At 62.4% G+C, this 56723-nt stretch carries 54 protein-coding genes and 1 pseudogene; 26 read left to right on the forward strand and 29 right to left on the reverse strand.

Annotation, left to right across the window (positions count from 1 at the left end):
• On the forward strand, positions 1-189 hold a 189-nt coding region (locus tag JQ609_RS26605), incomplete at its 5' end, for a hypothetical protein (RefSeq protein ID WP_212275840.1).
• An 806-nt stretch (positions 190-995) separates the two neighbouring features.
• Here JQ609_RS26605 and JQ609_RS26610 read toward each other — a convergent pair.
• Positions 996-1622, reverse strand: a complete 627-nt coding sequence (locus JQ609_RS26610; RefSeq protein WP_212275842.1) for a glutathione S-transferase family protein — start codon at positions 1620-1622, stop codon at positions 996-998.
• Positions 1623-1728: 106 nt separating this feature from the next.
• Between JQ609_RS26610 and JQ609_RS26615 the strand changes: the two genes are divergently transcribed.
• Entirely contained in the window at positions 1729-2193 is a 465-nt protein-coding gene (locus JQ609_RS26615) for a DUF6636 domain-containing protein (protein ID WP_249128460.1), read from the forward strand.
• 9 nt (positions 2194-2202) lie between these two features.
• A complete protein-coding gene (locus JQ609_RS26620) occupies positions 2203-2835 on the forward strand; it encodes a hypothetical protein (RefSeq protein ID WP_212275844.1) in 633 nt (210 codons plus the stop codon).
• Between the two features lie 168 nt (positions 2836-3003).
• Here JQ609_RS26620 and JQ609_RS26625 read toward each other — a convergent pair whose 3' ends face one another.
• Complete coding sequence (locus JQ609_RS26625; RefSeq protein ID WP_212275846.1) at positions 3004-3597, reverse strand: GNAT family N-acetyltransferase; 594 nt, start codon at positions 3595-3597, stop codon at positions 3004-3006.
• Positions 3598-3780: 183 nt separating this feature from the next.
• Here JQ609_RS26625 and JQ609_RS26630 point away from each other — a divergent pair, with 183 nt between their 5' ends.
• Positions 3781-5313, forward strand: a complete 1533-nt coding sequence (locus tag JQ609_RS26630) for a hypothetical protein (RefSeq protein ID WP_212275848.1) — start codon at positions 3781-3783, stop codon at positions 5311-5313.
• 29 nt (positions 5314-5342) lie between these two features.
• Here JQ609_RS26630 and glpK read toward each other — a convergent pair whose 3' ends face one another.
• From glpK to JQ609_RS26660, 6 genes are all read right to left on the reverse strand, one after another.
• Entirely contained in the window at positions 5343-6842 is a 1500-nt protein-coding gene (glpK, locus tag JQ609_RS26635) for a glycerol kinase GlpK (RefSeq protein WP_212275850.1), read from the reverse strand.
• A 246-nt stretch (positions 6843-7088) separates the two neighbouring features.
• On the reverse strand, positions 7089-7862 hold the full coding sequence (locus JQ609_RS26640) for an SDR family NAD(P)-dependent oxidoreductase (RefSeq protein ID WP_212275852.1): 774 nt from the start codon (positions 7860-7862) through the stop codon (positions 7089-7091).
• A gap of 140 nt (positions 7863-8002) precedes the next feature.
• On the reverse strand, positions 8003-9145 hold the full coding sequence (gene pimD, locus JQ609_RS26645; protein WP_212275854.1) for a pimeloyl-CoA dehydrogenase small subunit: 1143 nt from the start codon (positions 9143-9145) through the stop codon (positions 8003-8005).
• Between the two features lie 177 nt (positions 9146-9322).
• Positions 9323-10513: a pimeloyl-CoA dehydrogenase large subunit gene (pimC, locus tag JQ609_RS26650; RefSeq protein WP_212206193.1), complete on the reverse strand. Its 1191-nt coding sequence runs from the start codon at positions 10511-10513 to the stop codon at positions 9323-9325.
• A 10-nt stretch (positions 10514-10523) separates the two neighbouring features.
• The gene (gene pimA / locus JQ609_RS26655; protein ID WP_212275856.1) at positions 10524-12206 is read right to left on the reverse strand and encodes a dicarboxylate--CoA ligase PimA; all 1683 of its coding nucleotides are present in this window, start codon (positions 12204-12206) and stop codon (positions 10524-10526) included.
• 121 nt (positions 12207-12327) lie between these two features.
• Positions 12328-14421 carry a 3-hydroxyacyl-CoA dehydrogenase NAD-binding domain-containing protein gene (locus tag JQ609_RS26660; protein WP_212275858.1) on the reverse strand — a complete coding sequence of 698 codons (2094 nt, stop codon included), beginning with the start codon at positions 14419-14421 and terminating at the stop codon, positions 12328-12330.
• A gap of 161 nt (positions 14422-14582) precedes the next feature.
• Here JQ609_RS26660 and JQ609_RS26665 point away from each other — a divergent pair, with 161 nt between their 5' ends.
• The 10 genes from JQ609_RS26665 to JQ609_RS26710 all read left to right on the forward strand — a co-directional run bounded on the left by JQ609_RS26665 (position 14583) and on the right by JQ609_RS26710 (position 26761).
• A complete protein-coding gene (locus JQ609_RS26665; RefSeq protein ID WP_192737210.1) occupies positions 14583-15446 on the forward strand; it encodes an IclR family transcriptional regulator in 864 nt (287 codons plus the stop codon).
• A 69-nt stretch (positions 15447-15515) separates the two neighbouring features.
• Positions 15516-16316: an ABC transporter ATP-binding protein gene (locus JQ609_RS26670; RefSeq protein ID WP_212206186.1), complete on the forward strand. Its 801-nt coding sequence runs from the start codon at positions 15516-15518 to the stop codon at positions 16314-16316.
• The gene (locus tag JQ609_RS26675) at positions 16313-17026 is read left to right on the forward strand and encodes an ABC transporter ATP-binding protein (protein ID WP_212038501.1); all 714 of its coding nucleotides are present in this window, start codon (positions 16313-16315) and stop codon (positions 17024-17026) included. Before JQ609_RS26670 ends, JQ609_RS26675 begins: the two co-directional genes overlap by 4 nt.
• A gap of 11 nt (positions 17027-17037) precedes the next feature.
• Entirely contained in the window at positions 17038-17916 is an 879-nt protein-coding gene (locus JQ609_RS26680) for a branched-chain amino acid ABC transporter permease (RefSeq protein WP_212206184.1), read from the forward strand.
• 2 nt (positions 17917-17918) lie between these two features.
• The gene (locus JQ609_RS26685; protein ID WP_212038499.1) at positions 17919-18941 is read left to right on the forward strand and encodes a branched-chain amino acid ABC transporter permease; all 1023 of its coding nucleotides are present in this window, start codon (positions 17919-17921) and stop codon (positions 18939-18941) included.
• Between the two features lie 33 nt (positions 18942-18974).
• Complete coding sequence (locus JQ609_RS26690) at positions 18975-20195, forward strand: ABC transporter substrate-binding protein (RefSeq protein ID WP_409410581.1); 1221 nt, start codon at positions 18975-18977, stop codon at positions 20193-20195.
• 184 nt (positions 20196-20379) lie between these two features.
• A complete protein-coding gene (locus JQ609_RS26695) occupies positions 20380-21609 on the forward strand; it encodes an ABC transporter substrate-binding protein (protein ID WP_212206174.1) in 1230 nt (409 codons plus the stop codon).
• 172 nt (positions 21610-21781) lie between these two features.
• Positions 21782-23011 (forward strand): ABC transporter substrate-binding protein, encoded by a 1230-nt coding sequence (locus JQ609_RS26700; RefSeq protein ID WP_212275862.1) that lies wholly within the window; start codon positions 21782-21784, stop codon positions 23009-23011.
• A 127-nt stretch (positions 23012-23138) separates the two neighbouring features.
• A complete protein-coding gene (locus tag JQ609_RS26705) occupies positions 23139-24422 on the forward strand; it encodes a glycerate kinase (protein WP_212275863.1) in 1284 nt (427 codons plus the stop codon).
• A gap of 197 nt (positions 24423-24619) precedes the next feature.
• Positions 24620-26761 carry a bifunctional diguanylate cyclase/phosphodiesterase gene (locus JQ609_RS26710; protein ID WP_212275865.1) on the forward strand — a complete coding sequence of 714 codons (2142 nt, stop codon included), beginning with the start codon at positions 24620-24622 and terminating at the stop codon, positions 26759-26761.
• Positions 26762-26905: 144 nt separating this feature from the next.
• Here the strand turns inward: JQ609_RS26710 and JQ609_RS26715 are convergent, their stop codons facing one another.
• Entirely contained in the window at positions 26906-27424 is a 519-nt protein-coding gene (locus JQ609_RS26715) for a MarR family winged helix-turn-helix transcriptional regulator (RefSeq protein ID WP_212275867.1), read from the reverse strand.
• 175 nt (positions 27425-27599) lie between these two features.
• Here JQ609_RS26715 and JQ609_RS26720 point away from each other — a divergent pair, with 175 nt between their 5' ends.
• The 3 genes from JQ609_RS26720 to JQ609_RS26730 are packed head-to-tail and all read left to right on the forward strand — an operon-like array spanning position 27600 to position 31143.
• Positions 27600-28640 (forward strand): branched-chain amino acid ABC transporter permease, encoded by a 1041-nt coding sequence (locus JQ609_RS26720; protein ID WP_212275869.1) that lies wholly within the window; start codon positions 27600-27602, stop codon positions 28638-28640.
• Between the two features lie 5 nt (positions 28641-28645).
• Positions 28646-30415: an ABC transporter permease subunit gene (locus JQ609_RS26725; protein ID WP_212275870.1), complete on the forward strand. Its 1770-nt coding sequence runs from the start codon at positions 28646-28648 to the stop codon at positions 30413-30415.
• Entirely contained in the window at positions 30412-31143 is a 732-nt protein-coding gene (locus JQ609_RS26730) for an ABC transporter ATP-binding protein (RefSeq protein ID WP_212275872.1), read from the forward strand. Before JQ609_RS26725 ends, JQ609_RS26730 begins: the two co-directional genes overlap by 4 nt.
• A gap of 95 nt (positions 31144-31238) precedes the next feature.
• On the opposite strand, the gene JQ609_RS26735 is transcribed toward JQ609_RS26730, so the two are convergent.
• The 10 genes from JQ609_RS26735 to JQ609_RS26780 form a co-directional block, all read right to left on the reverse strand.
• A complete protein-coding gene (locus JQ609_RS26735) occupies positions 31239-32390 on the reverse strand; it encodes an ABC transporter substrate-binding protein (protein WP_192737102.1) in 1152 nt (383 codons plus the stop codon).
• Positions 32391-32504: 114 nt separating this feature from the next.
• Positions 32505-32924, reverse strand: a complete 420-nt coding sequence (locus tag JQ609_RS26740) for a thioesterase family protein (protein WP_212275874.1) — start codon at positions 32922-32924, stop codon at positions 32505-32507.
• A 34-nt stretch (positions 32925-32958) separates the two neighbouring features.
• Complete coding sequence (locus JQ609_RS26745; protein WP_212275876.1) at positions 32959-33720, reverse strand: SDR family NAD(P)-dependent oxidoreductase; 762 nt, start codon at positions 33718-33720, stop codon at positions 32959-32961.
• 46 nt (positions 33721-33766) lie between these two features.
• Positions 33767-35662, reverse strand: coding sequence for a feruloyl-CoA synthase (locus JQ609_RS26750; protein ID WP_212275878.1), 1896 nt, complete (start codon positions 35660-35662; stop codon positions 33767-33769).
• 1 nt (position 35663) lies between these two features.
• Positions 35664-36464: a crotonase/enoyl-CoA hydratase family protein gene (locus tag JQ609_RS26755; protein WP_192737098.1), complete on the reverse strand. Its 801-nt coding sequence runs from the start codon at positions 36462-36464 to the stop codon at positions 35664-35666.
• A 637-nt stretch (positions 36465-37101) separates the two neighbouring features.
• The gene (locus JQ609_RS26760) at positions 37102-37638 is read right to left on the reverse strand and encodes an REP-associated tyrosine transposase (protein WP_212275879.1); all 537 of its coding nucleotides are present in this window, start codon (positions 37636-37638) and stop codon (positions 37102-37104) included.
• Positions 37639-37712: 74 nt separating this feature from the next.
• Entirely contained in the window at positions 37713-38174 is a 462-nt protein-coding gene (locus JQ609_RS26765) for a DUF3237 domain-containing protein (RefSeq protein ID WP_212275881.1), read from the reverse strand.
• 4 nt (positions 38175-38178) lie between these two features.
• Complete coding sequence (locus JQ609_RS26770) at positions 38179-39495, reverse strand: TRAP transporter large permease (RefSeq protein WP_212275882.1); 1317 nt, start codon at positions 39493-39495, stop codon at positions 38179-38181.
• A 6-nt stretch (positions 39496-39501) separates the two neighbouring features.
• Positions 39502-40011: a TRAP transporter small permease gene (locus JQ609_RS26775; RefSeq protein WP_212206144.1), complete on the reverse strand. Its 510-nt coding sequence runs from the start codon at positions 40009-40011 to the stop codon at positions 39502-39504.
• Positions 40012-40203: 192 nt separating this feature from the next.
• Positions 40204-41220: a TRAP transporter substrate-binding protein gene (locus JQ609_RS26780; RefSeq protein ID WP_212275884.1), complete on the reverse strand. Its 1017-nt coding sequence runs from the start codon at positions 41218-41220 to the stop codon at positions 40204-40206.
• Positions 41221-41490: 270 nt separating this feature from the next.
• Here JQ609_RS26780 and pobA point away from each other — a divergent pair, with 270 nt between their 5' ends.
• Together pobA and JQ609_RS26790 are read left to right on the forward strand one after the other, a co-directional pair.
• Positions 41491-42660 (forward strand): 4-hydroxybenzoate 3-monooxygenase, encoded by a 1170-nt coding sequence (gene pobA / locus JQ609_RS26785; RefSeq protein ID WP_212275887.1) that lies wholly within the window; start codon positions 41491-41493, stop codon positions 42658-42660.
• 239 nt (positions 42661-42899) lie between these two features.
• Positions 42900-43328, forward strand: a complete 429-nt coding sequence (locus JQ609_RS26790) for a PaaI family thioesterase (protein ID WP_212275889.1) — start codon at positions 42900-42902, stop codon at positions 43326-43328.
• Positions 43329-43461: 133 nt separating this feature from the next.
• On the opposite strand, the gene JQ609_RS26795 is transcribed toward JQ609_RS26790, so the two are convergent.
• On the reverse strand, positions 43462-44355 hold the full coding sequence (locus JQ609_RS26795) for a LysR family transcriptional regulator (protein ID WP_212275891.1): 894 nt from the start codon (positions 44353-44355) through the stop codon (positions 43462-43464).
• Between the two features lie 125 nt (positions 44356-44480).
• Here JQ609_RS26795 and JQ609_RS26800 point away from each other — a divergent pair, with 125 nt between their 5' ends.
• Positions 44481-45110 (forward strand): pyridoxamine 5'-phosphate oxidase family protein, encoded by a 630-nt coding sequence (locus tag JQ609_RS26800; protein WP_212275893.1) that lies wholly within the window; start codon positions 44481-44483, stop codon positions 45108-45110.
• A gap of 60 nt (positions 45111-45170) precedes the next feature.
• Here JQ609_RS26800 and JQ609_RS26805 read toward each other — a convergent pair whose 3' ends face one another.
• From JQ609_RS26805 to JQ609_RS26815, 3 genes are all read right to left on the reverse strand, one after another.
• Complete coding sequence (locus JQ609_RS26805) at positions 45171-45452, reverse strand: hypothetical protein (protein WP_212275895.1); 282 nt, start codon at positions 45450-45452, stop codon at positions 45171-45173.
• Between the two features lie 151 nt (positions 45453-45603).
• Positions 45604-46335, reverse strand: a complete 732-nt coding sequence (locus JQ609_RS26810) for a glutathione S-transferase family protein (protein ID WP_212275897.1) — start codon at positions 46333-46335, stop codon at positions 45604-45606.
• Positions 46336-46402: 67 nt separating this feature from the next.
• The gene (locus JQ609_RS26815; protein ID WP_212206122.1) at positions 46403-46654 is read right to left on the reverse strand and encodes a hypothetical protein; all 252 of its coding nucleotides are present in this window, start codon (positions 46652-46654) and stop codon (positions 46403-46405) included.
• A gap of 129 nt (positions 46655-46783) precedes the next feature.
• Between JQ609_RS26815 and JQ609_RS26820 the strand changes: the two genes are divergently transcribed.
• The gene (locus tag JQ609_RS26820; RefSeq protein ID WP_211999372.1) at positions 46784-47482 is read left to right on the forward strand and encodes a YafY family protein; all 699 of its coding nucleotides are present in this window, start codon (positions 46784-46786) and stop codon (positions 47480-47482) included.
• 148 nt (positions 47483-47630) lie between these two features.
• Positions 47631-47951 carry a YkgJ family cysteine cluster protein gene (locus JQ609_RS26825; protein ID WP_212275947.1) on the forward strand — a complete coding sequence of 107 codons (321 nt, stop codon included), beginning with the start codon at positions 47631-47633 and terminating at the stop codon, positions 47949-47951.
• A 137-nt stretch (positions 47952-48088) separates the two neighbouring features.
• Here the strand turns inward: JQ609_RS26825 and JQ609_RS26830 are convergent, their stop codons facing one another.
• Together JQ609_RS26830 and JQ609_RS26835 are read right to left on the reverse strand one after the other, a co-directional pair.
• The gene (locus JQ609_RS26830; protein ID WP_212206114.1) at positions 48089-48490 is read right to left on the reverse strand and encodes a hypothetical protein; all 402 of its coding nucleotides are present in this window, start codon (positions 48488-48490) and stop codon (positions 48089-48091) included.
• A gap of 306 nt (positions 48491-48796) precedes the next feature.
• Positions 48797-49150, reverse strand: coding sequence for a DUF3307 domain-containing protein (locus JQ609_RS26835; protein ID WP_212206112.1), 354 nt, complete (start codon positions 49148-49150; stop codon positions 48797-48799).
• A gap of 412 nt (positions 49151-49562) precedes the next feature.
• Between JQ609_RS26835 and JQ609_RS26840 the strand changes: the two genes are divergently transcribed.
• The gene (locus JQ609_RS26840; protein WP_212206110.1) at positions 49563-50966 is read left to right on the forward strand and encodes a TAXI family TRAP transporter solute-binding subunit; all 1404 of its coding nucleotides are present in this window, start codon (positions 49563-49565) and stop codon (positions 50964-50966) included.
• Positions 50967-51243: 277 nt separating this feature from the next.
• Here the strand turns inward: JQ609_RS26840 and JQ609_RS26845 are convergent, their stop codons facing one another.
• The gene (locus JQ609_RS26845; RefSeq protein WP_212206108.1) at positions 51244-52128 is read right to left on the reverse strand and encodes a DUF6537 domain-containing protein; all 885 of its coding nucleotides are present in this window, start codon (positions 52126-52128) and stop codon (positions 51244-51246) included.
• Positions 52129-52145: 17 nt separating this feature from the next.
• Positions 52146-52814, reverse strand: coding sequence for a Crp/Fnr family transcriptional regulator (locus tag JQ609_RS26850; RefSeq protein ID WP_212275898.1), 669 nt, complete (start codon positions 52812-52814; stop codon positions 52146-52148).
• 237 nt (positions 52815-53051) lie between these two features.
• Here JQ609_RS26850 and JQ609_RS35295 point away from each other — a divergent pair.
• From JQ609_RS35295 to JQ609_RS26865, 3 genes and pseudogenes are all read left to right on the forward strand, one after another.
• Positions 53052-53171 (forward strand): annotated as a pseudogene (locus JQ609_RS35295) (cyclic nucleotide-binding protein); the annotation flags it as partial.
• Positions 53172-53211: 40 nt separating this feature from the next.
• Positions 53212-53997 (forward strand): enoyl-CoA hydratase/isomerase family protein, encoded by a 786-nt coding sequence (locus JQ609_RS26860; RefSeq protein ID WP_212275902.1) that lies wholly within the window; start codon positions 53212-53214, stop codon positions 53995-53997.
• Positions 53998-54369: 372 nt separating this feature from the next.
• A complete protein-coding gene (locus tag JQ609_RS26865; RefSeq protein WP_192737077.1) occupies positions 54370-54615 on the forward strand; it encodes a hypothetical protein in 246 nt (81 codons plus the stop codon).
• 110 nt (positions 54616-54725) lie between these two features.
• Here the strand turns inward: JQ609_RS26865 and JQ609_RS26870 are convergent, their stop codons facing one another.
• Both JQ609_RS26870 and JQ609_RS26875 read right to left on the reverse strand, forming a co-directional pair.
• Positions 54726-55439: a nitroreductase gene (locus tag JQ609_RS26870; RefSeq protein WP_212275903.1), complete on the reverse strand. Its 714-nt coding sequence runs from the start codon at positions 55437-55439 to the stop codon at positions 54726-54728.
• 2 nt (positions 55440-55441) lie between these two features.
• Entirely contained in the window at positions 55442-56686 is a 1245-nt protein-coding gene (locus tag JQ609_RS26875; protein ID WP_212206100.1) for an acyl-CoA dehydrogenase, read from the reverse strand.
• Positions 56687-56723: the final 37 nt, after the last annotated feature.

Raw genomic sequence — 56723 nt, forward strand, 5'->3', positions numbered from 1 at the left:
CGGGACGCGACGATTCAAACCGCTGATTTGCCCGACGAGGGAAGCGGAATTTTGCCCGTCGGGTTAATTTGTCGCAGTGCGATCACTTACCCTTCAGGGGAGGGTAAGAAAGAAGCTCATCCCTTCTGCAAGATCTCCGGGAACGGTGGTAAGACCTCGCAGTACAGATCGAACTTCCGACAACTTTGACCGCCATGACAGGATCGGTAGTTTACACGAAGCGTGCCCTCGCAGGGCCGCAATCACTGATTTCAGACCGAGCGGTTTTCCGGATGCGAATGAAAAACGCTGCGCTGTTTGCCATCGGATTCTTGTCCATCAATCTTGGGCTGCCTGACAGCGCGAGATGCCAAACTTCGCTTGCTCCTCCGCTTTCGCTGGCCCGGCCGGCACCATCGCCGGACGAGGCTGTGCCGCCGCCTCCAGCTGTCATCCTGGCTTCGCCGCCAACAGCTACTGAGGAAGCGCCTCCACCAAGGGCAACCGCCAAGCGTGCGGCGCCGCCGGTCGCCAAGGACGCGTCACAGCCTGCGGCTGCCGACGACACGCCTCCACCGAGGGCAACCGCCAAGCGCGCGGCGTCGCCGGTCGCCAGGGACGCGTCACCGCCAGCAGCAAGCGATGACGCTCCTCCACCGAGGGCGACCGCCAAGCGCGCGGCGCCGCCGGTCGCCAGGGACGCGTCACCGCCAGCGGCAACCGAGGACGCTCCTCCACCGAGGGCAACCGCCAAGCGCGCGGCGCCGCCGGTCGCCAGGGAGACAGCGCCGCCGAAGCCGGCTGCTGACTACGACGGCTTCACCACCGATGCCCAGAACGAGCCCGTTGCAAAATTACCGGACCTGCCACGCACAGCCAAACGGTCGAAACCCATCAAAGAGCCCGATAGCACAGCCCGGGGACCGTGGGCGGATTCCCCGGAAGATGAGCCGCTCAGGCGCAAGCTGACGATCTGCCGCGACTGCAAGTAATAGCGCCCGGAATGATGGGGAGATTCACCCCTTCGGCGGATCGAGCCGCTGAAAAATTTCCTGGAACGGCGGCAGCGCCTCGCAGCGCGCGGCGTGGGCCTGCAGCGCCGGATAGCGCGCGTCGAACAGATGAGGATGCGCCTCACTGATGAAACGCAGTGCACAGGCGATCATGATATCAGCGTGGCCGATGCGATCGCCGAACCAGTATGGCGTAGGGATCGTCTCGCGCTCCTTTTCCAGCATCTCGAGCACGCCGCCGATTTGCGTCTGGCAGCGCTCGACCCAGAGCTGCAGCTGCTCCTTGCGCAGCACCCGCTCATAGATCAGGCTGACCGCCTTGTCGGCGAGACCACTGCCCAGCGCGCAGATCCGCAATTGCCGCCGGCGCAAATCGCCGCGCTCGGCCATCATCGCCGCTTCCGGGCCGACCAGTTCGTCCAGCGCATCCAGGATGGCGGTGCTCTCGATCAGCGCCTCGCCGCTGTCAAGCACCAAAGTTGGCACCCGGCGCAGCGGATTATACGGCGCGATCTTGTCCGCATCGCCGAAGGTCGACCACGGCCGGTGCTCGAACGGCAAGTCATACAGCCGCAGGGCAATCGCGACGCGGCGGACGAAGGGGGAGTCGTATTGGCCGATCAGGAACATGGGTGACTGTGTCCTACTTGTCATGGCCGGGGCGTCAGCGCGAAGCGCGTCTTTGTGCTAGCTACCCGGCCATCCATCTGCTTTGAAGGTGTCATCATGAAGGGTGATGGATGCCCGGATCAAGTCCGGGCATGACATTCGAGACCGAAGGAACGACATGCGCCTATCCCTCGCCGTCCTCACACTGTCAGTATTATTCACAGGCGCAGCCAATGCCCAGAGCGGCCCCATCGGCTTCCAGTCGCCTTCGAAAAACATCGCATGCGCGTATTTCGACTACGACAAGCAGAACACGCTCCGATGCGACATCATGGAAGCCACCGTGACCGCGCGCCGGCCGGCCGACTGTGATCTTGAATGGGGCAAGGCGTTCGAGATGCGATCCAGGGGCAGCGCCGTGCGCCTGTGCTACGGCGACACGGTGATGGATCCCAAAATGCCGATGCTGGCCTATGGCGAAGTCTGGCAGCGCGGCGGATTTACCTGCACGTCGGAGCAGGCGGGCGTGACGTGTTTCAACGCGGACAGGCGCGGGTTTTCGCTGTCGCGGGCGAAGCAGGACTTGTTTTGAGGGAAGACGATGAGCGTCCGGCGCCTACTCACACTTTTGATGCTGTTCTTTCTGACGTTCAGCCTTGCACAAGCGCAAACCGCGATGAACGAACTCATATCCCCCTCCATCAAGGTTCTTGGCTTTTACTCGCCGAGCGCCGCATCCGATCGGTACTCGCGATTCATCCAGCAAGAGATCGCCTCCCACGACCCGGCAAATTTCCCAGAAGATCAGAAGATCTTGCTTCGCAAGCTAGGGCGAGGAGATGCGTTGCAGCCATTCACCGAAGATGATCGAAGAGAGTGGGAAAAGCACCTGCGCCGGCACATGGATGATGCGACAGTAATCGAGGTGCTGGTCAGCAACCCCAGTGCGACATCCGATATCGGCGGTTTCGTCCAACCCGATCCCTCTCAACCCGAAAGCACCTGGCAAGTCGCGTGGAATGAGAAATTCCTCACTGCCGATGGAGAACATTTGCTTGAGGTCAGGCGTGGCAAGAAGTTGCCCGACGTGCCGCAGTTCCGCGTCGTTTTCGTCATCCATTCTTGGAAGCAAAATCTTCCGTTGCGGTCCAGCGATGGGGAACTTTCGCTGCCCCCAATCCAACCCCTGCCCGAGCGCCTTTGGCGGCTGGCGCCGTATCAGATGCCAGGCTGAGACGTTTTAGGATAGTGAGGTCACCTCGGTGATCGGAACGTTCTCTAGCGCCACCCGTCATGGCCGGGCTTGACCGGGCCATCCACGTCTTTGATTCCCTAGCAAGAAAGCAAGACGTGGATCACCGGGACAAGCCCGGTGATGACGGTTGCGAGAGCGTTCGTCCCATCACTCAATCACCGGCACGTGACTCGCCGCGTCACGCGGCGCCGTTCCATCAATCCGCGGATCGTCCTCGATCTCGATTTGCCGCCGGAACGCGCGAAAACCCGAGCGCAGATAGAACGCCACCGCGCCGGGATGATCGTGGGTGCAGGTGTGCAGCCAGAGCCGCGCAATCGGACGCGACCATGAAAGCTCCAGCGCGCGATTCATGAGCCAGCGGCCGGCGCCGCTGCCGAACAGTTTTGTGGTGACGCCGAAGAAAGTGATTTCGCATTGGCCGGCCTCGCGAAAGTCCAGCTCCAGCAAACCCTCGTCGCGCCCCTCGTGCTCCAGCGCATAGACTTCCACCAGCGGCGAATGAATGATCGCCGCGAGTTTGGCGTCCCCCATCCGCGCCCGCGAAATCCATAGCCATTCCTCGCCAACGCGGCGGAACAACTCGCGGTACCAGTCGAGCGCGGGCGTCTCCACCCGGCGCAGCGTCCATGCGCCCTCAGGGTCGGACGGAATCGCCGGAAGTTCAGTCATCTCCAGATGCGTGACGACGGTGGCGATCTTGCCGGCGGGGACGTCGAAGTCGCCGTCGGGTAGGATCATTCCGATCTTCCTCCCTCGTGTTACCCCTTCCCAACGGAAGCAATGAACTATATCCCCATAATGGAGCGATTGAACCTTGTCGAGAGTGCAACGCCAGATCAACAAAGAAGAATACAGCGAGTATCGATTCGTTTAGTTTCCCTTCCTTAATTGGTTATTTCCGCATCAACATAAGCCGACAAAATGTCCCCCTTAGAGATCTTAAAGAAGGTTCTTGAGCAATCAGCTCAGATCGGCGCGCTTCTGTCGATCCTGCTTGCCATTTTCTTATTCTTGGATTGGAGACTGAAGGATCAACTAAAATCTAAATTCTTGAAATCGATGTACGGCAATGCATCGAAACGTCGATCATGGACAGGTGAACTTCCGACCTATTATTCCACGATACATGCATTGTTCGGATTAGGAAGTTTCGGTTCATTTCTCTTCCGAAGCGCACTTGCAACAGCAATCATGCTTGTCTCCCTAACTCTCTTACAGGCAGTCACAAACGAAGATGGCTTCACAAACTCCACCCTCCCATTTTTTGAAAGCGTCGTAAGATTTGAAGGTAGAGCACTTACCCTTTTGGCAGGGGTTCTGTTCGTAGATTTACTTTCAATCTACCAAACAGCCACGTTTCTCCGCATCTCAAGGGGCTGTCAAAATGTATTGGAAGTCCTGTTTTTGAGTTTGGCCGACGTCCTTGTTTCGGTACTCTTGTTCATCGTCATCTTCCCCTTCTTTATAACCGCCTCGTTTTTTATCAACGCCCCGAAAACTGGGTCGTTCTCAATTTTGATTTCGTCTACACTCACAAAGCAAAACACGGGCCTGAGCGCTATCCGAGCATTTCTACTTTTTGATCCAAGATCGAAGGGAGAGGTTACGGAAGAAAGTCTCGCAAACTTGCGTGATCGAAAATGGCACTTTCGCAACTACGATATTTCGAGTTATTCAAACGATAACAAACTGACACTGCAAGATGCTGTAAAATCTGCGAATGGTGCTGGGAGCATTGTTGTGCAGACGCGCGGTAATTTGTCCGACGAAAAAGTAATGCAAATTCTTACAGAGATGCTGAGAGAGCGACCCTATGTTAAATCAATTGCGATTTCCGAGAGCAGCCAAGGCTTCTACAGCGCGCATTCATTGGTAAAGCTCGCGGTGCTTAACAAGGTAACTTTCGATTTCTTTTGGAAGACTTACGGTACGTTGGTAGGTCAGATTAATTTTCTCGACTCGGATTTACTCCGGGTCTTAACCCTAAATTTCCCTGGCTTGACCGCAAACGATGTTGCGTTTCAGTACAATCGCTTATCTCTGTTGCCAAGGGTGATAAGAGGCGACCTTGAGCAATATGTCTATTGTGATGGGAAATATAACACGGTCTTACGGTCCACGCCCTATGATCCAAAAAAGGATTACGACAATTGCGCTGAAGCCGTCGCCGTGGACTCAGTGGCATTTGGGAATATACGGAGTATCAGCCTCTATGAAGACTCCTCCGACTCTATTCCAATATCGCCCCTTGCATTATCCTCGCTAACCGCCACTGCGATGATATATTACCTCCTGATCGCGCGAATTGTGTTTCGTTTCGTGAGACCTCTGTCCATTGCAACTATGAAAGATGGCGATGTCTTCCTAAGACGTCACTTGTTCACCACCACATTTCTCGTCCTGCTGCTAGTTGGGTCACCTTTAGTAACGATTCTTTGGCTGGTCCTCCGATGAGAACACCCGTAACCGCAATTTATCACTAATTATTCCCCCTCATCGCTTGCCAGCAACCCCTTCACCGCTCTGCCCCAGCCCGCGAGCTTCCGCTCCCGTGTCGCCGCACTCATCGCGGGCTTGAACCGGTGCTCCAGCCGCCAGTTGTCTGCAAACTTCGCGGGCTCCGGATAGACGCCCGCCTGCAGCCCGGCGAGGTAGGCGGCGCCGAGCGCGGTGGTTTCCTGGATCATCGGGCGATCGACCGGCGCGTCTAGGAGATCTGCGAGGCGCTGCATGGTCCAGTCGGAGGCGGTCATGCCGCCGTCGACGCGGAGCACGTTGGCGGCCTTTTCGCCCGGCCAGTCGGCGCGCATCGCCTCGCGCAGATCGTAGGTCTGGTAGCAGACGCTTTCCAGCGCAGCGTGCGCGAGTTCGGCGGGGCCGGTGTTGCGGGTGAGGCCGAATAGCGCGCCGCGCACGCGCGGATTCCAGTACGGCGCGCCCAAGCCGACGAAGGCCGGCACCAGGTAGACGCTCTGCATGGAGTCGGATTTGTCGGCGAGCGGGCCGGTTTCCGATGCCTGCTTGATGATGCCGAGGCCGTCGCGCAGCCATTGCACGGCGCTTCCGGCGACGAAGATCGAGCCTTCCAGCGCGTAGGTGCGCTTGCCGTTCAGTTGATAGGCGATGGTGGTGAGCAGCTTGTTCTTCGACGCCACCGGCGTGGTGCCGGTGTTGAGCAAGGCAAAACAGCCGGTGCCGTAGGTCGATTTGATCATGCCGGGCGTGAAGCAGGCCTGGCCGATGGTGGCAGCCTGCTGGTCGCCGGCGATGCCTGATATTACGATCGCACCGCCGAACAGGCCTGGTTCGCTCTCGCCGAACTTGGCGGAGGAATCCTTCACCTCTGGAAGCATCGAGCGCGGCACGCGCAGCAGTTTTAGCAGGTCGTCGTCCCATTCGCCGGTGTGGATGTTGAACAGCAGCGTGCGCGAGGCGTTGGTGGCGTCTGACGCGTGCACCTTGCCGCCTGACAGACGCCACAGCAAATAGCAATCGACGGTGCCGAACATCAGTTCGCCGCGCGCCGCGCGCTCGCGCGCGCCGGGCACGTGGTCGAGGATCCAGGCGACTTTGGTGCCCGAGAAATAGGGATCGATGATCAGGCCTGTTTTGGCCGAGATCGCCGGCTCATGGCCTTCGGCCTTCAGCTTGGCACAGATGTCGGCGGTGCGGCGGTCCTGCCAGACGATAGCGCGGTGCACGGCCTGGCCGGTGGCGCGGTCCCACACCACAGTGGTCTCGCGCTGGTTGGTGATCCCGATCGCGGCGATGTCTTTGGCCTTCAGCCCGGCTTTTTCCAGCGCTTCGCGGCAGACCATCACCGTCGAGGTCCAGATATCCTCCGGCTCGTGCTCGACCCAGCCCGAGGCCGGGAAATGCTGCGGGAATTCCTGCTGCGCCGTGGCGGCGATCGAGATGTCCGATCGAAACACGATGGCGCGCGAGGACGTGGTGCCCTGATCGATGGCCAGCACAAAGGACATGATGGTGCTTCCCGGAAAGGTTGGTGGTGGCCGAGAGGCAATCCGATTGAGAGGCGAAGGTCAATATCTCACCGTCGTCCCGGCGAACGCCGCTCTTCCTTCTCCCCTTGTGGGAGAAGGTGGCGCGAAGCGCCGGATGAGGGGTCTGTATCCTCAAACTCGAATCTTGCGTGAGGAGAGAACCCCTCACCCGTCGCCTCACTTCGTGAGGCGCCACCCTCTCCCACAAGGGGAGAGGGAAGAGCGCTACGTCGCCGCCGTCGTCACGCCGCCATCCACCACAATCGTCTGCCCGGTCATGAACGTCGAGGCATCCGACGCCAGATACGCCACGGCACCTGCGATTTCGTCGGGTTCGCCGATGCGGCGCAGCGGCGTCGAGGCGGTGCGACGCTTCAGATTGTCCGGGTCTTCCCACAACGCCCTGGCGAAATCGGTTTTCACGAGGCCCGGCGCCACGCAATTGACGCGGACGCCCTTCGGGCCCCATTCGCCGGCGAGGCTGCGGCACAGCGAGAAATCCGCGGCCTTCGAGATACCGTAGGCGCCGATCACGGTCGAGCCGCGAAACCCGCCGATCGAAGAGATGATGACGACCGAGCCGTTGCCGCGTTCGGCCATCTGCGGGATTGCCTGCGCGCACAGCCAGATGTTGCTCTTGACGTTGGAGCCCATGATCTTGTCGAAGGCCTCGTCCTTGATGTCGAGCAGCGGGCCGTAATACGGATTGACCGCGGCGTTGCAGACCAGGATGTCGACCTTGCCGTAATGCTTTGTGGTGCCCGAGATCAGCGCGTCGACTTCCTCGCGGCGCGAGATGTTGCAGGGAATGACATGGGCATCGCCGCCTGATTTCTTGATGCCTTCGGCGACCTCCGCGCAGGCATCCGCCTTGCGGCTGGAAATCACGACCTTGGCGCCGAGCTTTGCCAGCAATTCCGCCGAGGAGCGACCGATGCCGCGGCTCGAGCCGGTGATGACGGCTACCTTGCCGGTGAGATCGAACGGGGTGTTTTTCATTGTTGTTTTCTCCCTGCTTCCATTTTTTCAGTCGTCATCGCCCGGCTTGACCGGGCGATCCAGTATTCCAGAGACGGCGATGGAAGAACCGAGAAGCCGCGGCGTACTGGGTCCCCCGCCTTCGCGGGGGACGACCATCATCAGATCAACCCACCCGCATCCGTCACACGGCGCAAATGATAATCCGTGTCGCCAAAAGTGTTCTCGATCATGGTCAGGCGCTTGAAGTAGTGGCCGATCTTGGCTTCCTGGGTCATGCCGATGCCGCCATGGAGCTGAATCGACTGCTGGCCGACGAATTTCAGCGACTTGCCGATCTGCACTTTCGCGGCAGCCACAGCTGTCGCGCGCTCCTTGGCGTTGTCGAAATCGGCCGCCATGGTCGCGAACATCGACATGCTGCGGGCCTGTTCGACGGCGACGAACATGTCGGCGGCGCGGTGCTGCAGGGTCTGGAAGGTGCCGATCGCGACGCCGAACTGTTTGCGGGTTTTCAGGTACTCGACCGTGGATTTCAGCGATTCATCCATCGCGCCCACGGCCTCCGCACACATCGCGGTACGGGCGTCGTCGACCACGCGCTCGATCAGATCAAGCGCGTTCTCGGGATCGCCGATCGCAGCCTCGGCGCCAACCTCGACGCCGGTCAGCGTGATGTCGGCGGCGTGCAGGCCGTCCTGGGTCGGATAGCCCTTGCGGCCGATGCCCTTGGCGTTGGCGGGCACCAGGAACACGCCGATGCCGTTCCTGTCGCGCCGCTCGCCCTTGGTGCGCGCGGTCACGATCAGGGTGTCGGCGTTCTCGCCGTTGATCACGACGAATTTTTCGCCGTCGATCACCCAGCCCGCGCCCTTTTTATTGGCGGTCGTGGCGACGTCGGACAGATCGTAGCGCGAATTCTTCTCGAGCTGCGCAAACGCAAAGGTCTTGCTGCCGTCGATGATCCCGGGAATATGCGCGGCCTTCTGCTCGGCCGAGCCGCCATGGCGCAGGAAGCCGCCGGCGATGACGACGGTGGCGAGATATGGCTCCAGCACCAGCGCCTTGCCCATCGCCTCCATCACGATCGCGGTCTCGACCGCGCCGGCGCCGAAGCCGCCGTCTTCTTCCGAGAACGGCAGACCGAGCAGCCCCTGTTCGGCAAGCTTGCCCCACACGGTCTTGCTCCAGCCGCCCTTCTCGGTGCGATATTTCTTGCGCGCCTCGAAGTCGTAGGAATCGTTGAGGAGACCGTCGACGCTTTCCTTGAGAAGCCGCTGCTCCTCGGACAAATCAAAATCCATGTTCGTTACTCTCTCCGGCTATCGATGCGGGGCGACGCTCTCGCCCCATTTTCCCCTCGTCATCCCCGCGAAAGCGGGGATCCAGTCGGCGTCCCGTTACAAAACACGACCGCCGCGGCGTACTGGGTCCCCCACATTCGCGGGGGACGACAGCTGTTGCGTGTTGCGCAGCGCGGCTTACAACCCCAACACCGCCTTGGTGATGATGTTGCGCTGGATCTCGTTGGAGCCGCCGTAGATCGAGACCTTGCGGTTGTTGAAGTAGCTCGGCGCGATCTGCGCGGTCCAGTCCATCGCCTCGTTGGAGCCGTCGTCGCCATGCTCGTCATAGGGCGCGGCGAACGGTCCGATCACTTCCATCAACAGCTCGGTGGTGGTCTGCTGGATTTCCGAGCCCTTGATCTTCAAGACCGAGGACGCCGGATTGGGCTTGCCCTTGCCGTGCTTGCCTTCGTCGGCGACGACGCGCAGCTGGGTGAGCTCGAGCGCCTTCAACTCGATCTCGCAGGCCGCGAGCTTCTCGCGGAACCCCTGGTCTTCGAGCACGGGCTTGCCGTTGGATTCGACCTTGGCGGCGAGATCCTTGATGCGGCGCAGCCGCTCCTTGGAAACGCCGACCCGGGCGATGCCGGTGCGCTCATTGCCGAGCAGGAATTTTGCGTAATCCCAGCCCTTGTTCTCCTCGCCGATCAGATTCTCGACCGGCACCTCGACGTCGTCGAAGAACACTTCGTTGACCTCGTGGCCGCCGTCGATGGTTTCGATCGGGCGCACCGTGATGCCCTTCGACTTCATGCTGAACACGATGAACGAGATGCCCATCTGCTTCTTGGCGTTGTTGTCAGTGCGACAGAGGCAGAAGATCATGTCGGCGTGCTGCGCCAGCGTGGTCCAGGTCTTCTGGCCGTTGATGATGTATTTGTCGCCACGGCGCTCGGCTTTGGTCTTCAGCGAGGCGAGGTCCGATCCGGAGCCCGGCTCGGAGAAGCCCTGGCACCACCAGTCGTCGACATTGGCGATGCGCGGCAGATACTGCTTCTTCTGCGCCTCGTTGCCGAAGGTGTAGATCACAGGGCCGACCATGCTGACGCCGAAGGCGAGCGGCGCCGGCGCCGGGTGCATCTGCAGTTCTTCGTTGAAGATGTAGTGCTGCACGGAGGTCCAGCCGGTGCCGCCATATTCCTTCGGCCAGTGCGAGACGCCCCAGCCCTTCTTGTTCAGGATGCGCCACCAGGTCACCATCTCGTCCTTGGACAGGTGGCGGCCTTCCTGCAGCTTGCGCCGCGTATCCGGCGGCACGTTATCCTTGAAGAAGGCCCGCACTTCCTCACGAAACGCTATTTCTTCCTTGCTGAAAGCGAGATCCATCGGATCCTCCTTACTGAGCTAACCGTTGTTTGGGTTGGGCCGTCTGCGGCGAAGGTTGCCGCAGACGCAATTCATGACGCGACAACTTGCCGACCGGCGTGCGCGGCAGTTCATCGACAAAATCGAGCGCGGCCGGGATTTCATGCTTGCCGAGCTTGCCGGTGAGGAAGCTGCGCAACTCGTCCAGCGCGAACGATTTTGCATCCGCGCGTAGCTTGATGAAGGCCTTTGCGGCCTCGCCGCGGTAATCGTCGGGAATTCCGATCACGATCACTTCCTGCACCGACGGGTGGGTGTAGATCGCCTGCTCGATCATCTGCGGGTAGACGTTGAAGCCGCCGGAGATGATCATGTCCTTCTTGCGGTCGACCAGATAGAAATAGCCGTCGGCATCCATGTAGCCGATGTCGCCGGTCAGGAAGCGGTCGCCGACGAACGCTTCGGCGGTTTCCTGCGGCCGGTTCCAGTAGCCTTTTGTCACGTTCGGCCCGCGGATGCGGATTTCGCCGACCTCGCCGACCGGCATCAGCTGCTTGGGATCATCGAGCGACACCACGTCCATCTCGATCCCCGGCAGCATCAAACCGATCGAGCCCGGCTTGTCCGGCCCTTCCTTGGGATGGGCGGTACCTGGCGAGCAGGTCTCGGTCATGCCCCAGCCGCTCTTCAGCTTCATACCGACCCTCTGTTCGAGGATCCGCGCGACCTCGACCGGCAGCGGTGCGCCGCCCGAGCCGACGCTGACCAGCGAGGACAGATCGCGCTTGTCGAGATCGGGCAAGGCCGCGATCGCGATCCACATCGTCGGCACGCCAGGGAACGCGGTGGCGCGCTTCGTCTCGATGTCGCGCATGACAGCCTCGACGTCGAAACGTTGGTGGAGCGAGATCAGATGGCCGCGCCGGATAGAGGACAGCAGCACCACCGTCAACGCATAGATATGGAACAGCGGCAGCACGCAGATCACGCGCTCGATCGGATTGTTGCGCTCGGCGCGCGACGGCCTGCCCCAGACGTCGTAGACCGAAACGGCAGAAGTCAAATTGCCGTGGCTGAGCATGGCGCCCTTCGGCAGCCCCGTGGTGCCGCCGGTATATTGCAGCAGCGCGACATCGTCGGCGCTGATATCAGGCCATTGCGCGGGTCTTGCCGCGCCGTCGGTGAATTGCCTGTAGGTGATGACGGCCGGATTATCCGGCAGCTTGGTCTGCGGCGTGCCGACCTTGCCCCAATCATCGTCCTCGCAGACGATCAGGCGATCGAGCAGACCCTTGTCGAGGAATTTTAGTGCGGTCGGCAACAGCGCCGACAAACTGCTGGTGACCAGCACGCGCGCGCCGGAATCGGAGAGCTTGTGCGACAGCGCGATCTCGCCGTCGAGCGGGCTGAGATGCACGATGCGGGCACCGGCCTTCAGCGCGCCGAAGAAATTGACGGGATGGTCCGGCGAATTGCCGAGGAACAGCGCGACCGATTGATCCTTGCTGTAGCCGGCGCGAAGGAAGGCCGAGGCTGCCGTCTCTACCAGCGCTTCGAGCGCAGCGTAGCTGATCGGCCGGTCGCGGAATTCGAGCGCCGGGCGCGATCCGAACTCGCCGGCTGCTGCCGACAACAAATCAGGCAGCGTGCCGCGCGGCAGCGGATCGTCCCAGTGAACGCCTTGCGGATAGAACTGTTCGCCGGGATGGGTCATGTAAGTTTCGACGACCGTGAGGGAAGCATAAATCTAGGGGCTCCCTCCCCTCTTGCGGGGGAGGCCCTCCCCCGCAAGGGGGGAGGGAACGGAGAGTGCGAGCCTGTGTCGCCTTCGGCCATCAAGCCGCTTTCGACTGCGCCAGCGACGCAAAGGTCTTACCCTCCGCGGCGAGGCGCTTGAGCAGCGGCGCCGGTTCGAGCGAGGGATCGTTGGTCTCCTTGGCATAGTAGGACAGACGATCCGCGATGTGCTTGAGGCCGACCTGGTCGGCATAGAACATCGGGCCGCCGCGATAGATCGGCCAGCCATAGCCATAGAGCCAGATCACGTCGATATCGCTCGGACGCGCCGCGATGCCCTCCTCCAGGATCCGCGCGCCCTCGTTGATCATCGGGTACATCATGCGCTCAAGGATTTCGTCATCGCTGACGGTGCGGGTCTTGCGCCCCAAGCGCTGCAGGGTTTCCGCGATCAGCTTCTCGACTTCCGGATCGGGCATCGGCGAACGCGAACCGCCTTCATACTTGTAGTAGCCCTTGCCGGTCTTCTGGCCGAAGCGGCCGGCCTCGCACAGCGCGTCCGCGATTTCCGACTTGAGGCCGCGGTCTTTCCGCGAGCGCCAGCCGATATCGAGGCCGGCGAGATCGCCCATCGCGAACGGGCCCATCGGCATGCCGAATTTCGTCACGACGGCATCGACCTGCTGCGGCAAGGCGCCTTCGAACAACAACTTTTCCGACTGCTTGCCGCGCTGGGCGAGCATGCGATTGCCGACAAAGCCGTCGCAAACGCCGACCACCGCCGGAACTTTCGCAATTTTGCGCGCGATCGAGACGGCCGTGGTCAAGGCATCCGGCGCGGTCTTGTCGGCGCGCACGATCTCGCACAGCTTCATGACGTTGGCCGGGGAGAAGAAGTGCATGCCGAGCACGTCCTGCGGACGGCTGGTCACCTTCGCGATCTCGTCGATGTTGAGATAGGAGGTGTTGGAGGCGAGCACGGCGCCCTTCTTGGCGTGCTTGTCGAGCGCGGTGAACACTTCCTTCTTGACCGCCATGGTTTCGAACACGGCTTCGATCACAAGGTCAGCGTCCTTGACGTTCTCAAGGCCGACCACGCCGGTGATCAGGCCCATGCGCTTGGCCGGAGCGTCGGCTGGGATGCCACCGCGCGCGGCGGTCGCCTCGTAATTCTTCTGCATCACGCCCATGCCGCGCTTGAGCTGCTCTTCGCCGGTTTCGATCAGCGTCACCGGGATACCGGCATTGGCGAACGACATCGCAATGCCGCCGCCCATGGTGCCGGCGCCGATGATGGCGACGCGCTCGACATTGCGCGGCTTGGTGCCTTCGGGAACGCCGGCGACTTTTGCCGCCTCGCGCTCGCTGAAGAAGGCGTAGCGCTGCGCCTTCGACTGGTCTGACGACACCAGCTTGAGGAAGCCCTCGCGCTCCTTCTTCAACCCCTCGTCGAACGGCAACTCGATCGCGGCGCGCACGGCGTCGGCGGCGGCGAACGGGGCTTCCAGCCCGCGCGCCTTCTTGGTGAGGGCCGCGACGGCATTGGTGAAGATCGAAATGTCGGCTTTCGCCGCGGCGAGCTTTGAATCGTCGTCGCGCAGCTTGCGCAGCGGACGCTTCTCCGCCAGCACCTTGAGGGCAAAGGCCTCGCCGCCCGAGGCCGGGCCTTCGACGATTTCCTCGATCAGGCCGTTCTTGAGGGCTTCCGCGGCGCTGATCGGATCGCCGCTGACGATCATCTTGACCGCCATTTCCGGGCCGATCGCGCGCGGCAGGCGCTGCGTGCCGCCGGCGCCGGGCAACAGGCCGAGCTTCACTTCCGGCAGGCCGAGTTTTGCCTCTTTGGTCGCCACGCGGTAGTGGCATGCCAGAGCAACTTCGAGACCGCCGCCGAGCGCGGTGCCGTGGATCGCGGCAATGATCGGCTTCGGCGAATTCTCCATCGCGACCAGCACTTCGTGCAGGCCGGGCGGCTTCGGCGGCTTGCCGAATTCGGTGATGTCGGCGCCGGCGATGAAGGTGCGCCCGCCGCAGGTCAGCACGATCGCCTTTACCTCGGGATCAGCGATCGCGGCCTTCATGCACTCGAAAATGCCGCCACGCACGGCGGCGCTGAGCGCGTTTACCGGGGGGCTGTTGACCGTGACGATGGCGATGGCGTCATGACGTTCGAGTGTTACGACTTCGTTCACGGGACTCTCCCTTGATCCTTGTTCTTGGTTTGCCGCTCGACTTGCGTTGAGTAGCTACGGGCTTTGTTGATTTCGCACTGCGAAATTCAATTCCACATCTTGACAGCGAGGGTTATTTTGAAGCACGTCCCTTGTCAACGAGCTCGGCACAGCAGCAGGCAATGAAACGTCCAGGGAAGAAAGCGGCGACTGACCGCAGCTTCGTCGTCGCGCTTTCCCGCGGACTTGATGTGTTGCGCGCATTCCAACCCAACGACGGGCTTCTTGGCAATCAAGAGATCGCTGCCCGTACTAAATTGCCGAAGCCAACCATTTCCCGGCTGACCTACACCTTGACCAAGCTGGGTTACCTTACACCCGTTCCGCGGTTCGAAAAGTATCAGCTCGCGCCATCAGCCATGGCCCTGGGGTATGCCGCGCTGGCCAATCTCGGCGTTCGGCATTTGTCCGAACCCTACCGTGAAGCGCTGATGCGCGAGACCGGCGGCGCGGTTGCGGTCGGCGGCCGCGACCGTCACAGCATGATCTATTTCGGCCAGAGCCGGACCGGCTTGCTTGGGGTGCAGCTCGACGTCGGTTCGCGGGTACCGATCGCGACCACCGCGATGGGGCGCGCCTACATCTGGGCACTGCCCGATGACGAGCGCGCCGCTTTGTTGCGCGAACTGCGCGATCACTACGGCAGCCGCTGGGCCCGGATGCGCGACGGCATCGAACGCGCGGGCGAAATGGTGGTGCGTCAGGGATTCACGATCTCCGCAGGCGAATGGCAAGACGATGTGCACGCGGTAGGCGTTGCGTTGAAGCTCAGCGATGGAACCGGGCCGTATGCCTTCAATTGTGGCGCGCCCGCTTTCCGTTTCACGGAAGATCGCTTGATCAACGACATTGGACCTCGCCTTGTGACGATGGTAAGGAACATCGAGGCGGCGCTGGGCGGCGCGGCCCCGCAATCCAAAAAAGAAGAGAACAAGAAATTGAAAGCAGGAGGGAAAGTTGCACGTGTGGTCGAGGGGATCAGGTAGCCATCATCATGGCCAGCGCAGAGTTTCGCGCGGTCATTCCCGCCCCATGAGTCATGTGGGCGGGACGCGATGACGCAGGCACAGCTCGCGCAGGGAAATGCTCCCTTGCTTGCGGTTCGCGACGTCAGCGTCGTGTTCGGCGGCATCATCGCGTTGAATGGCGTGTCCTTTGACATGCACAAGGGCGCCATCCTCGGCCTGATCGGACCGAACGGCGCCGGCAAGACGACGCTCTTCAACTGCCTTTCCAGGCTTTATCAGCCGAGCACCGGCGACATCCTGATGGAAGGCGTCAGCATCCTGACGCGGCCAGCGCACAAGATCGCCGAGATCGGCATCGGCCGCACCTTCCAGAACGTCGCGCTGTTTCCCAATCTCTCGGTGATGGACAATGTTCGCGTCGGCTGCCACGCGCGCTCCTCCAGCGACATCATCTCGGATTCGCTGAAGCTCGCCTGGGTTCGGCGCGGCGAAACGGAGATCAACAGGAAGGTTCATGAGATCCTCGATTATCTGGATCTCGGTGACGTCGCCCATACCGTGGTGTCCGGTCTGCCCTTCGGCACCCAGAAGCGCGTCGAGCTGGCGCGCGCGCTGGCTGCCGATCCGAAGATCCTGCTGCTCGACGAGCCCGCCGGCGGTCTCAACCACGAGGAAGTTCACGTGCTCGGCGACCTGATCCGCCGCATTCGCGACGAACGCCATATGACCGTGCTGCTGGTCGAACATCACATGGGTCTTGTCATGTCGATCGCCGACCATGTCGTCGCGCTCAACTTCGGCCGCAAGCTTGCCGAGGGAACCCCGGCCCAGGTCCAGGCCGACCCGGATGTCATCAAAGCCTATCTGGGGAGCAAGGACGACCAATGACCGCGATGCTCAACGTCAAGGATTTGCGGGCCTATTACGGCCAGGTCCAGGCGCTCCATGGCCTGTCCTTTGCCCTCAACGAGGGCAGCCTGACCACGCTGCTCGGGGCCAACGGCGCCGGCAAGACCACCACCCTGCGGGCGATCTGCAACATGGTTCGCTCCACCGGCGCTATCGAATTCGAGGGCAAGTCGCTCTCCGGCCGTTCGACCGAAAACGTCGTCCGTCTCGGCATTGCGCATGTGCCACAGGGCCGCGGCACTTTCACCACCATGACGGTGGAAGAGAACCTGCAGCTCGGCGCCATCACGCGCAGCGACTCGAAGAACATCGTTTCCGACATCGAGCGCATGTACGCGCATTTCCCGGTGCTGAAGGAACGCCATACCCAGCAGGCCGGAACGCTGTCGGGCGGCGAACAGCAAATGCTCGCGGTCGCGCGTGCGTTGATGTTGCGGCCGCGGCTGATGCTGCTGGACGAGCCGTCCTTCGGTCTCGCCCCCCTGATCGTGCGCGACCTGTTCAAGATCCTCGGCAAGATCAACCGTGAGGACAAGGTTACCATTCTGGTGGTGGAGCAGAACGCGCAACTGGCGCTGGAGCTCGCCGACCAGGCCTATGTGATCGAAACCGGAAAAATCGTGATGTCGGGGAACGCGAAGGAAATCGCGAGCAACGAAGACGTCCGCAAATCCTATCTGGGCTACTGAGGAGCACGGCCGTGGAACTATTTACCAACCAAGTCCTGGCCGGCGTCGCCACAGGCGCGATCTATGCCTGTATGGCGCTCGCGGTGGTCATGATCTACCAGGCGATCGACCATCTGAATTTCGCCCAAGGCGAAATGGCGATGTTCTCGACCTTCATCTCCTGGCAGCTGATGCAGTGGGGCATACCCTACTGGTGGGCCTTCCTGGCCACGCTGGCGATTTCGTTCGCAGGCGGCATCCTCATCGAGCGGCTGCTGTTCAAGCCGCTCGCCAAGGCCCCGGTCCTGACCAACGTCGCAGGCTTCATCGCCCTGTTCGCCATCGTCAACTCGGTCGCCGGCCTGATCTGGGATTTCACCATCAAGCAGTATCCGACGCCGTTCGGATCCTCGCCCTTCCTCGGCAGCCAGCTGATCTCGACCCACCAGGCCGGGATGATCGGCGTCACTCTGCTGATGCTGGTCGGGCTGTACCTGTTTTTCCAGTTCACCCGGATCGGCCTTGCGATGCGCGCTGCTGCGGCATTGCCGGAATCGGCGCGGCTGGTCGGCGTCAACACCTCCTGGATGATTGCGCTCGGCTGGGGCATGGCCTCCGCGATCGGCGCCGTCGCCGGCATCCTGATCGCCCCGGTCGTGTTCCTCGAACCGAACATGATGGGCGGCGTCCTGGTTTACGGCTTTGCCGCCGCCGTGCTCGGCGGACTTAGCTCGCCGCTTGGCGCCGTCATCGGCGGCTTCCTGGTCGGCGTCTTCGAGAACCTCGCCGGCACCTACATCCCCGGCGTGGGCAATGAACTGAAACTGCCGATCGCGCTTGCGCTGATCATCACCGTCCTGGTCTTCAAACCTGCCGGTCTCTTCGGCCGAACCATCGTCAAGCGAGTCTGATCATGAGCGCAGCTGCAGAAGACGCCGTTACAGAAGCCCCGGCCGTCGAGGCCGTTCCGAAGCGCGCCATGACGCTGGGCACCGGCACCTCGCTGGTGATCCTGGCGGCGCTGCTCGTTACCCCCATATTCGTGAAGAACTTCGTCGTCTTCCAGATGACGATGGTCATGATCTACGGGATCGCGGTGCTGGCGCTCAACATCCTGACCGGCGGAAGCGGTCAGTTCTCGCTCGGCCAGAGCGCGTTCTACGCGCTCGGCGCCTATACGTCGGCGGTCCTGATGGAAGTCGCCAACGTGAACTACGCGCTGACGCTGCCGATCGCGGGGCTGGTGTCGTTCGGCGCCGGCTATCTGTTCGGCAAGCCCGCCTTGCGGCTTTCCGGCATCTACCTTGCCCTTGCCACCTTCGCGCTGGCGGTCGCCATGCCGCAGCTCCTGAAGCTGCATTTCCTCGAGGCTTGGACCGGCGGCGTGCAGGGCCTCACCGTCATGAAACCCGATGCGCCGTTCGGCCTGCCGATCGGACAGGACAAGTGGCTCTACTACTTCACACTGGCGATCTCGCTGGCGATCTATATCGGGTCGATCAACCTGCTGCGCTCGCGCTCGGGCCGCGCCTTCATGTCGATCCGCGACAATGAGATCGCGGCCTCGGCCATGGGCGTCGACGTCGCGCAGTACAAGACGCTCGCCTTCGGCGTGTCCGCGGGCATCACCGGCATCGCCGGCGGGCTCAGCGCCATCGTCGTGGCGTTCGTGGCGCCCGACAGCTACACGATCAACCTGGCCATCGCGCTGTTCCTCGGCATGGTGGTCGGGGGCGTGGGCTGGCTGCCGGGCTCGTTCGTCGGCGCGGCCTTCATCATCTTCGTGCCCAACATCGCCGAGAGCATCTCCAAGGGCCTCTCCGGCGCCGTGTTCGGCGTGCTGCTGTTCCTTGTCATCTTCCTGGTGCCGCACGGCGCAAGGCAGGTCGCAATGGTTGCCCAGCATTTGCTCGGCAAACTAACGAAGAAAAACTAACCTCAAACTCGAATACAGGATCCGGATATAATGATGCTTTCGACAAGAAGCGCCGCGTTCGCGACGGCGCTCATCGCCTCTTTTGCCGTCAGCGGCAATGCTCTCGCCCAGAAGAAGTACGACACCGGCGCGTCCGATACCGAAATCAAGATCGGCAACATCATGCCCTACAGCGGACCGGCGTCCGCCTACGGCGTGATCGGCAAGACCGAAGAGGCCTACTTCAAGAAGATCAACGCGGAAGGCGGCATCAACGGCCGCAAGATCAACTTCGTCTCCTACGACGACGCCTATTCGCCGCCCAAGGCGGTCGAGCAGGTCCGCAAGCTGGTCGAAAGCGACGAAGTGCTCGTCGTGTTCAATCCGCTCGGCACGCCCTCCAACAGCGCGATGCAGAAGTACCTCAACTCCAAGAAGGTGCCGCAGCTGTTTGTGGCCACCGGCGCCACCAAGTGGAACGAGCCCAAGGACTTCCCCTGGACCATGGGCTGGCAGCCCAGCTACCAGAGCGAAGCGCGCATCTATGCCAAGTTCCTGATGAAGGAAAAGCCGGCTGCCAAGATCGCCGTGTTTTATCAGAACGACGATTTCGGCAAGGATTACCTCAAGGGCCTGAAGGACGGCTTCGGCGCCAAGGCGTCGATGATCATTGCCGAGGAAAGCTACGAGACCTCGGAGCCGACCATCGACAGCCACATCGTCAAGCTCAAGGCCACCGGCGCCGACGTCTTCATCAACATCGCCACGCCGAAATTCGCCGCCCAGGCGATCAAGAAGATCGCGGAAATCGAATGGAAGCCGATGCACCTGCTCACCAACGTCTCGGCGTCGGTCGGCAGCGTGATCAAGCCGGCGGGCTTCGAGAACGCGCAAGGCATCCTCTCGGCGGCCTACGCCAAGGACGGCGCGGACGCGCAGTGGGACAATGATCCCGCGATGAAGAAGTTCTACGACTTCCTCGCGAAGTATTATCCTGAGGCCAACAAGCTCGACGGCTCGGTGGTCTACGGCTACGGCGCGGCGCAGACCATGGTGAAGGTGCTGGAAATGTGCGGGGACGATCTCACCCGCGCCAACGTGATGAAGCAGGCGGCGAGCCTGAAGGACTTCACGCCCGACACCCTGCTGCCCGGCGTCAAAATCAACACGTCAGCCAAGGATTTCGCCCCGATCGAACAGCTTCAGATGCAGCGGTTCAAGGGCGAGAAATGGGAGCTGTTCGGCGACATCATCAGCGGCGAACTCAGTAATTAATATTCCGCGTCACGGGCAGTACGCCCGGGACCTTAGACAAAATATCGCCTCCCGCGGCTCCGTCGCGGGGGGCTTTTTGTTGCCCGGCGCGGCCGAAAGGTATTCAATAAAGGCAGGAGCCGGAAAGTGCTCCAACTTCAAGAAAAAACGACACATTCATCATGGTCTCCAGGGAGAGAAAAACATGCCTGCTATCAACTTGCGATTGGGGGCCTTTTCGGCTGCCCTCGCAGTACTTGCCGCCACCAGCAGCGGCGCACTTGCCCAAAAGAAATACGACACCGGCGCATCCGACACCGAGATCAAGATCGGCAACATCATGCCCTACAGCGGACCCGCTTCCGCCTACGGCGTGATCGGCAAAACGGAAGCCGCCTATTTCAACAAAATCAATGCGGAAGGCGGCATCAACGGCCGCAAGATCAACTTCGTTTCCTACGACGACGCCTATAGTCCGCCGAAGACGGTCGAGCAGGTGCGCAAGCTGGTGGAGAGCGACGAAGTTCTGCTCGTCTTCAATCCTCTCGGCACGCCGCCGAACTCGGCGATCCAGAAATACATGAACCAGAAGAAGGTGCCGCAACTGTTCGTCGCCACCGGCGCGACCAAATGGAACGACCCCAAGGAGTTTCCCTGGACCATCGGCTGGCAACCGAACTACCAGAGCGAAACCATCATCTACGCCAAGTACATTCTGAAGCACAAGCCGGACGCCAAGATCGGCGTGCTGTACCAGAACGACGATTACGGCAAGGATTACCTGAAGGGCCTGAAGGACGGACTTGGCGCCAAGGCGGCGTCGATGATCGTCCTGGAGGAGAGCTTCGAAGTGTCGCAGCCGACCATCGACTCCCACATCGTCAAGCTCAAGGCGAGCGGCGCCGATGTGTTCATCAACATCACCACCCCGAAATTCGCGGCGCAGGCGATCAAGAAGAACATGGAGATCGGCTGGAAGCCGCTGCACTTCCTCAACAACGTCTCGGCCTCGATCGGCAGCGTCATCAAGCCGGCCGGCTTCGAAAACGCGCAGGACATCATTTCGTCGAACTACCTGAAGGATCCGACCGACAAGCAATGGAAGGACGATGCGGGGATGAAGGCCTGGAACGAGTTCCTGGACAAATACTACCCCGAAGCCAACCGTGCCGACGCGTCGGTCATGTACGCCTACACCGTGGCCCAGGGCCTCGTTCACGTGCTGAAAGCCAGCGGTGACAACCTGACCCGCGAAAACATCATGAAGCAGGCCGCCAGCATCAAGAACCTCGAGCTCGGCGGCTTGCTGCCCGGCATCAAGGTCAACACCTCGGCGACCGACTTTGCCCCGATCTCGCAGCTGCAGCTCATGAAGTTCAAGGGCGAGGGCTGGGAACTGTTCGGCGAAATTCTCACGGGCGACGTCGGCGGCTAGCTCGACTGCCTGACTACTAAAGGAGCAGCCCCTGCGGCATCGCCGCAGGGGCTTTTTCTTGATGCTTTGCGCTAAATCGTATTCAATCCCGTCCACGTCATGCGCAAACTGCAATCAACAACAGAGCATGGCGCTTGCACAAAAAGACAATCTCAAAAAAGGGAGAATCGGAATGCCTATTGCTACCAGCAGACTCGCCATTGCCTCGGCCGCGTTCATTGCGTTCGCAGCCACGAGCAACGGCGCGCTCGCTCAAAAAAAATACGACAGCGGTGCCACCGATACTGAAATCAAGATCGGCAACATCATGCCCTATAGCGGTCCTGCTTCCGCCTACGGCGTGATCGGCAAGACCGAAGAGGCCTACTTCAAGAAGATCAACGCGGAAGGCGGCATCAACGGCCGCAAGATCAACTTCATCAGCTATGACGATACCTACTCACCGCCGAAGACCGTCGAGCAGGCGCGCAAGCTGGTCGAAAGCGACGAGGTGCTGCTGGTGTTCAACCCGCTCGGCACTCCGCCGAATTCGGCGATCCAGAAATATCTGAACAGCAAGAAGGTGCCGCAGCTGTTCGTCGCCACCGGCGCCACCAAGTGGAACGATCCGAAGAACTTCCCCTGGACCATGGGATGGCAGCCCAACTATCAGAGCGAAACGCAGATCTATGCGAAGTACATCCTGAAGGAGAAGCCGAACGCCAAGATCGCCGTGCTCTATCAGAACGACGACTACGGCAAGGACTATCTGAAGGGCTTCAAGGACGGGCTCGGCGCCAAGGCCGCGTCGATGATCGTGATCGAGGAGAGCTATGAAGTCTCCGAACCGACGATTGATTCCCACATCGTCAAGATGAAGGCGACCGGCGCCGACGTGTTCATCAACATCACCACGCCGAAGTTCGCGGCGCAGGCGATCAAGAAGAACGCTGAAATCGGCTGGAAGCCGCTGCACTTCCTCAACAACGTCTCGGCCTCGATCGGCAGTGTCATCAAGCCGGCCGGCATGGAAAACGCCCAGGACATCATCTCGTCGCAGTACCTGAAGGATCCGACGGATGCGCAGTGGAAGGACGATCCCGGCATGAAGGCCTGGAACGCGTTCCTGGACAAGTATTATCCGGAAGCCAACCGCGCCGACGCGTCGGTGATCTTCGGCTACACCGTGGCCCAAGGTCTTGTGCATGTGCTGAAGGCTTGCGGCGATAATCTCACGCGCGAGAACGTCATGAAGCAGGCGGCCAACATCAAGAACCTCGAACTCGAAGGCTTGCTGCCGGGTATCAAGGTCAACACCTCGCCCACCGACTTTGCGCCGATTTCGCAGGTGCAGCTGATCAAGTTCAAGGGCGAGACGTGGGAACGCTTCGGCGAAATCCTCTCCGGTGACGTCGGCGGCTAGCTATCTGGAATTTCGATCGGCCCATTTGTGGCCTCAAGCGCCCCCGCGGCCTCGCCCGCGGGGGTTTTCTTTTGCGGCGATTGGATGGATAACCGGTCTCCCATTCGCGATCTCTGGCGTGAAACCGATGACCGACCGACGTCCCCTCCTGCGTGCGATCTTCGATGCAGCCGTCGCAGCCGCGCATCCCGATGTGGTGCTGTCGGCGCATTTGCCCCCAGCACCCAAAGGCCGGGTGATTTGCCTTGCCGCCGGCAAGGGCGCCGCGGCCATGGCCGCGTCCGCCGAGCGGCACTATCTCGATACGCTCGCGCTCGACCCGGAGCGCCTCACCGGCATTGCCACCACCCGGCATGGCCACGGCGTGCCGACGCGGCGGATCAGGGTAGTCGAAGCCGGCCATCCCGTGCCCGACGAAGCCGGGCTGAAAGCCGCCGACGACACGCTGCGTCTCGCGGCCGAGGCAACCGCCGACGACCTGTTACTGGTGCTGCTGTCGGGCGGCGGCTCGGCGAACTGGATCGCCCCGGTCGAGGGCGTTACGTTCGCGCAGAAGCAGCAGGTGAACCGCGCGCTGCTCCGTTCCGGCGCGCCGATCGGCGAGATGAATATCGTCCGCAAGCATTTGTCGCGCATCAAGGGCGGCCGGCTGGCCCGCGCCGGGCACCGCGCCGCCGAAATCGTCACGCTGGCGATCTCGGACGTGCCGCACGACGACCCGTCCGCGATCGCCTCGGGACCGACGGTACCGGATCCGACCACGCTGGCGGACGCCCGCGCGCTGGTCGCAAAATACAATCTCGCCGTCGACGACGCGGTTCGGCGCGCGCTGGACGACCCGAAGAACGAGAGCTGCAAGCCCGGCGATTCCGCTTTCGCGCGCGCGCGATTCGAACTGATCGCGCGGCCGAAGGCCTCGCTCGATGCGGCGATCAGGATTGCACAGGAAGCGGGCTACACCATCATCGGTCTCGGTGCCGACCTCGAAGGCGAGGCGCGCGAGGTCGCGGCCGCGCACGTCCAACTGGCGCTGAAAGCGCGCAGCGAGGGCAAGCGCACCGCGATCCTGTCGGGCGGCGAACTCACCGTGACCGTGCGCGGCAACGGCCGCGGCGGCCCCAACCAGGAATATGCACTGGCGCTGGCGGACCTCTTGAAAGAGATACCGGACGTTAGTGCGTTGGCCGGCGATACCGATGGCGCCGATGGCGGCGCCGGCAGCGCGAGCGACCCCGCCGGCGCCGTGATCGACCAGACCACATTTGCGAAGATGAAATCGCTTGGCCTCGATCCCAGGACCTATCTGGACAACAACGACGCCACCGCCTTCTTTGTGGCAACGGGCGACCTGCTGCTGACCGGTCCGACGCTCACCAATGTCAACGACGTCAGGGTGATCCTGGTCGACTGAATTGGGCCGCGGTCCTTTGATTTGGGCCCTTCGACTTGATATCCGCCCAGGCCGACGGCATTAACGTTTTGTTGAGGACATTCGCAGGAATGCACGGGCAATGGCCGCCTCTCAAAGCTGCAATTCACCAGCCTGGTCCTTAATAGGACCCTCCTTATTGCCGGGGTGCCGCAAATCGCGGCAGGGGGAACGCGGAAATGGTGGATTCTGTAACGGGGGCGATCCGCCCCGAGCCCGCTCACTTGAGTGCGCGGCTCGAGGAGGCGATCAATCATCTGTCGCTCGGCATTGTCGTCTTCGATGAGAGGCGGCTAGTCGTGTTCTGCAACAGACGTTACGCGCAGATGTACGGCCTTTCGCCGGGACAGGTGAAGCCGGGCACGCCGACCAGCGAACTGATCCGGCACCGGCTGAAGCTCGGCCTGAAAGTGGCGGTGGCGCCGGATGATTACGTTCGCGCCCGCGTCGGACAGGACATCGCGCTCGACACCACCTTCCAGGAGTTCACCGACGGGCGGATCATCGCCTACACGGTCTACCCGATGCCCGGCGGCGGCGGGATGTCGACCCATGAGGACGTCACCGAGCGCGAAGAACTCCATGCCCGCCTGAAGACACAGTACGAGCTGGGAAGGCAACAGGAAGAGGCGCTGCGGATACGCAACTTCCAGTTCGACACCGCGATCAACAACATGTCGCAGGGGCTGTGCTTCTTCGATTCCGACCACCGCCTGATCGTGTGCAACGACCGCTTCGTCGAGATGTACGACATCCCGTTCGGCCGTGTCGGCCCCGGCACGCCGCTGACTGACATCGTCGACCTTCGTTTTGCAGCCGGCAGCTTCCCCGCGATGACCCGGGATGAATATCTGGACTGGCGCACCAATGTGGCGGTTTCCAACGTCGCCAAAGACAGCATCGTCGAACTGAAGAACGGGCGCACCTTCAAGATCCGCCATCGGCCGATGCCCGGCGGCGGCTGGGTCGCCACGCACGAGGACATCACCGAGCAGCGGCAATCCGAGGTCAAGATCGAATACATGGCTCACCATGATTCGCTCACCGAGCTCGCCAACCGGGTGCTGCTCAACGAACGGCTCGAACACGCCCTGGGCCGCGAGGAAACGGTCGCGATTCATCACCTTGATCTCGACCAGTTCAAGGCCGTGAACGACACATTTGGCCATCACGCCGGCGACAAGCTTCTGAGGATCGTCGCCGAGCGCCTGTGCGGGTTGGTTCGCGACACCGATACCATTGCGCGAATGGGCGGCGATGAATTCGTCATCGTGCAGGCCCCGATCGCGGACCCGGCCGATGCAACGTCGCTGGCGCAGCGCGTCATCGGCCTTTTGAGTGAACCCTACGACCTTGACGGTCACCAGGCCGTGATCGGCGCCAGCATCGGCATCTCGGTCGGACCCGGCGACGGCAACAGCCCCGACAAGTTGTTGCGGAGTGCAGACCTCGCGCTGTACCGCGCCAAGGGCGACGGACGCGGCACGTTTCGCTTCTTTGAGCCTGTCATGGATCTGCAGATGCAGACGCGCCGCGTCATGGAACAGGATCTGCGCAAGGCGCTGCCGGCGGGCGAGTTCGAGCTGCACTATCAGCCGGTCGTCAATCTGGCGAGCAACGAGATCAGCGGCTTTGAGGCCCTGATCCGCTGGAATCATCCGACCAAGGGCATGATTTCGCCGGCCGCGTTCATCCCGCTGGCGGAGGAGATCGGATTCATCGTCCCGATGGGCGAATGGGTCATCCGCCAGGCCTGCGCTACCGCGGCGCAATGGACCGGCAACCTCCACATCGCCGTCAACATTTCGGCGGTGCAGTTTCGCAACCCCGGCTTGATGCAGGTGATAACAGGCGCGCTTGCCGCATCAAGGCTGGACCCGGCCCGGCTGGAGATCGAAATCACCGAGACCGTGCTGCTGCACAACAAGGAAGCGACACTCGCGGTGCTGCATCAGTTGCGCGAGCTTGGCATCCGGATCGCGATGGACGATTTCGGCACCGGCTATTCCTCGCTGACCTATCTGCAGAGTTTCCCGTTCGACAAGATCAAGATCGACCGCTCCTTCGTCAAGGACATCACCGAGAATTCGGGCTCGCTCAACATCGTGCGCGCGGTCGCAGCGCTCGCCAACGGCATGGGCATGACGGCCACCGCCGAAGGCGTCGAGACCAAGGAACAGCTCGACAGCATCGCGTCCGAAGGATGCACGGAGATGCAGGGCTTCCTGTTCAGCAAGCCGCTTCCCGCCCGCGAGATCGAGCGGCTGTTCCTGAAGGGGAATGGGACGAAGGCCGTTGCGGGCCGTATCGTCGCGGCCTGATTAATGGTTGCTTGTCATTCCCCGATGCGCAGTTGCGCATCTGAGGGCATCGCACAGCGATAAAACCCCGGAATCTCGAGATTCCCCGATGTGCAATTGCACATCTGAGGTTCGCACTTCGCGCGCCCCGGAATGACAGCTGGGCTAAAACTCCGCCGCGATCTTCGACAGCATATCGAGCAGCGCGACGCGATTGGCCGGCCCCAGCACCTCGTTGAGGCGAGCTTCGTGTTTGGTGGCGACGAGCTTCTTGGCGCGCGCCAGCACCGCGCGGCCCTTGTCGGTCAGCATCAGGATGTGGGAGCGGCGGTCGTTGGTCGAACGCATCCGCGTGCAGAGATCGCGACTTTCCAACGCGTCGAGCATCGCCACGAAATTCGGCCGGAGGATCCCGAGCGTATTGGCGATCTCGGTCTGGTTGCGGCCGGGATTCTTGTCGAGCAGCAGCAGCACCGAAAACTGCGCCGGCGTCAGCTGCAGCGGCGCGACGCAGCGCAGGAAGTCCTCGAACACCCTCAGCTGCGCACGCTTCAGCGAATAGCCGAGCAGGTCGGACAATTCGCCCATGTGCAGGGCGGCATTGTCAGCAGCGCCGTCGACAGGATCCTTGCCGCCTGCGCGGGAAGGCTTGACGGCGTCGGTGGCCGCCTTGGAAACTGTCATCGCAGGGGGCTCGCAATCCCGATAAAAAGGTCCGCCAATGGTCCGGGCCTTGAGGTTATGTTTGATAATTGTTATAGACTATATCAAATGTCGGCTTCTTTCAACTGCCGATATCGGACCGCCGGCTAACCCTTAAGGGTCGGGATCGGCGCGACGCGTGAGGGGAGCGCCAGTCTTGAATACGACGATCATGCTGTTCCTGCTGCAGGACGGCATCACCAATGGCGCGATCTATGCGTTGCTCGGGCTGGCGCTGGTGCTGGTGTTTGCCGTCACGCGCGTGATCCTGATCCCGCAGGGCGAATTCGTTACCTTCGGCGCGCTGAGCTACGCCATGCTGGCGACCGGTCAGGTGCCGGGCACGGCGCGGCTGGCGGTCGCGATGGGTGTCGTCGCCTTCGGCCTCGATCTGTATGCGGCACGGCGCTCGCTCCGCATCAAGCTGGTGGTGCGCTCGGTGCTGCTCAACATCGTGTTGCCGGTGGCGATCCTGGCGCTGACCTACGCCCTGGCCGGTCCCAAAACCCCGATTGCGGTCAATATCGCATTGTCGCTGCTGATCGTCGCGGCGATCGGGCTGTTTCTCTATCGCATCGCCTTTCAGCCGCTCGCGCACACCTCGGTGCTGGTGCTGCTGATCGCCTCGGTCGGCTGCCACCTCGCGCTGCAGGGCCTTGGCCTCGTGTTCTTCGGCGCCGAAGGCCTGCGCGGACCGGCGCTGTCGAATGCGGCGTTCACGATGGGACCGCTGCGCTTCACCGGCCAGAGCATCGCCGTCTACGGCCTGACCATCGCCTTCATCATCGCGCTGTGGCTGTTCTTTGGCTTCACGCTAATGGGCAAGGCGCTGCGCGCCACCGCCGTCAATCGCCTCGGCGCCCGCCTCGTCGGCATCCGGACCACGCTGTCGGGGCAGATCGCCTTCCTGCTCGCCTCCGTGATCGGCGCGATTTCGGGCATCCTGATCGTGCCGATCACGACGCTCTATTACGACACCGGCTTCCTGATCGGCCTGAAAGGTTTTATTGCCGCCATCATCGGCGGGCTGGTGAGTTACCCGCTGACGGCGGTCGCGGCGCTGGTGGTCGGCAGCGTCGAGGCTTTCTCCTCGTTCTACGCCAGCAATTTCAAGGAGGTCATCGTCTTCACGCTGATCCTTCCCGTGCTGGTGCTGCGTTCGCTCGCAGCCCCCGCGGTCGAGGAAGAGAAGGACTGACGATCATGACGCAGCGGCTTCCCCTCATCATCTTCGCCATCGTCATGGCGGTAATCCCGTTCATCCCGGGCATACCGCCGTTCTGGATCGTCCTCTTGGACAATATCGGCCTCGCCGCGCTGGTTGCGATGGGCCTCGTACTGCTGACCGGCGTCGGCGGCCTCACTTCGTTCGGCCAGGCCGCGTTTTGCGGCTTCGGCGCCTACACCACCGCGGTGCTCACCACCGCCTATGGCGTGTCGCCGTGGCTGACGCTGCCGCTCTCGCTGCTCGTCAGCGGCATCGCGGCGGTTCTGCTCGGCATCGTCACGGTGCGGCTGTCCGGCCATTATCTGCCGCTCGGCACCATCGCCTGGGGCATCGGGCTGTTTTACCTGTTCAGCAAGCTCGAATTCCTCGGCCGCAATGACGGCATTTCCGGCATTCCGCCGCTGAGCATCGGCGGCTTCCGGATGCTCGATCCCGGCACGATCTATTTCGCGATCTGGATCGCCGTGCTGCTCTCGGCGTTGCTGACCATGAACCTGCTGGATTCCCGCACCGGCCGCGCCATCCGCGCGCTGCGGCGCGGGCATATCGCCGGCGAAGCGTTCGGCGTGCAGACGCCGCGCGCGAAGCTGCTGGTGTTCATCTATGCGGCGGTGCTGGCCGGCCTTTCCGGCTGGCTCTACGCGCATTTCCAGCGCGCCGCCAACCCGACGCCGTTCGGCGCCCATGCCGGCATCGAATATCTGTTCATCGCCGTCGTCGGCGGCGCCGGCTATGTCTGGGGCGCGGTGCTCGGCGCCGGCATCGTGGTGATCCTCAAAGAGATCCTGCAGAGCTACCTGCCGTATATTTTCGGCGGCCAGAGCCAGCTCGAGACCATCGTGTTCGGCATCCTGCTGGTCGTCCTGCTGCAACTGGCGCCGACCGGCGTGTGGCCCTGGCTGATGTCGAAGCTGCCGCTCAAGCCGGCCCGCAAGATCCCCGACACCTCGCTCGAGCCGCCCGGGCGCGTGCGTGCGCCGTCGACACCTGCGGCGCTGCTGCAGGTCGACAAGGCGCGCAAGCAATTCGGCGGCGTCATCGCCGTCAACGACGTCAGCTTCGACGTCGGGGCGCGCGAGATCGTCGCCCTGATCGGCCCCAACGGCGCCGGCAAGAGCACGACCTTCAACCTGATCACGGGTGTCTTGACGTCGACCAGCGGCGCGATCTCGGTGCTCGGCAACAAGGTCGACAACGCGCCGCCGCAGGAGGTCGTCAAGCTCGGCGTCAGCAGAACCTTCCAGCACGTCAAGCTGGTGCCCGACATGACCGTGCTCGAGAACGTCGCGATCGGCGCGCATCTGCGCGGCCATGCCGGCGCGATATCAAGCATGTTCCGGCTCGACCGCGCTGATGAGGCCCGATTGCTGGCCGAAGCCGCGCGCCAGATCGAGCGCGTCGGCCTCGGCGACCAAATCGACCAGCTGGCGGGAAGCCTGTCGCTCGGCCAGCAGCGCATCGTCGAAATCGCCCGCGCGCTGTGCGTCGATCCCCTGCTGCTGCTGCTCGACGAGCCCGCCGCCGGACTGCGCCACATGGAGAAGCAGCGGCTCGCCGCGCTGCTGCGGCAATTGCGCGACGGTGGCATGTCGGTGCTGCTGGTCGAGCACGACATGGGTTTTGTGATGGATCTCGCCGACCGGATCGTGGTGCTCGACTTCGGCACCAAGATCGCCGAGGGCACGCCGGCCGCGATCAAGACCAACCCCGACGTGATCAAGGCCTATCTCGGAGCCACCGCATGAGCGCGCTGTTGAAGGTGAGCGAAGCGCATGTCGCCTACGGCAAGGTCGAGGCGGTGCGCTCGGTTTCGCTCGAAGTCGCTGATAACGAGATCGTCACCATCATCGGCGCCAACGGGGCCGGCAAGACGACGCTGCTGAACGCCATCATGGGCATCCTGCCGCTCACGGGATCTGCGGCTTTCGCCGGCGCGGATATGGCCGCCCTCGACATCGAGGACCGCGTCGCTGTTGGGCTCAGCCTGGTGCCCGAGCACCGCGAACTGTTCGGCACCATGAACGTCGAGGACAATCTGCAGCTCGGCGCGTTCCGGATTCCGAAGGCGATTGCTGCGAGATCGTTCGAGCGGGTCTACACGCTGTTTCCGCGGCTGAAGGAGCGGCGCAAGCAGCTAGCCGGCACGCTCTCCGGCGGCGAGCAGCAGATGCTGGCGATGGGCCGCGCGCTGATGGGCGCGCCGAAGCTCTTGATGCTGGACGAGCCGAGCCTCGGCCTTGCCCCGATCATCGTCGCCGACATCTTCCGCACCATCGGCGAACTCCGCGCCGCCGGTGTGTCCGTGCTGCTGGTCGAACAGAACGCGCAAGCAGCATTGAAGATCGCCGACCGCGCTTACGTGATGGAGCTCGGCGAATTCGTTCTGAGCGGCCCGGCCGGCGACATCGCCACCAACGCACGCGTCGCCGCAAGCTATCTCGGCTTCACCCACGAGGGCGAGAGCGCGATTTAGGCAGTAGGGTGGGCAAAGGCGCTCTTGCGCCGTGCCCACCATTCTTCGTGGAGGTAGTGGTGGCACGCTTCGCTTTGCCCACCCTACGACGTCCCTCACTTCGCCGGAACGTACTTCCCGTTGTTCACGGTCAGGATGATGCGCGAGCGGTCGTCCAGGCCGTAGCGGTCTTTTTCGGTGAAGTTGTAGACGCCCTGGCTGGCGGCGATGTCGCGTTCGGTCAACAGGGCTTGACGGATGCCTTCACGGAATTCCGGCGTGCCGGGCTTGCCGGCCTTCAGGGCCGGCGGAATGACGCGCTTGAGCACTTCAAAGGCATCATAGGAATGGCCGGCGAACTGGCTGCGGCTGTTGGCGCCGTACTTGGCTTCATAGGCGGTGTTCAGCGCGAGACCCGGCTTCTTGGTCAGTGCGCTGTCGGGCTGGGTTTCCGGCGACATCACCGGACCGGAAGACATGATCACGCCTTCCGCCGCCGCACCAGCAATACGGATGAAGTCCATGCTGGCGGCGCCGTGGGTCTGATAGATCAGGCCCTTGTAGCCACGCTCACGCAGCGCGGCCTGCGGCAAGGCCGCGGCGGTGCCGGAGCCGCCGACGAGGACCGCGTCGGGATTGGCGGCGAGCAGCTTCAGCACCTGGCCGGTGACCGACGTATCGGTACGGGCATAACGCTCTTCAGTCGCGAGAGCTATGCCCATCGGAACGGCCTGGGCCTTGAAATCATTGAACCAGAGGTCGCCGTAGGAATCCGAGTAACCGATGTAACCGACGGTCTTGATGCCGTGGGCCTTCATGTGCTCGTACAGCACCTTGCCCATGATCGGGATCGGCTGCGGCATCGCGACCGACCATTTCATGCGCGCCTCGTTGATCGGCAGCGGCGCCAGCGCGAAATGCGGAATGCCGGCTTCGTTGGCGACGGTGGAGACGGCAATGGTCGGCGGCGTGGTCGACGAACCCATGATGATGTCGGCCTTGGATTCGGTGACGAAGCGCCGCGCGTTGGTGGTGGCGGCGGTCGGATCGCCGCCGTCGTCGAGCACGATCAGTTTCAGCGGCACGCCGCCAATTTCCTTCGGCACGAATTCCAGCGCATTGCGCTCGGGAATGCCAAGGGCCGCGGCCGGGCCGGTGGTGACGATGGTGATGCCGATGACGATTTCATTGGCTTGCGCCAACGCGGGCACGGCCGGCAGCGCCAGCGACGCCGCAATCACGGCAGCGGACAGATAAAACTTCTTCATTCATTCCTCCCTTGGATATTGTTTTAATTTTAGATCAAAAATCGGTCGCCAGTTCAGCCCCTTCTTTAGGTCATGCGACGCGCCAAGTCAGCTAACAAGTCCGCCATATATGTCTCAGCCCCGCGTAAACCGCTCGATGATCTCCGGCGGCATCGGAGCCGATTTCAGCCGCGCGGGATCGTCCGGATGCCTGCCGACCAGCACGCGAGTCTCGAACGCCTCAATCGCCAGCGCCTCGCCCTTGAACACGTTGTGGACCACCTCGAAGCTGGAGCGCTTGAAACTCTCGATCCGGCTTTCGATTCTGATCCAGTCGCCATGGGTCGATGGGATGTGGAATTTCGCCCGCGTATCGACCATGGGAATGCCGACGAGGCCGTATTTGTGGATGATGTCCTGTTTCGAAAAACCGGCCGCTTCGAACATGATCGAGGTCGAATCGTCGAACATCGCGAAGTAGCGCGGGTAGTAGACGATGTTGGCGGGGTCGCAATCGCCCCACTGGATCTGCACGTCGCGCCGGTTAATGAACATCACTCAACCCCGATGATGTAATCCAGGACCATACTTAGCGCGGGGCCATGCGGAGCGCGGCATCGAGCCGCACCACTTCGCCGTTCAGATATGGGTTGTCGATCATATGCAGCGCCAGCGAGGCAAATTCATCGGCCTGCCCGAGCCGGCGAGGGAACGGGATCGAGGCGGCGAGCGAGTCCTGTGCTTCCTGCGGCAAATTGGCCAGCAGCGGCGTGAGGAACAGGCCGGGCGCAATGGTCAGCACGCGAATGCCGAATTGCGCCAGTTCGCGCGCGATCGGCAGCGTCATCGCGACGATGCCGCCCTTGGAAGCCGAATAGGCTGATTGGCCGATCTGGCCGTCATAGGCCGCGACCGAGGCGGTCGAAATCACGACGCCGCGCTCGCCGGTTTCAAGCGGGTCCAGCTTCGACATCCCTGCGGTTGCGAGCCGCAGCATGTTGAACGAGCCGATCAGATTGACCTTGATCACGCGGTCGAAATCGGTGAGCGCCATCGGGCCTTCCTTGCCGATCACGCGCTTGGCAACGCCGATGCCGGCGCAATTGACCAGCACGCGCGCCGGGCCATGCGCCTTCGCGGCGGCGGCGACGGCCGCTTCCGCCGAGGCGGCGTCCGAGACGTCGCAGACCACGGCGACGCCGCCGATTTCGGCGGCGACCGTTTCAGCAAGCTTGGCGTTGAGGTCGCACACCGCGACCTTGGCGCCCTGCGCGGCAAGCCGGCGCGCGGTGGCGGCGCCCAATCCGGATGCGCCACCGGTCACGATGGCGGCCTGGTCCTTCAACTGCATGGTGCTTCTCCCTGGTAGAATCTTCTCGAAGTTGAGTTTCTGGAATTCATTTCAGCGCGATGACCTGCGCCGGCGGCGCCGGTGAATAAATCTGATCGATCAGCGCGCTGCGATGCTCGATCACCGCGCGCTGGTTGATGGAGCCCTTGTCGGTGACTTCGCCGCGATCGATCGACAGCGCCGCATCGAACAGCACCGCGCACGTGATCCGGGTCGACGAGCCCGTGGCATCGGCCAGCAGCTTTTGAAACCGCTCGCGGAACGCCGCGCGGATCAGCGGATCGGCCGCCGCTGCCGCGAGATCGTTCGCCGGAAGTCTTGGATTGATGAGACGGCAGCCGTCGAGATCGAGCATCACCAGCGCCGATAGTTCGTCGCGGTTGATGCCGGCGATCACGACATCGCGCACCAAAGGCGCGCAGGCCGCGACGAACCGCGCTCTCAAGGGGCCGACGCTGACCCAGGTGCCGCTGGCGAGCTTGAAATCCTCTGCGATGCGGCCATCGAAGTCGAAGCCGGCGTCGAAATTGTCGGGATCAACAGGCTTGAGCGCATCGCCGAACTTGTAGAAACCTTCCTCGTCGAACGCCGCCGCGGTCAGTTCGGGCTGACGCCAGTACCCCGGCGTGACGTTCGGACCCTTGGCGCGGACTTCCAGCTTGCCGTTGTTGGGCAGGAGCTTTGCGTCGTTGCCGAGCACGGGCAGGCCGACATGGCCGGAGCGGCTGGTGTCGGGCCGTACCGACATGAAGAACGGCGAGGTTTCCGTGGCGCCGAGGCCGGTCAGCATCGGTACGCGAAAGCCGGTCTCCTGCACCGCGAGTTCGTCGAGGCTGTTCCAGATGAACGGCGACAGCGCCGCGCCGGAGAAGAACATCGCATGCAACCGTCCGAAAAACTTTGCGCGCAGCGCTGAATCTTCGCGCAGATAAGGCAGCAGCGATTCATAGCCCTTGGGGACGTTGAAATAGACCGTCGGCGAAATCTCCCGGAGGTTACGCACGGTCTCCTCGATGCCGCCGGGCATCGGCTTGCCCTCGTCGAGATACATCGAGCCGCCGTTGAACAGTGTCAGCCCGATATTGTGGTTGCCGCCGAAGGTGTGATTCCACGGCAGCCAGTCGATGATCACGGGCGGCTCGTCCATCAGGAAGGCCAGCGTTTCGCGCAGCATCACCTGGTTGGCGCAGATCATCCGCTGGGTGTTGATGACGGCCTTGGGATTACCGGTCGAGCCCGACGTCAACAGAAACTTGGCGATGGTGTCCGGGCCGATGGCGTCATGGGCCGCGTCGAGGCGCCAATGCTCCGGCGTCGCCAAGAGGTCCGACAGCAGCGTCACGTCGCGGCCAGGCACCTCGCCGCGCGTTGCTGCGATCTCCGTTCCCGGTGAAACGTTAGAGGTCAACGCATCCGCGAATTTCGTGGCATCGTCGGCGAAGACGAGGCCGGGCGTCAACAGCTTCATCAGGAAGGCGAGCTTGCCGTAGTCGCGCGACACCAGCGAATAGGCCGGCGATACCGGGCAGAAGGGAATGCCGGCATAGAGCGCGCCGAACGCCAGCAGCGCATGGTCGACCGAATTGCCTGACAGGATCACGATCGGCTTTTCCGCCGAAAGCCCGCGCGCCAGCAGCGCCGAGGCGATGCGCCGCGTCGAGGTCAGCAGTTGCGCGTAGGTGAGCTTGCGCCAGCCGCCGGTCGTCGCGTCGCGTTCCGCCATGAAGACGCGCTCGGGCGCTTCCTTCGCCCAATGATGCAGGCGATCGGTGATGCGCACGGGATAGTCGCGCAGTTTGAGCTTCGGCCTGAGATAGATGGTGCCGTCATCGCGGCGCTCGACCGTGACGTCGGGATTGCCGAACGAGATCGCGCGCAGCGGATGGGCGCTGCCGGTGCGCGTGGCGCTTTCAATCGGGGACATGTTGGGCTTGGCGCTCATGTCAGGTCGGTTTCACTTTGGCGGTCTTGCGATCGAGAAATTCACGGATGCGGCGTTTTGCTTCCTTGTCGCTCTGCGCCACCGTGGCCATCAGCGACTCCATCAACAGGCCGGCCTGCGGATTGGCTTCCGCGATCATCGGCAGCGCCTGCAGCACCGCAAAATTGGTTAGCGGGGCATTGGCCGCGACGCGTTCGGCCAGTTCCAGCGCCTTGGGCAGCGCGCCGCCGGCCTCGGTGAGATATTGCGAGAAGCCGTAGGCGGCGCCTTCGGTCGCGGAATAGACCCGCCCCGTCAGCATCATGTCGGTCATCCGCGCCACCCCGATCAGCCGCGGCAGCCGCACCGAGCCGCCGCCGCCGACGAAGATACCGCGCTGGCCCTCGGGCAGCGCGAAATAGGCTGACGGTTCGGCGACGCGGATATGCGCGGCGCAGGCCAGCTCCAGCCCGCCGCCGATCACCGCGCCCTTGAGCGCCGCAATCACAGGCACGGGGCTGTATTGAATGCGGTCGAACACTCGATGCCACATCTGCGAGTGCCGCAGGCCCTCGGTCGCATCGTGCTCGGTCAGTTCGGACAGATCGAGGCCGGAGGAGAAATGGTCGCCGATGCCATGGATGACCACGGCGCCGGTCCCTTCGGGAAGATTGGCGAAGCAATCCTGGATCGCGAGGATGATGCCGTCGTTCAGCGCATTGCGCTTGGCGGGGCGGTTGAGGCCGACGGTCAGCACCGCGCCTGACTTCTCGATGGTGAGCAATCCGGCCTGGTCAGCGGTTGCGGAAGCGGCGTTTCCCATGGATTATTGTTTCCCGTCCAGAATAGTTATGTTTTATAACTATTGGCGGGAGAGTCAATCCTCTCGCTTTTGTCGTCCCGGCCTTGAGCCGGGACCCGTACTCCGCGGCAGTCATTGTTGCAAAAGGTGTCTAACGCCAGCGTCTTCACCGATAGGCCGCGGCGTATGGGTCCCGGCGCAAGGCCGGGACGACGGCGGTGTTTGTAGCTGCACCGTGCACTAAGCGCACTTTCACCTTCTCGCGACGCATTGCGCCCGAGCTTTGCCAGAAATTCCTTTGCCCTCGAAAATAGAGGGCGCAGGGAAGACCGGGTGCGCGCTGCACCCGCGGTCCCGTGTGCGGTTAGCACAAAACAAAATGCACACGAGCATACAGGCAGCGGAGAACACCCGGCCTTCCCTGCCCAATGGCTTTACGGCTTATGCCGTGCTCTCCCCGGAGACGAGTTCTCCAGCAACAAAGTTGCGGCGGTAGCCGGCCATGCGGGCACGCTCGGGCGGTAAGGTGATGGGTTTCGCGAAGAGCTCAACCCATCCTACGGTCTGCGTCAATTGGGACGACGTAACACATAGTCACGCTTTAAGTGCGTAGGATGGGTTGAGCTCTTCGCGAAACCCATCGTCTTGCTCAGCAAATCTATCCCCGTTCGCCAAAACCTGCATCCTCCTTCATCACGACGCCTGCCCAATCCTCAGGATAGACGCCTAGCTTCACCATGCGATGGAACGACGAAAAAGGCCAATCCACAACCCGCGCGACGAGACCATGTTTCACCGGATTGATATGGATGTAGTCGACGTGGCGCTCAAAGTCGGTCTCGTCGCGAACGGTATGCTCCCAGTACCGGCGTTGCCAGATGCCACGCTCGCCCTTGGCCGCGCGGCTCCCGGAAATTTGTTCGCCGGCCGGCAGGCTGTGCGAGAACACCGACTTGATCAGTCGCCAGCGTGTGGCAAAATTGGCGTCGCCCTCGGGGAGTGTCCATACCGCGTGGAGGTGATCGGGCAGAACGACCATGGCGTCGATCGTGAACGGATGCTGCTGCCGCACCTTCCGAAACGCCATGCGCAATTCATCGATGTGCTCTGTCAGGAGGCGCAACCGTCGATCCGCGAGATTGACGGTGAAGAAGAAGCAGCCTCCAGCAACGAAGTTGCGACGATAGCCGGTCATACGGGCACACTCGCGCGGTGAGGTGATGGGTTTCGCGAAGAGCTCAACCCATCCTACGGCCTACTCCGAAAGGCTCACAACACCTGGTGCACGTCGATGACGACGCGGTCGGTGTGGCGGGCGGCGGAGCCGATGAAGAGGTTTTCCATCAGCCAGCGGTATTTTTCGTGGCCGGTTTCGAATTTCGGCACGGTGCGGAAGTAGATCAGCTTGGGATCGACCGGCTCGCCGCGCTTGAGTTTTTGCAGCAGATCGACCGGACCGAAACGCAGCCCCTTGTTCTCGACATAGACGGTCGCGCCGTCGTCGGTCTCGAAGGCGTATTTGGCTTCCAGCTCGATCAGCTCGTTCGGGCGGATGATCTGAAAATCCGCGCCGAACGCGCAGATCTTGCCGTTGACGCCTTCGCCCTGCACCTCGCCGCCCAGGATCGGGATGATCCGGCGCACGCCGTGGCCGGTCTCGCCGGCCGAAGTCACCTCGCCGATGCGGACGGTAAGCGTGAAGATATACTTTGTCTCAAGCTGCGGCGTCATGGAATTACCCCATCATGCGTTGCGGGAGCCAGAGCGCCAGGATCGGGAATGCGATCAGGATCACGAGGCGGATCAGGTCGGTCACGACGAACGGGATGACGCCGCGGAAGATTGTCGTGAACGACACGTCCTTGACCACGCTCTTGATGACAAAGACGTTCATCCCGACCGGCGGATGGATCAGGCCCAGCTCCACCGTCATCACGATGATGACGCCGAACCAGATCGGATCAAAACCGAGATGCATGATGACGGGGAAGATGATCGGCACCGTCAGGATGATCATGGCCATTGCGTCCATCAGGCAGCCCAGCACCAGATACATCACCATGATCAGCGCGAGGATGCCGTAGGGGCCGAGCCCGAGGCCGGTGAGCAGTTCGGTGACCTTTTGCGGGGTCTGCGTCACCGTGAGGAAATAGCCGAAGATCAGGGCGCCGATCAGCACGGTGAAGACGGCGGCCGCGGTGCGCGTCGCCTGCAGCAGCGAGTTCAGGATTTTTTCCTTGTTCAGCCGCCCGGTGAGCACGCCGATCAGGAACGCGCCGGTGGCGCCGACGCCGCCGGCTTCCGTCGGCGTGAAGCGCGGCAGGAACGGCAGGCCGTACAGCCCGCCGATCACGAAGACGAACAACAAGACCGGCGCCCAGATGTCTTTCAGGCCGGCAAAGCGTTCGCGCCAGCTGGTTTGCGGTCCCTTCGGCAGGAAGTCGGGCCGGAACCAGCCGATCAGCGAGATCGTGATCATGTACATGGCCATCGCGAGCAGGCCGGGAATGATGCCGGCCATGAACAGCTTGCCGATGTCCTGCTCGGTGATGATGCCGTAGACCGCCAGCACGGTCGACGGCGGCAGCATCGCGCCCAGCGTGCCGCCGGCCGCGATCACGCCGGTGGCGAAGGATTGCGGATAGCCGAAGCGCCGCATTTCCGGATAGGCGACGGCGGAAAACGTCGCGGCCGTCGCCACCGACGAGCCGCAGATCGCGGCAAAGCCGCCGCAGGCCGCGACCGTGGCAATGCCGAGGCCGCCGCGCAGATGGCCGACGAAGCCGTTGGCGGCGCGAAACAGTTCGCGACTCATCCCGGAGTTGCTGACGAAGGCGCCCATCAGCAGGAACATCGGAATGACGCCGAACGTATAGTCGGTCACCGTGCGCATCGAGGTCTGGCCGACCATCTTGAGCGCCGGGGAAAAGCCGACGAGATATCCAAAGCCGGTGACGCCGACGAGGCCCATCGCCATGCCCACCGGCACGCGCAGCAACATCAGCGCGAACAGCGCGACAAATCCGAGAATGGCGACCGCGTCGGTGCTCATGATGCCCTACTCCACCGTGGTTTCTTTGGCATCATGGATGTCTTCCGGATGGAAGATCAGGCGGTAGGTGCGGATCGCGATCAGCAGCACCGCGGAGGCGTCGCCGGCCCACGCGATCGCGAAAAACGGCCAGGTCGGCATCCGCATGTCGAAGGTCAGGACGTTGTCGTTGTAGGTGCCCTGCACCTTGTCGAACAGCGTCCAGGTCTGCACCGCCACCACGAACAGCAGGACCAGGGTCGCGAACACGTCGATCCAGCGCTGGTATCTCGGACCGACATTGGCCCAGACCAGATCGACGGTGATGTGCCCGCCGCGATAGCTGGTCGCCGCGATGCCCCAGAAGATCAGGATGCCGAGCATCATGCGGCCGATGTCGAAGGAATCCGGGATCGAATAGTTGAAGATGTTACGCAGCAGCACGGCGAGGAAAATGTTGGCGGCGACGATGCCGACAAACGCCGCCGCGATCCATTCGATCGTATCGATGAAACGATCCATCGAAGCGCGATTCATGTGGGGAGGTCCTAAGACTTAAACGAGTTGATCAAGGTGGCGCCTGGAACTCAGTTCACCTCTCCCGCTTGCGGGGGAGGTCGGCGCGAAGCGCCGGGTGGGGGCTCTCTCCACACGAAGATTCTTATTGCGGAGACACCCCCACCCCGCCCCTCCCCCGCAAGAGCGGGAGAGGGGGCGCAGCGGAGCGCGTTACTGCGCCAAAGCGTTGTGCTTGGTCAGTTCGGCGCGAAGCGCGGTCATCGCCGCATCCGGGTCGCCGCCGGCTTTCTTGACATTGTCCGCCCAGGTCTTGATCAGCGGCTCAGAGGCCTTCTTCCAGAGCGCGGTCTGCTCCGGCGACAGTTTGTAGACTTCGTGGTCGGGCAGCGCCTTGATCTTTGCGACACCGGAGTTCTCATAGATGCCCCAGGGCTCGCCGACGCGGCCGGCGGCCTCGGTGTTGCAGTTGTTGTCGATCGCCTTCTTCTGGCGGTCGGACATCTGGTTGTATTTGTCCTTGTTCATCACGAAGGCAAAGGTCGTGACATAGAGAGGCGCCTCGATGTGATACTTCGTCACCTTGTCGATGCCGAACAGCAGCACCGATCCCCACGGGAAGGTGACGGCGTCGGCGACGCCGCGCTCGATGATGTCGCGGACCTCGGGCGCCGAGGACTGCACGTTGGTGCCGCCGAGCAGGGTGACGTAATTCGCCATGGTGGCATGGGCGGGGCGGATCTTCATGCCCTTGATGTCGTCGGGCACCACGATCTTCTTGGTGCGCGAATGGAACGTGGAGGGCGAGTGAATGAAGCCGAGGCAGAACTTGACGTCCTTCATCTCCTTCTCGGCATATTTGCGGTACCAGGCGTCGAGCGCCATCGAGCCGCCCTTGGCGTCCGACATCAGGAACGGCAATTCGCCGGCGCCGATGATCGGGAAACGGCCGGGCTGATAACCCGGGTTGATATAGGTGACGTCGGCAATGCCGTCGCGCGCCATGTCATAATGGTCGAACGCCTTGCCGAGCTGCTGGGCCGGGAACACCTTGTATTTGATGGTGCCGCCGGATTCCTTTTCGACTGCGGAGCCCCAGTCTTCCAGCGCCTTCTGCAGCGGGTGCGACGCCGGCACCCAATGCGACAATTTCAATTCGAAGTTTTTTTCCTGCGCCATCGCAGGTGTCACACTGGCGGCGAGCAGCAGCGCCAAAAACGCTTTTCTCATCGGCATTCTCTCCCTTTGCGCATGAAGGCGGGCTTGGCGCCCGGTCTTGTTAGTTAACATGTTATATAGTTGGCGCGACTTTTCAAGCCGGACGTTTGGTGCGACGCTTCCACTCGGCTGCCGACAGGACGGCCTTGCGGTGCGGCGCAACAAACGACAATGTTTCGCGCCAACGCTGTTTGCGAAAATTGTTATATGATATAATTATCATTGCAACACCTCGCGCAAGCGTCGGCGTGCCAATCTGTATCAGACCATGGGAGCAAACAATTGCGGACTAAAGTCGCAATCATAGGTGCCGGGCCGGCTGGATTGTTGCTTGGGCAACTACTTCACCGCTACGGCATCGATAACGTCATTCTCGAGCGCCAGACCCCGGAATATGTGCTCGGCCGCATCCGCGCCGGCCTCCTGGAAGAAGGCACCGTGGCGCTGCTCGACGAGGTCGGCGCCGGCGCGCGCGCCCATCGCGAGGGCCTGGTGCACCATGGCGTGGAACTGGCGTTCGGCGGCGCGCGGCACCGCATCGACATGCACGCGGCGACCGGCAAGACGGTCATGATCTACGGCCAGACCGAGGTGACGCTCGACCTGATGAACGCGCGCAAGGCCGCCGGCCTCACCACGGTCTATCAGGCCGCCGAGGTCAAACCGCATGATTTCGACACCGATCATCCGCGCGTCACCTACACCAAGGACGGCGTCACGCACGAGATCGCCTGCGACTTCATCGCCGGCTGCGACGGATTCCACGGCGTCAGCCGCGCCAGCGTCAAACCCTCGGCGATCCAGACCTTTGAGCGGATCTATCCGTTCGGCTGGCTCGGAATTCTTTCGGAAACCCCGCCGGTCAGCCCTGAGCTGATCTATTCCAACCATGCGCGCGGCTTTGCGCTGTGCACCATGCGCTCGACCCACCGCAGCCGCTATTACGTGCAATGCCCGCTGGACGACCATATCGATCAATGGCCGGACGAGCGGTTCTGGGACGAACTGAAACGCCGCCTCGACCAGAAGGCGGTCGATGAACTCGTCACCGGACCGTCGATCGAAAAGAGCATCGCGCCACTGCGCAGCTTTGTCGCCGAGCCGATGCGGTTCGGAAAGATGTTCCTGGCCGGCGATGCCTCCCACATCGTGCCGCCGACCGGCGCCAAGGGACTGAACCTGGCCGCCAGCGACGTGCATTACCTCTCGAGCGCGCTGCGCGAATATTACGACGAGAAATCCAGTGCCGGGATCGACAATTATTCGGGACACGCGCTGACGCGGGTCTGGAAGGCGGTGCGCTTCTCGTGGTGGATGACGTCGATGCTGCACAAATTCCCCGATCAGGGCGAGTTCGGTGCGCGGATTCAGCTGGCCGAGCTGGAATACCTGGTCAGTTCGAAAGCCGCGTCGGCGTCGCTGTCGGAGAATTACGTGGGGTTGCCGTTGTAGCTCACTACCGTCATTGCCTGCGACAAACGCGAAGCGTTTGCGCAAGGGAGCGAAGCGACGAAGCAATCCATCTCTCCCCGGGGGGCGCCATGGATTGCTTCGCTTCGCTCGCAATGACGGGGAGGGATCGTCCTGCATTTCAAACACCCATGCGAATCCCGTTTAAAACTTTGTAGGCGGTGACTTCGCAGGCGCATTGCGTTCAATGACGAGAAACATCGTCAGCACGTGAGCCACACATGACCGCGACCGAAATCCCCGATGGTTTTGAGCTTCACACCCGCAAGAGCCCGCTCACCGAGCCGTGGGAGCCGCTCTATGCCAAGCGGACCGAGAAGGCCGTGATCATCGGGCTGCGACTTGCAAGACCGCACACCAACGGCCGCGGGCTGATCCATGGCGGGCTGATCGCGGCCCTCTCCGACAATGCAATGGGCTACAGCTGCGCGCAGGCGACAAACTGGACGACGTCGTTCGTGACGATCGGGCTCGCGGTCGACTTCATCGGCACCGCGGAGGTCGGGCAATGGCTCGCGATCGAGACCGAGGTGATCAAGACCGGCCGCACGATCTGCTTTGCGCAAAGCCTGATCAAGGCCGACGACGTCGTGATCGCGCGCGCCAATGCGACGTTCCGCGTGGTGCCGAAGAAGGAAGCAGCGGCCTGACTTCACCATCTCGTGTCCCGGGCGCGGTGCGGCGTTCTTCACGCCGCTCCGCAGAACCGGGACCCACGCGGAAGATGGGCCCCGGCTCTGCAGCGCACCGCAAGCGCGCTGCGCTGCGTCCGGGGCACGATAGTTATCCGAAATGCCAGTCGGCTATTTCGGTCACCAGATCGATGAATGTCCGCACCTTGGCCGACAGCAGCCGCGAGGTCGGATAGACGATGTGGATCGGCAGCGCCGGCTGCTCGAATTCCGCCAGCACGATACGGAGCCTTCCTGCTTTCAGTGAATCGGCGGCCTGATAGGCCAGCACCCGGGTCAGGCCGCCGCCCGCTTCCGCATACTGGATCGCGGCGTCGGCGCTGTTGGAGGTAAACCGCGGCGTGCTCGAGACGCGAATTTCGCGCTCCTCGGCGGCGAAGCGCCAGTCCGGCGCAGCGGTCATGGCGCCGAAATGGATGGTATCGTGCGTAGCGATCGCCTCCGGCGTCTTGGGCTCGCCGCGCCGCTTGAGATAATCCTTCGAGGCCACCACGATCCGCCGCATCTCGCCGACATGGCGCGCGACCAATGTCGAGTCCGGCAAATGGCCGATCCGCACCGCGAGATCGACGCCCTCCTCCACCAGATTGATCATGCGGTCCGACAGCCGAAGCTCCGCCGAGACGTCGGGATAGCGTTTCAGATAGGCCGTCATCACAGGGCTGACGTGAAGCCGGCCAAAACCGTTCGGGGCGGATACCGACAGCCGGCCGCCCGGCCTAGTGCGCTCGCCCTCGGCGGCGCTTTCGGCCTCCTCGACGTCGCTGAGGATCTGGCGGGCGCGCTCCAGGTAACGGGCGCCGATATCGGTGAGCGTCAGGGATCGCGTGGTCCGCTGCAGCAGCCGGGCGCCAAGACGATCCTCCAGCGCCGCGATCAGCCGCGTCACGCCTGATGGCGACAGCCCGAGCTTGCGCGCTGCGGGAGCAAAGCCCTGCAGATCGGCGACAGTGACAAAGGCCTGCATGGCGTCGATGCGGTCCATGCCATTATTTCATATATTGCAATAGTGTCATGTCAATCCGGATTATTGTTTTAATTTTTGGTGAGAGCATCTTAGCAACCAGCAGAGGCGCACCGCCGCCGCTGAACTTGGCAGGAGCAACTCCAATGTCAGACGTTCACACCTATTCCAGCGACGTCGCCTTCACCCCGGCGGTGAAGGCGGTGCAGGCCCGTAAGGGATCGCGCGACGCCTATGCCCGCGTCGAAGAAAACGGCGGCTGGCGCACCGAGATCGACGAGAACCTCGCGGGCTTCCTCGGCGAAACGAACAGTTTCTATTTCGCCACCGCCTCGGCCGCCGGCCACCCCTACATCCAGCATCGCGGCGGCCCGAAGGGCTTTGTCAAAATCATCGACAAGAACACGATCGCGTTCGCCGACTACAGCGGCAACCGGCAATACATTACGCAAGGCAATCTCTCGGAGAACCCGCAAGCGCATATCTTCGTGATGGACTATGCGCACCGCAGGCGCGTCAAGATCTGGGGCGAGGCGCGCGTCGTCGATGACGACCCCGCGCTGACGCAGGCGTTGATGCCGAAGGGGTATAAAGCGCGGCCCGAACAGGTGATCCTGTTCCGGATCTCGGCATGGGACACCAATTGTCCGCAGCACATTCCGCAAAAATTCGACGCCGGCGACGTCGCGACCGCCCTGGCCTCTCGCGACGCCCGGATCGCGGAGCTCGAGGCGGAACTGGCCGCATTGAAGGGCCAGCCTGCATCGGCGAATTAGTCAGTTCAATGAAAACTCGCCCGCTTCGTCTGCGGGCGAGTTCTCTTACGCGTCAGCCGATCAATAATAGCTGCGGCAAACGTTGATCACGCCGTAGGAGGTCACCCGCCAGCAGCCGTAGCCATGGGCGTGGTGGTAGTGGCCGTGATGGTGGTGGCCGTGGTGGTGATGGCCATGATGGTGATGCCCGTGGTGGTGATGGCCGTGGTGATGATGGCCGTGGCCATGGCCGCCGTGCCCGTGGCCACCGTGGCGCCCGCCGGCGAAAGCCGCGCTGGACAGCGAGGCAGTGCTCAGAGCGAGAACTGCAATCGCCGACACAATAAGTTTCTTGATCGTCATGGTCATTCTCCCGATTTGTGCAGCGCGAGTATCGCCTGCTGTGATCGGGAACGTAGGCCTGCTCAATGTCATGCGATGTGACGGAGATCACTCAGATCGCTGGGCGTGCCGGTCCCTGCCCGGCGCGCCGGAGATGCGTGAACGGACCCGACTACGCAGCCTCCTGCTGCAGCGGCGCCCAGCCGAATTCCGGATAATATTGCAGCATCATCCGGTCGACATAGGCGGTCAGGTTGCCGAACTTCTCGGTCTGCTGGCGCAGCGGAGATTCGAAGTACGGCGTCAGGATGCCGGCAATCGCACCGAAGGCGGTGGCATCGGTGCCGCAAGGCGTGTCGCCAAACAGATAGGGCTTGTCGCCGAGCTGAACCGACAGCGCAAACAGCGAACGGACCGCAAGATCGACATCCTCTTCCGGGGCGTGGCGGCCGAGACCGCTCAGCAAGTAGTTCTCCGCCACCCGGAACTGCGCATCCTCGCGCAGCTTCTCGCGCATGTGCTCCGGCGCGCCGTCGAAGAAGTGCGCCGGTCCCTTGGCGAAATTCTCGGTATCGACCCAGCGGGCGCCGACCAGTGCCCAATAGACGTGATGTTCGATCATCCGCTCGAACGCCCAGGCCTGCGCCCGCGCCTGCAAGCTCAGCGGCGCGTCGAAATCGAAGCCGTATTTGCCCTCGATATGGGCGCGGATGAAGGTGGAATCGGCGATGCTCTCGGCCTCGTCGACGATGTATGGCAGCTGCCCCTTGGGCGAGGCTGGCGGCATCGCCTTCTCCTTGCGATAGGCAAGTCCAGCCATCTTCAGCTGGACCTCGGTCTTGGTCACAAAGGGGCTGATTTCCGGCAAGCCAAAGCCGGTGCCGAAACCATAGAGCGTGATCATCCGAAAAACTCCTGATCTCCGTAAGAACGTGGGGAAAGCCTAGCGACGCCCTGCTGCCACCGTGGTGTCAGCAGCAGCAGTGCCGGCCATGACCTTCCTCTTCCTGCGACGCACGGCGTCGCCCGCGGGCCCAGGCAAGGAACTGCCCTTGCGCAAGGGCGCACATTGCGGTCAATGAGCGCCATGCCAGCTCGACCATCGCCCAGCGCAAATCTGACGTGACGCTGTGGATGGAAACCAGCTGTTCCAGGGCGAAGACCTGGCTATTCGCAAGACGCCGGCGGCTTTCCAGGGGACCGAATTGGCTGAAAATCGTCATGGACAAATTCCCTTCAGTTGAGGTGTTGTCCCGATATACAGACCCCCTGCTGCCAACATGCTGTCAGCATCGGCCAGGCGGACCTATGAAAAGTGCACTTGCGAAAAGCGACCAGAAAAGAGACTCGCCATGAGACGCGCCGACCGGCTGTTCCAGATCATTCAGGTGCTCCGGCGCACGCGAAAGCCGCTGACGGCGGACGCGATCGCGGCCGAACTCGAGACCTCGAAACGCACCATCTATCGCGACATCGCAACCCTGATCGAACAGCGCGTGCCGATCCGCGGCGAGGCCGGCATGGGCTACATCCTGGAGAAGGGTTTCGACCTGCCGCCGTTGATGCTGACGCCCGACGAGATCGAAGCCGCCGTGCTCGGCGCGCAATGGGTCGTGGGTCATGCCGATCCCGTGCTGGCACGCGCCGCGCAGGACCTGATGGCGAAGATCGCCGACACGGTCCCGGAACGGTTGCGGCCTTTCGTGCTCGAACCTGCAAGCCGGGCGCGGTCGGTCTGGAACCGGGAACCGGACCGTATCGACATGGTGCGGACACGCGCCCAGATTCACGAGGGCAAGAAGATCACCCTGGACTATCGCGACGAACATGGCCGCGAGAGCAAGCGAACGATCTGGCCGATTGCGATCGGCTATCACGAGGCGGTGCGGATCATGGCGGCGTGGTGCGAGCTGCGGAAGGATTTTCGCAGCTTTCGCACCGACCGGGTCGTCGACGCGGTGTATCACGACGAGAAATATCCGGAGCGGCGCGATTTGCTGCGGGCGAAATGGCGGCGCAGCCTGGTCTGGGAAGCCCCGAAGGATACATAGTGTCGTTCCGGGCGACACGTAGTGTCGAACCCGGAACCTCGAGATTCCCCGATGTGCAATGGCACATCTGAGGTTCGCGCGAAGACGCGTGCCCGGAATGACGGAGCGTGTCACTGGCCGGACGCTTCATTCCGCGCTAAACGGCAGCATGGATGAAGCCGGATCAACATCTGCCAGCGAAAGCCCCTGCCAGGCCTGCGGCGCTTGCTGCAGCTATTCGCGGAACTGGCCGCGCTTCACGATCGAGGACGACGCCGACCTCGACCTGATCCCGGAAAAATTCGTCAACGATCGGCTGTCGGGAATGCGCTGCGACGGCGACCGCTGTTCGGCGTTGTCAGGCAAGGTCGGCGAGGCGACGGCGTGCACCATCTATGCGGTGCGGCCCGAGGTATGCCGAACCTGCATGCCCGGCGATCCCGAATGCGCGATGGCGCGGAAGCGGCATGGGCTGGCGGTGTTGGTGTAGCCCCACCGCTGTCGTCCCGGCGAAAGGCCGGGACCCATAGCCACGATGCTTGTTGTTGAAAAGTCTCTACCCGCTTGCCGCATCACAACGGCCGCGGCGTGGGTCCCGGCCTTCGCCGGGACGACGTGCGGAAAAACTTAAGCCGGCACCGCTTCGGCGAGGTCTTCGTCGTCGAGATCTTCAATCGGAGCGAAGGTGGAGAGCGGCTTGGTCGAGAGCGTGATCGGCTTGCGGTTGCCGTAGGACGACGAGGGCGTGGAGCGCGCGGCCGGTTCGCGGGACAGCGCGTAGAGAGTCGAGCCGACGCGCCCGCCCAGGGAGATCAGCTCGCGCTCGGTGCAGCTGGCAGCAATGGCGAGGGCCAGCGAGTGCAGGTGGCTGCGACGGTAGCAGAACAGCGCCAGCATGGCGCGCGTCTCGGAGGAGACACTCTCCACCAGAAGCGGCAGCCCGTTGGCGTTGGCGCGGTACATCTCGCCGAGCAACTCGTCCCTAACGGGGCAGAAATCGTTCTCGAAGGCGTCGCGGCTTGAAAACATTGCGGTTCTCCCTATGCGGAAGATGCAGTGCAATACTCTAACGAAAGGTTAACCACCCGTACCAGTAGTGTTCCGGTGCTCTTGCCAGTTTCGACCAAATCGGATCGGCGCGGCCGGTGATTCGCCTGGCGCGAATGGCGCCTAAATCCCTGCCGCCACGGGCTGGCCGGCGGTCACGTGCAGACCAGGGCAGGCTATGCGTGAGGGAGGCTCGTGCCTATCCGGAATACTCCGGTCCGATTCTTGTTTTGACGCGTTTTCTTACGCGAACCGGTATCCACTTCGCTGGAAAACGCTCTGACCGGATCAGTTCGCGGCCATGTAGATCGCCAGGCCGAAGCCGGTCAGATGGTGCAGCGCCTGGTCGACGCCGATCAGCGTCCAGAACCAGGGATGCTCGTTCTCCAACGTCACCCCGAAGGACGATGCGCAGATCCCCTTGATGCGGTCGATCGTGAGGTGAATGGCGAAATCGATGAAGGCGACGAACCAGAACCGCGGCGCGACCACCATGATCAGCAGCAACGATGTCACGAGATGCACCGAGCAGTGCGCCAGCAACGGCATCGCCCAGCCGGTCTTCTGGTCCTTGCCGATCGCCATCCAGGACGTCTGAAAAATGAAGTCGGCAATGATGTGCTTCACCGTAAGAAGCAACATCCATCCTATCAGCGCACCAACCGGGACCGACGACGACATGGAAGGAAACAACAAAGCTGACGCCCTTTGCTGGGACTAACGAGGTGGCAATAAAACCGGGGGTCTAGGCTGTCAGCGAATTTTCTTCTCGAACCCGGACGTGAACGTTGCCGTTATTTATGGCACCTCCCGGACCGGAATGCACCTGTGAGTGGCTGGAAAAAAGCGTGGTGTGGCCCAACGGCGATACTGCGGCATCGGCGCGCAGCTTTGCGCGGGTAAGGTTACCCGCGGGGGGCGATTTGCAATCCGGCGGGGGCAGGATATCATTGCCGTGCAGGAAATTGTCGTTCGTTTCTAGGTATTTACGAATTCATTTGGATGGCCTCCGACGCCAATTTGGCGGCGGGATGTCCTCCGACCGGGTATAGCCATGAGTGCTGAGGCCCCAACACCAAAACCCGGTATGCCACGGCGCCTGCGTATGCCGGTCGTCAAGAGCAACCGCTCCCAGATCGTGCTGTTTTCGATCCTGACCCTGATTCTCACCGCCGCAACGATGTGGGGCGGCCGGGCTTTGCTGCGAAATTCGGAGACGCTGGTCTTTGCCGTCGGCGAAGCCAATGGGCCCGAGGCGCGCTTTGCGGCCCGGCTTGCCGCCGTCCTGAAGAACAATTCGTCGCGGCTGCACCTCAAGATCGTGCCCAACGCCGACAACGCCAAGGCGGTCGCCCAGTTCGACCGCAAGGAAGCCAACCTGGCGATTTTGCGCACCGACGCGAAAATCCCGTCCCGGGCGCGCGCGGTTGCGATCCTTGAACACGACCTGCTGCTGCTGATCAGTCCCGCCGGCAAAAAGATCAAGACCGTCACCGAACTGAAGAAAAAGAGGATCGCCGTCGTCGCCGACCGCGAGAGCAGCGTCACGCTGATCCGGAACATGCTCGAGCTTTCCGAGCAGCCGGAAGCAGCGGCGCGAATCCAGATGGCACCGCCGGGGTCGACCTTCGACAGGTTGTTCGCGTCGGGCTTCGGCGCCGTGGTCGCGGTCGTCCATGCCTCGAAGGTCGTGAAGGACAGGAGTTACGAGCAACATGCCAGGCGCGGCGGCTTCACGCTGAACGCGATCGACGCCGCGAAGGCGATCACCCGGAAACATCCTGCCCTTTCGGAGGAAACGGTCACGACCGGCATGCTGTCGGCATCGCCGACGCTGCCCGAGGAAGATATCGAGACCATCGGGCTGCAATGGCTGCTGGTCGCGCAGTCAAATCTGTCGACGACAACCGTCAGCGACCTCGCGCGCATCATCTACGAGAACAAGGCCGAACTCGCGCTCGACGGCGGCTTCGCCTCCAGGATCGAACCGGCCGCGACCGACAAGGATGCCTTCATCGTCGCGCATCCCGGCGCTACCGAATACATCAACGACGAGATCAAGTCGTTCGTGGAGCGCTACAGTGACCTGATGTATGTTGCCATCGCGGCGCTCGGCATCATCGGCTCGCTGTTCGCCACCATCTACACCAAGGTCACACGCGTCGCGCCCGAAAAGGCCAGCCAGCTGGCCACCGCCATTCTCGATATCGGGCAGCGGATGGCGGATGCCAAATCCCTCGACCAACTCGACGAGTTGCAGGACCAACTTGAAGCCATTCTTCGGCGTGTGGTGATAGGGCTGCGCGACGGCACCATCTCCAGCGACGGGCTGGACACGTTCAAGCTCGGCTATGAATTCGTGCGCGACGAAATCGGCATGCGCCGCGATCACCTGAAGCGGCACCCGCCGCCCCAGGACGACAAGGTGGTAGCCGTGAAGACCGCGCAAAGCGCGTGACTTTAGCCAAGCAGAGATTAGATCGAAGTGCATCCACGACGGAGCAGCGCTCCCTCTCCCGCTCTTGCGGGGGAGGCGTAGGCGGCCTACGGCCGCCGTCCTTGAGCTTAAGAACGCCGATTGCGTAGCATCGGCTATGGGTGGGGGTGCCGCCACGAGTCAGACTGTTCGTGTGGAGAGAGTTTCCCCCACCCGGATCGCATCTGCCGATGCGATCCGACCTAAGAGCGAGCTTCGCTCGTCTCGACCCCCGCAAGAGCGGGAGAAGTGAAGCGAGTCACCCCGCAGCGGCGTTCGAGCCGCTGGCCGGGACCCGCGCCCTGATTTCCTCGATCTTGCGCTTGAGCGCGGCCTGCCGCGGATCGGGCAGCGCCGCCGCGCGCGCTTCCGCTACCGCTCCGGCCAGATCCGATAGCGCCAGCACGCCGTCGAAGGTCGGCTTGGCCAGGCCGTCGATGATCGCGTTCCAGTCCGCCATGCCCTGACGGTAGACGTCGCCATAGCCCTCGATCATGGTCGCGGTCTGCACGATTTCGGAAGCCGCGGCCGGCTGTTTGTCCAGGCTGCGGCTAATCATGTGCAGCCAGCGTTCGACCCACAGCCGCTCCTTGGCGTAACGCACCGAATAGCGCCGCCACCGCTTCAGCCCGGCTTCAATCTTGAGGCGGCGAACGCCGAGACGGCTTGCCGCGCTGAAACGCATGGAAATCCGCTTGTGCGCCCACCCCGCCCAGTTAAGCACATCGATCAGATATTCCGCGATAATGGCGGGGAGCGCGCTGACCAGTTCGTCGACCCGGAACTTCCTGATATCGACGACCGGATTGTAGTTCCCGCCGGACCCCTCGTTGAATTCGGCAAGCTTGAGCTGCGCGATCCGGATCGGATCCTGATAGCTCATGCGCACCGCCATCAGCCGCGCGATCTCGACCAGCATCGCATCATCGACCCCGTTGCGGCCGACGAACCGCCGCAACCGGTCGACGTAAAGCTGCGCGTAGCTGGTGCTTTGATATTCGATCAGGAGGTGGATGGCATCGCTTGCAACTGCGGTGACAGCCTCCGGCAGACCTTCGGGAAGAAACGGCGGGGTGTCGTCCTCTTCACCGATGAAATCGGCGAACAGATAACGGAGCGACGACAGGAAACCGCGGTCTGACACTCCCTTGGCTCCGGCCTCTATGCGGGTTTCGGCCCGGCGGCAGATGCCGCCGTTTGCTGGGCGAGCTGGTGCTGCAGCGTCTCGAGGTTCTGAAACAACCGGGCGCTGGCGAGGCGAAGGAAGTAAAAGCCGAACGCCGGGTTTTGAACGTAGAGTTCCTCGACCTTGCTGTAGCTGACGCTCAGCACGAGGCCGGCCTCGACGCATTCCAGCGACTGGGTGCGCGTGTTCGACGGCGACAGCATGCCAAGCTCACCGACGATGGCGCCGACCGGCAAGACGATGCCGGACTCGACCAGCTTGAACTTGCCGCTGACGATGTAGAGCATGTCTTCGGCCTTCTCGTCCTTGTAGAACAGCATCTCCCCGGCCGCGCAATCGCGCTCGGTCATGAACGGCTTCAGCCAATCCATCGACAGGTCGCTGTTGACCGATTTTTTCACGTCGCGCACGAGCTGCAGCATCTGGTGCAGCCGCCAGGAATTGACCAGCAGCATCGCCGCCTGCACCACCATGACCAGATAATTACGGGACGGAATGGCGGTCAGGAACAGGGCGATGTTGGCGAGAATGCCGAACACCCGCAAAGGAATCATGGTCCGCATCGTGGTGGTGGCGATCACGAAGATCGACGCGAAGAGCATGCCGGCGGTGCCGGCGTGTTGTTCCAAATGAGACGGATCCATTGGAGGCCAACCAATTTTTCAGGGAGTGAATTTTTTCGCGATTTTATTGCAGTGCCGCTATCGTAAAGGCCGCAGGCTATTTTCGATATGCGGGGAAAAAACGACGATTTGTCGGGATTCGACAAAATTCACCCCCCGCCCGGGCTTGCCGCGCAGCCGCGCCGGCGGGCATTTCGACGCGATATCGCGGTTTGCCGGCCGTCGTTGACGGCCTTCCCTGCGGCGGGCACTTTCGGCAGCACCACGCGGCCGTCGAAGCTGTTGGTGCTTGACCTCGTCGATTTTCGCCTGCTGATGGCACGGCATCCTGACCTCGCCCGGGTCATCGACGCCGAGGCCAAACGGCGTGCGCAAGAACAAACAAGAGCACAAGTAAATAACAAGAATGGAGAACGAGATGCCCAATTCAGCCGCGGCGGCGAGCTCGCCGGTCCTCGACATCAGCGGCGCGCGCGCCACCATCCGCCTCAACCGGCCGAAGCATCTGAACCGGCTGCAGAGCGAGGATCTCGGCGAACTGGTGAAACTGTTCGACCGGATCGAGGCCGATCCTGGCATCCGGGTGCTGGTGCTGACCGGCACCGGCCGCGCCTTCTCGGCCGGCTACGATCTCAATTCGGTCGCCGACCGCGCCGTCAGCGCCCAGGAAGAGCAGAGCGCGGGCTCCGCGTTCGAGGTGGTGGTCAACCGCCTGGAAGATCTCGGGGTGCCGACGATCTGCCGGCTCAATGGCGGCGTCTATGGCGGCTCGACCGATCTGGCACTGGCCTGCGATTTCCGCATCGGCGTCGATACGGCTGAAATGTTCATGCCGGCGGCGCGGCTCGGCCTGCATTACTACAAGAGCGGCATCGAGCGTTACGTGACGCGCCTTGGCGTCGACAATGCCAAGAAATTGTTTCTGACGGCGGAGAAGATCTCGGCGCCCGAGATGCTGCGGATCGGCTATCTCACCGCGATGGTGCCGATGGAGATGCTTGACGAGGAAGTCGGCAAGCTTGCGGACATCCTCGCCGGCAACGCACCTGTCGCGATGCGCGGCATGAAACGTGCCATTAACGAATTCGCCCGTGGCAAGCTCGACGAGGCCGCCGCGAACCAGCGCCACCGCGAGAGCATGCGCGGCAACGAGATCAAGGAAGGCATCAAGGCATTCGCGGAAAAGAGGGCGCCGCGGTTTTGAACTTTTCCCTTCTCCCCTTGTGGGAGAAGGTGGCATAGGCGGCCTTCGGCCGCCGTTCTTAGAACGCCGATGCTCTGCATCGGCTATGGCGCCGGATGAGGGGTCTCTATCCGCATCTCGAAATCTTACCGTGAGGAGAGAACCCCTCACCCGTCTTCGCTTCGCGAAGCCGATGCAAAGCATCGGCGTTCTATTTTAGGACGGCGGCCGGAGGCCGCCTATGCCTCTCCCACAAGGGGAGAGGGAAGGAAGTCCCACGAAACACTCCTGAAACACGATTCTCCAGAACCGGCGTGAACGAATATTCACGTCGCGCCGACGAAGGTGCAGGGACGAACAACGGCCCCCGCGCCATACAAACTGGAGAATACGATGCTTCGCAAGGTCACCCTCGGACTGATCGCCGCCACCGCCCTCACCTTCGCCGCTGCTGCGCCCGCCGCCGCCGGCCCCTTCCATCATCACCACCACCACGGCTATTGGGGCCATGGTTTTGGCCTTGGCTTCGGCGGCGTCTACCTCAACACCGGCTACGGCTACAACGACTGCATCCAGCAGCGCTGGGTCGAAACCCGTCGCGGCCTGCGCCTGCGCACCGTCAATGTCTGCGCCTACTGATCTCGTCTGAATTCAGATAGCGAAAAGCCCCGGCCGCCATTGGCGATCGGGGCTTTTCCTGTGCGCGCTATCTCCGCGCAAACGCTCACGCGTTTGTCGCGCTAGGTGTTCTATTCGTCGAAGAAGGTGACGGTATCGGCCACGCTTGCGCGCGAGGTCCGGTAGCTGTTGACCTTGTGCGCATTGTCGGCAAAGCCGAACGAAATGCCGCAGACCACGCGCCGGTCATCGGCGAGATTGAAGTGACGGCGGATCAGCCCGGAATGCCGCGCTAATGCTGCCTGCGGAATGGTGCCGAGACCGAGCGCCTGCGCCGCCAGCGTGAAATTGCCGACATAGGCGCCGCAATCGACCGCGCCGTAAACTCCGAGCGGCTCGTCGGTGTGAATGACAGCGACATGCGGCGCGCCGAAGAAATTGTAATTCTCCAGCGCCTGTTTGGCATAGGCCATCTTGTCGCCTCTGGTGATCCCGAGCGTGTTGTAGAGCTGAAAGCCGCTCTCGCGCCGGCGCTCGAGATAGACGCCGAGATATTCACGCGGCGGCGTGAAATCATGGTCGTCCTTGGCGCCCGACGAAGCCTCGGCATAGATCGCCTTGCGAAACCGCTCCTTGGCTTCGCCGCTCGCGATCAGCACCTGCCATGGCTGGCTGTTGCACCATGACGCGGTGCGTTGCGACACGGTGAGAATATGCTCGATGGTCTCGCGCGGCACCTCGCGCGGAAGGAAGGCGCGCACCGAATAGCGCTCGCCGAGCAACTCTTCGAGCACGCCGATGCGATCTTCGCTGGCGTAGCGCGCCTTCGGCGCTTTTGCATCCATGGTCATCGCCCTTTGGTCGGGATCTTGTTGAACGGCACGTCCTTGTCGACACGGATATCGCCGGGCAGGCCGAGCACGCGCTCGGCGATGATGTTGCGCAGGATTTCGTCGGTACCGCCGGCGATACGCATCGACGGCGAAGAGAGCAGCATCTGCTGGAACTGGCCGCTTGCGGCTTCCTCGTCGGCGCCGGTCAACGCACCGGCCGCACCCTCCAGGTCCATCGCATAGGTCGCGATGTCCTGCAGCATCGTGCCCGACACCAGCTTGCCGATCGAGTTCTCCGGTCCGGGACGTTCGCCCTTCGACAGCGACGAGATCGCGCGGTAGCTGGTGTATTTCAGCCCGCTGGCCTTTACCGCCCAACTCGCCAGCTTGGAGCGTGTGGCGGGATCGTCGATCGCAAGCCCGTCTTCCGTCATCAGGTTGGAGCAGAACTCGAACATTTCGGGGAAGCCGGTCGCCAGCCGCGAGCCGATCGACATGCGCTCGTTCATCAGCGTGGTCAGCGAGACGTTCCAGCCGTCACCGACCGCGCCGAGACGCTGGCTGTCCGGGATCACCACATCGGTGAAATACACCTCGTTGAACTCCTGCATGCCGTTGGCCTGCTTAATGGGGCGCACCTCGACGCCCTTGCTCTTCATGTCGAGGAAGAACATCGTCAGGCCCTTGTGCTTGGGCACGTTGGGATCGGTGCGGGTGATCAACAGACCGTAGTCGGAATAATGCGCGCCCGAGGTCCAGATCTTCTGGCCGTTGATGATCCAGTCGTCGCCCTTCTTCTCGGCACGGGTGCGCAGGCCCGCGACGTCGGAACCACCGGCCGGCTCGGAGAACAGCTGACACCAGATATGTTCGCCGGACGCAAGCTTCGGCAGATAATGGCGCTTGTGCTCCTCGCTGCCGAACGCCATCACGGTCGGGCCGCACATGCCCTCACCGATCTGGAACGGCTGCGTCAGCTTGCCGTAGACGCCCTCTTCCTGCTGCCAGATCACTTTCTCGATCGGCGTGGCGCCACGGCCGCCATACTCCTTCGGCCAGTGCAGACAGGCCCAGCCGCCTTCGGCCTTCTTCTTCTGCCAGGCCTTGCCGACATCGACGATTTCTTCCTTCTCCAGCCGGATGCGGCCGAGCGAGGATTTGGAAAGCTCCGCCTCGTATTTCTTCGGCGCGTTGGCCTCCATCCATTTGCGGGCGGTGGCGCGAAATTCGGCTTCCTGCGGGGTATCGTCGAAGTTCATTGGCGGACCTCTTTTTCTTCGTAGGGTGGGTTAGCCG

It is taken from the genome of Bradyrhizobium sp. AUGA SZCCT0169, assembly GCF_018130085.1.
In the GTDB taxonomy this organism is placed as follows: Bacteria; Pseudomonadota; Alphaproteobacteria; order Rhizobiales; family Xanthobacteraceae; genus Bradyrhizobium.

Coding starts and splice junctions, on each gene's coding strand:
- JQ609_RS26610 (WP_212275842.1), bottom strand. CDS start 1,622: ATGTTCCTGATCGGCCAATACGACTCCCCCTTCGTCCGCCGCGTCGCG.
- JQ609_RS26615 (WP_249128460.1), top strand. CDS start 1,729: ATGGATGCCCGGATCAAGTCCGGGCATGACATTCGAGACCGAAGGAAC.
- JQ609_RS26620 (WP_212275844.1), top strand. CDS start 2,203: ATGAGCGTCCGGCGCCTACTCACACTTTTGATGCTGTTCTTTCTGACG.
- JQ609_RS26625 (WP_212275846.1), bottom strand. CDS start 3,597: ATGATCCTACCCGACGGCGACTTCGACGTCCCCGCCGGCAAGATCGCC.
- JQ609_RS26630 (WP_212275848.1), top strand. CDS start 3,781: ATGTCCCCCTTAGAGATCTTAAAGAAGGTTCTTGAGCAATCAGCTCAG.
- glpK (WP_212275850.1), bottom strand. CDS start 6,842: ATGTCCTTTGTGCTGGCCATCGATCAGGGCACCACGTCCTCGCGCGCC.
- JQ609_RS26640 (WP_212275852.1), bottom strand. CDS start 7,862: ATGAAAAACACCCCGTTCGATCTCACCGGCAAGGTAGCCGTCATCACC.
- pimD (WP_212275854.1), bottom strand. CDS start 9,145: ATGGATTTTGATTTGTCCGAGGAGCAGCGGCTTCTCAAGGAAAGCGTC.
- pimC (WP_212206193.1), bottom strand. CDS start 10,513: ATGGATCTCGCTTTCAGCAAGGAAGAAATAGCGTTTCGTGAGGAAGTG.
- pimA (WP_212275856.1), bottom strand. CDS start 12,206: ATGACCCATCCCGGCGAACAGTTCTATCCGCAAGGCGTTCACTGGGAC.
- JQ609_RS26665 (WP_192737210.1), top strand. CDS start 14,583: ATGAAACGTCCAGGGAAGAAAGCGGCGACTGACCGCAGCTTCGTCGTC.
- JQ609_RS26670 (WP_212206186.1), top strand. CDS start 15,516: ATGACGCAGGCACAGCTCGCGCAGGGAAATGCTCCCTTGCTTGCGGTT.
- JQ609_RS26675 (WP_212038501.1), top strand. CDS start 16,313: ATGACCGCGATGCTCAACGTCAAGGATTTGCGGGCCTATTACGGCCAG.
- JQ609_RS26685 (WP_212038499.1), top strand. CDS start 17,919: ATGAGCGCAGCTGCAGAAGACGCCGTTACAGAAGCCCCGGCCGTCGAG.
- JQ609_RS26690 (WP_409410581.1), top strand. CDS start 18,975: ATGCTTTCGACAAGAAGCGCCGCGTTCGCGACGGCGCTCATCGCCTCT.
- JQ609_RS26695 (WP_212206174.1), top strand. CDS start 20,380: ATGCCTGCTATCAACTTGCGATTGGGGGCCTTTTCGGCTGCCCTCGCA.
- JQ609_RS26700 (WP_212275862.1), top strand. CDS start 21,782: ATGCCTATTGCTACCAGCAGACTCGCCATTGCCTCGGCCGCGTTCATT.
- JQ609_RS26705 (WP_212275863.1), top strand. CDS start 23,139: ATGACCGACCGACGTCCCCTCCTGCGTGCGATCTTCGATGCAGCCGTC.
- JQ609_RS26710 (WP_212275865.1), top strand. CDS start 24,620: ATGGTGGATTCTGTAACGGGGGCGATCCGCCCCGAGCCCGCTCACTTG.
- JQ609_RS26715 (WP_212275867.1), bottom strand. CDS start 27,424: ATGACAGTTTCCAAGGCGGCCACCGACGCCGTCAAGCCTTCCCGCGCA.
- JQ609_RS26725 (WP_212275870.1), top strand. CDS start 28,646: ATGACGCAGCGGCTTCCCCTCATCATCTTCGCCATCGTCATGGCGGTA.
- JQ609_RS26730 (WP_212275872.1), top strand. CDS start 30,412: ATGAGCGCGCTGTTGAAGGTGAGCGAAGCGCATGTCGCCTACGGCAAG.
- JQ609_RS26735 (WP_192737102.1), bottom strand. CDS start 32,390: ATGAAGAAGTTTTATCTGTCCGCTGCCGTGATTGCGGCGTCGCTGGCG.
- JQ609_RS26740 (WP_212275874.1), bottom strand. CDS start 32,924: ATGTTCATTAACCGGCGCGACGTGCAGATCCAGTGGGGCGATTGCGAC.
- JQ609_RS26745 (WP_212275876.1), bottom strand. CDS start 33,720: ATGCAGTTGAAGGACCAGGCCGCCATCGTGACCGGTGGCGCATCCGGA.
- JQ609_RS26750 (WP_212275878.1), bottom strand. CDS start 35,662: ATGAGCGCCAAGCCCAACATGTCCCCGATTGAAAGCGCCACGCGCACC.
- JQ609_RS26755 (WP_192737098.1), bottom strand. CDS start 36,464: ATGGGAAACGCCGCTTCCGCAACCGCTGACCAGGCCGGATTGCTCACC.
- JQ609_RS26760 (WP_212275879.1), bottom strand. CDS start 37,638: ATGACCGGCTATCGTCGCAACTTCGTTGCTGGAGGCTGCTTCTTCTTC.
- JQ609_RS26765 (WP_212275881.1), bottom strand. CDS start 38,174: ATGACGCCGCAGCTTGAGACAAAGTATATCTTCACGCTTACCGTCCGC.
- JQ609_RS26770 (WP_212275882.1), bottom strand. CDS start 39,495: ATGAGCACCGACGCGGTCGCCATTCTCGGATTTGTCGCGCTGTTCGCG.
- JQ609_RS26775 (WP_212206144.1), bottom strand. CDS start 40,011: ATGAATCGCGCTTCGATGGATCGTTTCATCGATACGATCGAATGGATC.
- JQ609_RS26780 (WP_212275884.1), bottom strand. CDS start 41,220: ATGAGAAAAGCGTTTTTGGCGCTGCTGCTCGCCGCCAGTGTGACACCT.
- JQ609_RS26790 (WP_212275889.1), top strand. CDS start 42,900: ATGACCGCGACCGAAATCCCCGATGGTTTTGAGCTTCACACCCGCAAG.
- JQ609_RS26795 (WP_212275891.1), bottom strand. CDS start 44,355: ATGGACCGCATCGACGCCATGCAGGCCTTTGTCACTGTCGCCGATCTG.
- JQ609_RS26800 (WP_212275893.1), top strand. CDS start 44,481: ATGTCAGACGTTCACACCTATTCCAGCGACGTCGCCTTCACCCCGGCG.
- JQ609_RS26805 (WP_212275895.1), bottom strand. CDS start 45,452: ATGACGATCAAGAAACTTATTGTGTCGGCGATTGCAGTTCTCGCTCTG.
- JQ609_RS26810 (WP_212275897.1), bottom strand. CDS start 46,335: ATGATCACGCTCTATGGTTTCGGCACCGGCTTTGGCTTGCCGGAAATC.
- JQ609_RS26815 (WP_212206122.1), bottom strand. CDS start 46,654: ATGACGATTTTCAGCCAATTCGGTCCCCTGGAAAGCCGCCGGCGTCTT.
- JQ609_RS26820 (WP_211999372.1), top strand. CDS start 46,784: ATGAGACGCGCCGACCGGCTGTTCCAGATCATTCAGGTGCTCCGGCGC.
- JQ609_RS26825 (WP_212275947.1), top strand. CDS start 47,631: ATGGATGAAGCCGGATCAACATCTGCCAGCGAAAGCCCCTGCCAGGCC.
- JQ609_RS26830 (WP_212206114.1), bottom strand. CDS start 48,490: ATGTTTTCAAGCCGCGACGCCTTCGAGAACGATTTCTGCCCCGTTAGG.
- JQ609_RS26835 (WP_212206112.1), bottom strand. CDS start 49,150: ATGTTGCTTCTTACGGTGAAGCACATCATTGCCGACTTCATTTTTCAG.
- JQ609_RS26840 (WP_212206110.1), top strand. CDS start 49,563: ATGAGTGCTGAGGCCCCAACACCAAAACCCGGTATGCCACGGCGCCTG.
- JQ609_RS26850 (WP_212275898.1), bottom strand. CDS start 52,814: ATGGATCCGTCTCATTTGGAACAACACGCCGGCACCGCCGGCATGCTC.
- JQ609_RS26860 (WP_212275902.1), top strand. CDS start 53,212: ATGCCCAATTCAGCCGCGGCGGCGAGCTCGCCGGTCCTCGACATCAGC.
- JQ609_RS26865 (WP_192737077.1), top strand. CDS start 54,370: ATGCTTCGCAAGGTCACCCTCGGACTGATCGCCGCCACCGCCCTCACC.
- JQ609_RS26870 (WP_212275903.1), bottom strand. CDS start 55,439: ATGGATGCAAAAGCGCCGAAGGCGCGCTACGCCAGCGAAGATCGCATC.
- JQ609_RS26875 (WP_212206100.1), bottom strand. CDS start 56,686: ATGAACTTCGACGATACCCCGCAGGAAGCCGAATTTCGCGCCACCGCC.